The 53,235-nt window shown below is 70.5% G+C and carries 43 protein-coding genes and 5 pseudogenes; 22 read left to right on the top strand and 26 right to left on the bottom strand.

All coding sequences use genetic code 11. From position 1 onward, the window contains the following. Positions 1–149: 149 nt before the first annotated feature. Positions 150–830 (top strand): hypothetical protein, encoded by a 681-nt coding sequence (locus ACFW6B_RS31715; RefSeq protein ID WP_386601436.1) that lies wholly within the window; start codon positions 150–152, stop codon positions 828–830. Here ACFW6B_RS31715 and ACFW6B_RS31710 read toward each other — a convergent pair. Next, complete coding sequence (locus ACFW6B_RS31710) at positions 757–2,700, bottom strand: AMP-binding protein (protein WP_386601434.1); 1,944 nt, start codon at positions 2,698–2,700, stop codon at positions 757–759. The two genes, ACFW6B_RS31715 and ACFW6B_RS31710, sit on opposite strands and share 74 nt — an antisense overlap. A gap of 173 nt (positions 2,701–2,873) precedes the next feature. Between ACFW6B_RS31710 and ACFW6B_RS31705 the strand changes: the two genes are divergently transcribed. The 4 genes and pseudogenes from ACFW6B_RS31705 to ACFW6B_RS31690 all read left to right on the top strand — a co-directional run bounded on the left by ACFW6B_RS31705 (position 2,874) and on the right by ACFW6B_RS31690 (position 5,258). Next, a complete protein-coding gene (locus tag ACFW6B_RS31705) occupies positions 2,874–3,266 on the top strand; it encodes a hypothetical protein (RefSeq protein WP_386601432.1) in 393 nt (130 codons plus the stop codon). Between the two features lie 476 nt (positions 3,267–3,742). After that, a complete protein-coding gene (locus tag ACFW6B_RS31700) occupies positions 3,743–4,111 on the top strand; it encodes a hypothetical protein (RefSeq protein ID WP_386601430.1) in 369 nt (122 codons plus the stop codon). A 129-nt stretch (positions 4,112–4,240) separates the two neighbouring features. Continuing rightward, positions 4,241–4,603 (top strand): hypothetical protein, encoded by a 363-nt coding sequence (locus ACFW6B_RS31695; RefSeq protein WP_386601428.1) that lies wholly within the window; start codon positions 4,241–4,243, stop codon positions 4,601–4,603. Further along, positions 4,600–5,258: pseudogene (locus ACFW6B_RS31690) on the top strand (nucleotidyl transferase AbiEii/AbiGii toxin family protein). Before ACFW6B_RS31695 ends, ACFW6B_RS31690 begins: the two are co-directional and overlap by 4 nt. Positions 5,259–5,528: 270 nt before the next feature. On the opposite strand, the gene ACFW6B_RS31685 reads toward ACFW6B_RS31690, so the two are convergent. Further along, positions 5,529–6,191 (bottom strand): response regulator, encoded by a 663-nt coding sequence (locus tag ACFW6B_RS31685; protein WP_386601427.1) that lies wholly within the window; start codon positions 6,189–6,191, stop codon positions 5,529–5,531. Between the two features lie 13 nt (positions 6,192–6,204). After that, positions 6,205–7,923: a sensor histidine kinase gene (locus ACFW6B_RS31680; RefSeq protein WP_386601424.1), complete on the bottom strand. Its 1,719-nt coding sequence runs from the start codon at positions 7,921–7,923 to the stop codon at positions 6,205–6,207. Between the two features lie 135 nt (positions 7,924–8,058). Between ACFW6B_RS31680 and ACFW6B_RS31675 the strand changes: the two genes are divergently transcribed. The 5 genes and pseudogenes from ACFW6B_RS31675 to ACFW6B_RS31655 all read left to right on the top strand — a co-directional run bounded on the left by ACFW6B_RS31675 (position 8,059) and on the right by ACFW6B_RS31655 (position 11,695). Further along, on the top strand, positions 8,059–9,027 hold the full coding sequence (locus ACFW6B_RS31675; protein ID WP_386601422.1) for an ABC transporter ATP-binding protein: 969 nt from the start codon (positions 8,059–8,061) through the stop codon (positions 9,025–9,027). Between the two features lie 6 nt (positions 9,028–9,033). Then, entirely contained in the window at positions 9,034–9,828 is a 795-nt protein-coding gene (locus tag ACFW6B_RS31670; protein ID WP_386601420.1) for an ABC transporter, read from the top strand. Further along, positions 9,825–10,070 (top strand): annotated as a pseudogene (locus ACFW6B_RS31665) (hypothetical protein); the annotation flags it as partial. The gene ACFW6B_RS31670 and the pseudogene ACFW6B_RS31665, both read left to right, overlap by 4 nt. Positions 10,071–10,256: 186 nt before the next feature. Next, positions 10,257–11,051 (top strand): annotated as a pseudogene (locus ACFW6B_RS31660) (IS3 family transposase); the annotation flags it as partial. A 158-nt stretch (positions 11,052–11,209) separates the two neighbouring features. Further along, on the top strand, positions 11,210–11,695 hold the full coding sequence (locus ACFW6B_RS31655) for a phospholipase (RefSeq protein WP_386601417.1): 486 nt from the start codon (positions 11,210–11,212) through the stop codon (positions 11,693–11,695). Positions 11,696–11,725: 30 nt separating this feature from the next. Here the strand turns inward: ACFW6B_RS31655 and ACFW6B_RS31650 are convergent, their stop codons facing one another. After that, positions 11,726–13,084, bottom strand: a complete 1,359-nt coding sequence (locus ACFW6B_RS31650) for a class II 3-deoxy-7-phosphoheptulonate synthase (protein WP_386601415.1) — start codon at positions 13,082–13,084, stop codon at positions 11,726–11,728. A gap of 174 nt (positions 13,085–13,258) precedes the next feature. Between ACFW6B_RS31650 and ACFW6B_RS31645 the strand changes: the two genes are divergently transcribed. Continuing rightward, entirely contained in the window at positions 13,259–14,941 is a 1,683-nt protein-coding gene (locus ACFW6B_RS31645; protein ID WP_386601413.1) for an anthranilate synthase component I family protein, read from the top strand. After that, the gene (locus ACFW6B_RS31640) at positions 14,938–15,510 is read left to right on the top strand and encodes an anthranilate synthase component II (RefSeq protein ID WP_386601411.1); all 573 of its coding nucleotides are present in this window, start codon (positions 14,938–14,940) and stop codon (positions 15,508–15,510) included. The genes ACFW6B_RS31645 and ACFW6B_RS31640 overlap by 4 nt, the downstream gene beginning before the upstream one ends. Positions 15,511–15,551: 41 nt before the next feature. Here ACFW6B_RS31640 and ACFW6B_RS31635 read toward each other — a convergent pair whose 3' ends face one another. Further along, on the bottom strand, positions 15,552–16,976 hold the full coding sequence (locus ACFW6B_RS31635; RefSeq protein WP_386601409.1) for a PLP-dependent aminotransferase family protein: 1,425 nt from the start codon (positions 16,974–16,976) through the stop codon (positions 15,552–15,554). Between the two features lie 147 nt (positions 16,977–17,123). On the opposite strand from ACFW6B_RS31635, the gene trpD reads away from it, so the two are divergent. Beyond that, positions 17,124–18,176, top strand: coding sequence for an anthranilate phosphoribosyltransferase (gene trpD, locus ACFW6B_RS31630; RefSeq protein WP_386601407.1), 1,053 nt, complete (start codon positions 17,124–17,126; stop codon positions 18,174–18,176). A 65-nt stretch (positions 18,177–18,241) separates the two neighbouring features. Here trpD and ACFW6B_RS31625 read toward each other — a convergent pair. From ACFW6B_RS31625 to rfbB, 10 genes and pseudogenes are all read right to left on the bottom strand, one after another. Next, positions 18,242–18,559: pseudogene (locus tag ACFW6B_RS31625) on the bottom strand (indole-3-glycerol-phosphate synthase TrpC); the annotation flags it as partial. Positions 18,560–18,777: 218 nt separating this feature from the next. Then, a pseudogene (locus tag ACFW6B_RS31620) lies at positions 18,778–19,233 on the bottom strand (indole-3-glycerol-phosphate synthase); the annotation flags it as partial. Beyond that, the gene (locus ACFW6B_RS31615) at positions 19,230–20,639 is read right to left on the bottom strand and encodes an alkaline phosphatase family protein (protein ID WP_386601404.1); all 1,410 of its coding nucleotides are present in this window, start codon (positions 20,637–20,639) and stop codon (positions 19,230–19,232) included. The pseudogene ACFW6B_RS31620 and the gene ACFW6B_RS31615, both read right to left, overlap by 4 nt. After that, positions 20,636–21,808 carry a metabolite traffic protein EboE gene (gene eboE / locus ACFW6B_RS31610; protein WP_386601402.1) on the bottom strand — a complete coding sequence of 391 codons (1,173 nt, stop codon included), beginning with the start codon at positions 21,806–21,808 and terminating at the stop codon, positions 20,636–20,638. Before eboE ends, ACFW6B_RS31615 begins: the two co-directional genes overlap by 4 nt. Before the next feature lie 8 nt (positions 21,809–21,816). After that, positions 21,817–22,671 (bottom strand): TatD family hydrolase, encoded by an 855-nt coding sequence (locus tag ACFW6B_RS31605; RefSeq protein ID WP_386601400.1) that lies wholly within the window; start codon positions 22,669–22,671, stop codon positions 21,817–21,819. Next, the gene (locus tag ACFW6B_RS31600; RefSeq protein WP_386601398.1) at positions 22,671–23,399 is read right to left on the bottom strand and encodes an EboA domain-containing protein; all 729 of its coding nucleotides are present in this window, start codon (positions 23,397–23,399) and stop codon (positions 22,671–22,673) included. Before ACFW6B_RS31600 ends, ACFW6B_RS31605 begins: the two co-directional genes overlap by 1 nt. Before the next feature lie 98 nt (positions 23,400–23,497). After that, positions 23,498–24,373: an SCO3242 family prenyltransferase gene (locus tag ACFW6B_RS31595; protein WP_386601396.1), complete on the bottom strand. Its 876-nt coding sequence runs from the start codon at positions 24,371–24,373 to the stop codon at positions 23,498–23,500. Further along, the gene (locus ACFW6B_RS31590) at positions 24,373–25,560 is read right to left on the bottom strand and encodes an inositol-3-phosphate synthase (protein ID WP_386601394.1); all 1,188 of its coding nucleotides are present in this window, start codon (positions 25,558–25,560) and stop codon (positions 24,373–24,375) included. The genes ACFW6B_RS31595 and ACFW6B_RS31590 overlap by 1 nt, the downstream gene beginning before the upstream one ends. Positions 25,561–25,648: 88 nt before the next feature. Further along, on the bottom strand, positions 25,649–26,557 hold the full coding sequence (gene rfbD, locus ACFW6B_RS31585; RefSeq protein WP_386601393.1) for a dTDP-4-dehydrorhamnose reductase: 909 nt from the start codon (positions 26,555–26,557) through the stop codon (positions 25,649–25,651). Further along, the gene (rfbB, locus tag ACFW6B_RS31580) at positions 26,554–27,543 is read right to left on the bottom strand and encodes a dTDP-glucose 4,6-dehydratase (RefSeq protein WP_386601390.1); all 990 of its coding nucleotides are present in this window, start codon (positions 27,541–27,543) and stop codon (positions 26,554–26,556) included. Before rfbB ends, rfbD begins: the two co-directional genes overlap by 4 nt. 94 nt (positions 27,544–27,637) lie before the next feature. On the opposite strand from rfbB, the gene rfbA reads away from it, so the two are divergent. Both rfbA and rfbC read left to right on the top strand, forming a co-directional pair. After that, the gene (rfbA, locus tag ACFW6B_RS31575; protein WP_386601388.1) at positions 27,638–28,519 is read left to right on the top strand and encodes a glucose-1-phosphate thymidylyltransferase RfbA; all 882 of its coding nucleotides are present in this window, start codon (positions 27,638–27,640) and stop codon (positions 28,517–28,519) included. Then, entirely contained in the window at positions 28,516–29,109 is a 594-nt protein-coding gene (gene rfbC, locus ACFW6B_RS31570) for a dTDP-4-dehydrorhamnose 3,5-epimerase (protein ID WP_386601386.1), read from the top strand. The genes rfbA and rfbC overlap by 4 nt, the downstream gene beginning before the upstream one ends. Here rfbC and ACFW6B_RS31565 read toward each other — a convergent pair. From ACFW6B_RS31565 to ACFW6B_RS31555, 3 genes are all read right to left on the bottom strand, one after another. Continuing rightward, positions 29,096–31,762 (bottom strand): BTAD domain-containing putative transcriptional regulator, encoded by a 2,667-nt coding sequence (locus ACFW6B_RS31565; RefSeq protein ID WP_386601384.1) that lies wholly within the window; start codon positions 31,760–31,762, stop codon positions 29,096–29,098. The two genes, rfbC and ACFW6B_RS31565, sit on opposite strands and share 14 nt — an antisense overlap. Positions 31,763–31,807: 45 nt before the next feature. Beyond that, entirely contained in the window at positions 31,808–32,746 is a 939-nt protein-coding gene (locus ACFW6B_RS31560) for a hypothetical protein (RefSeq protein ID WP_386601383.1), read from the bottom strand. A 140-nt stretch (positions 32,747–32,886) separates the two neighbouring features. Further along, positions 32,887–33,912, bottom strand: a complete 1,026-nt coding sequence (locus ACFW6B_RS31555; RefSeq protein ID WP_386601381.1) for a hypothetical protein — start codon at positions 33,910–33,912, stop codon at positions 32,887–32,889. Between the two features lie 119 nt (positions 33,913–34,031). On the opposite strand from ACFW6B_RS31555, the gene ACFW6B_RS31550 reads away from it, so the two are divergent. Continuing rightward, entirely contained in the window at positions 34,032–34,256 is a 225-nt protein-coding gene (locus tag ACFW6B_RS31550; protein ID WP_386601379.1) for a hypothetical protein, read from the top strand. Positions 34,257–34,479: 223 nt separating this feature from the next. Here the strand turns inward: ACFW6B_RS31550 and ACFW6B_RS31545 are convergent, their stop codons facing one another. Beyond that, positions 34,480–35,481, bottom strand: a complete 1,002-nt coding sequence (locus tag ACFW6B_RS31545) for an AIR synthase-related protein (protein WP_386601377.1) — start codon at positions 35,479–35,481, stop codon at positions 34,480–34,482. A gap of 238 nt (positions 35,482–35,719) precedes the next feature. On the opposite strand from ACFW6B_RS31545, the gene ACFW6B_RS31540 reads away from it, so the two are divergent. The 3 genes from ACFW6B_RS31540 (at position 35,720) to ACFW6B_RS31530 (ending at position 39,540) form a co-directional block, all read left to right on the top strand. Beyond that, positions 35,720–37,648 (top strand): BTAD domain-containing putative transcriptional regulator, encoded by a 1,929-nt coding sequence (locus ACFW6B_RS31540; protein ID WP_386601376.1) that lies wholly within the window; start codon positions 35,720–35,722, stop codon positions 37,646–37,648. Positions 37,649–37,685: 37 nt separating this feature from the next. Next, positions 37,686–38,642, top strand: a complete 957-nt coding sequence (locus ACFW6B_RS31535) for an ArsR/SmtB family transcription factor (protein WP_386601374.1) — start codon at positions 37,686–37,688, stop codon at positions 38,640–38,642. Positions 38,643–38,712: 70 nt separating this feature from the next. Continuing rightward, the gene (locus ACFW6B_RS31530; RefSeq protein ID WP_386601372.1) at positions 38,713–39,540 is read left to right on the top strand and encodes a sugar phosphate isomerase/epimerase family protein; all 828 of its coding nucleotides are present in this window, start codon (positions 38,713–38,715) and stop codon (positions 39,538–39,540) included. Positions 39,541–39,716: 176 nt separating this feature from the next. Here ACFW6B_RS31530 and ACFW6B_RS31525 read toward each other — a convergent pair whose 3' ends face one another. The 7 genes from ACFW6B_RS31525 to ACFW6B_RS31495 form a co-directional block, all read right to left on the bottom strand. Further along, the gene (locus ACFW6B_RS31525; protein ID WP_386601370.1) at positions 39,717–42,152 is read right to left on the bottom strand and encodes an ABC transporter permease; all 2,436 of its coding nucleotides are present in this window, start codon (positions 42,150–42,152) and stop codon (positions 39,717–39,719) included. Then, on the bottom strand, positions 42,146–42,892 hold the full coding sequence (locus ACFW6B_RS31520; RefSeq protein WP_386601368.1) for an ABC transporter ATP-binding protein: 747 nt from the start codon (positions 42,890–42,892) through the stop codon (positions 42,146–42,148). The genes ACFW6B_RS31525 and ACFW6B_RS31520 overlap by 7 nt, the downstream gene beginning before the upstream one ends. Before the next feature lie 82 nt (positions 42,893–42,974). Next, on the bottom strand, positions 42,975–43,820 hold the full coding sequence (locus ACFW6B_RS31515; RefSeq protein WP_386601365.1) for an ABC transporter permease: 846 nt from the start codon (positions 43,818–43,820) through the stop codon (positions 42,975–42,977). Further along, positions 43,817–44,800 carry an ABC transporter ATP-binding protein gene (locus tag ACFW6B_RS31510; protein ID WP_386601364.1) on the bottom strand — a complete coding sequence of 328 codons (984 nt, stop codon included), beginning with the start codon at positions 44,798–44,800 and terminating at the stop codon, positions 43,817–43,819. The genes ACFW6B_RS31515 and ACFW6B_RS31510 overlap by 4 nt, the downstream gene beginning before the upstream one ends. Then, entirely contained in the window at positions 44,797–45,357 is a 561-nt protein-coding gene (locus tag ACFW6B_RS31505) for a flavin reductase family protein (RefSeq protein ID WP_386601362.1), read from the bottom strand. The genes ACFW6B_RS31510 and ACFW6B_RS31505 overlap by 4 nt, the downstream gene beginning before the upstream one ends. Then, positions 45,354–46,640, bottom strand: a complete 1,287-nt coding sequence (locus ACFW6B_RS31500; RefSeq protein ID WP_386601360.1) for a cation:proton antiporter — start codon at positions 46,638–46,640, stop codon at positions 45,354–45,356. Before ACFW6B_RS31500 ends, ACFW6B_RS31505 begins: the two co-directional genes overlap by 4 nt. After that, positions 46,637–48,229 carry a tryptophan halogenase family protein gene (locus ACFW6B_RS31495; protein ID WP_386601358.1) on the bottom strand — a complete coding sequence of 531 codons (1,593 nt, stop codon included), beginning with the start codon at positions 48,227–48,229 and terminating at the stop codon, positions 46,637–46,639. Before ACFW6B_RS31495 ends, ACFW6B_RS31500 begins: the two co-directional genes overlap by 4 nt. Before the next feature lie 361 nt (positions 48,230–48,590). Here ACFW6B_RS31495 and ACFW6B_RS31490 point away from each other — a divergent pair, with 361 nt between their 5' ends. From ACFW6B_RS31490 to ACFW6B_RS31480, 3 genes are all read left to right on the top strand, one after another. Then, positions 48,591–50,321: a fatty acyl-AMP ligase gene (locus tag ACFW6B_RS31490; protein ID WP_386601356.1), complete on the top strand. Its 1,731-nt coding sequence runs from the start codon at positions 48,591–48,593 to the stop codon at positions 50,319–50,321. 91 nt (positions 50,322–50,412) lie between these two features. Beyond that, the gene (locus tag ACFW6B_RS31485; protein ID WP_386601355.1) at positions 50,413–50,712 is read left to right on the top strand and encodes an acyl carrier protein; all 300 of its coding nucleotides are present in this window, start codon (positions 50,413–50,415) and stop codon (positions 50,710–50,712) included. A gap of 1 nt (position 50,713) precedes the next feature. Next, a partial coding sequence (locus ACFW6B_RS31480; RefSeq protein ID WP_386601468.1) for an amino acid adenylation domain-containing protein occupies positions 50,714–53,235 on the top strand: 2,522 nt, incomplete at its 3' end.

Genomic DNA, 53,235 nt, shown 5'->3' with positions numbered 1-53,235 from the left:
CGCCGGGGGGGGGGGGGGGTGTTTTGTGGGTGGTTTGGGCGTTGGGGGGGGGGGGTGGTCGCCCCCCCCCCCCCCCCCCGCCGGGGGGGGGGGGGGGGGGGGCGCCCCCCGGGCCCCCCCCCCCACGGCTCTTCGGCGAAGGCCTGCTGGTGGAGGAGTACGTGCCCGGCGCCGACCTGTACCGGAACCCGACCTTCGACGGAGTGGTCGCGCAGGACGGGACCGTCCACGCCGTCGGCACGGGGCTGATGGAGGTCACCGGAACGGCCTACCAGGGGGTCACCGTCGGCCCGGGTGTCCTGCCCGAGGCGCTGACGGCGACCGCGACCGCGTTCGGCACGGCCGTGGGGGAGGCCCTGTCGGCGGAGGGCTACCGGGGCTGGTACGACGTGGACTTCGTCACCGACCTGGCCGGACGGCCGGCGCCCACCGAGATCAACCTGCGGCTCACCGGCCCCGCCGTCGCCTTCGTCCTGCAGAGCCGCCTCGACGGCGTGCGGGGAGGCCACCACCTGGTACGCACCCTGGACCGCCTCCCCCTGGGCGCACGGCTGCCCGCTCCCGCCCTGCTCGAACACTGCGACGGCCTGGCCCGCCGGTGCAGAGCCCTGGGCGCCGTCCTGCTCACCACCATCCCCACGGCGGGACTGGACCCCGTGCCGTACGTCGGGGTCGCCCTCGCCGCACGGTCGCGTCAGGCACTCGACGAGGCCGAGGCGCTGGTGCGGTTCGGCAACGGCGCGCTGGGCGGCCTGTTCACCGGACCGGCCTCCGGCGCCACTTGGGCGTCACGGCGACGAAGGCGGCGACCACGGCTGCGGCGATCATGAGCGACACGTTGAAGGTGTAGACGAGGACGGCCTGCGACCCCCACTCCTCCTTGCCGGTGAGCCGGTAGAAGTTGTCCTGCGGCCACCAGGCCGCCAGCAGCCAGACCACGGACAGGTGCGCCGCCGTGGTGAACCAGCCCGTGTGCCCGATCCGCGCCATGCCCGGCCGCCCCACCAGCAGGAAGGCCATGCCCGCGCCGAAGGAGACGTTCTCGCAGAAATACAGGAAGCGGAAGCGGTCCGCGTACCGCTCAGGCACGTCCGACAGGTCCGTCGAGTACGGCCACAGGATGTCGGTGAATCCCCAGGCCGGCAGCGCGAAGAGCGCGACGAGGAACAGGATCCCGACCACCACGCACCCTGCCTGCGGCCCTGACGGCGCAGGGCCCGTGGTCCCTCCCTTGCCGCCGAGCACCTTCCCCGTCCCGACGGGCAGGGGAAGGTTCCTGCGGTCGACCTTGTCGGCCCGGGTGCGGGGCAGCGACCCGACGGACACCACCGCATGAGGCCACTCGTCACGCCGCGCGGCGAGGCACACGTGCCGGTGGACGTCCACGGGGTCCAGCCCGCGGCCCTCGACGGGGACCGCGTAGGCCACGACCTTGACGTCCCGGGGGTTCTTGGTCTCGACCTCGGCCACCAGACCCTCGCGCACGTCCGGGTGGCCGTGCAGCGCGCGCTCGGCGGCGGCGTACGCACCCTGCCGCCGGCCCAGGAACTCCAGCAGACCGTCGTCCCGGATCCGTCCCTCGTCGCCGGTACGGACGCCGTTCAGGACGATGGGGCCCCGCTCCTCGGGAGCGTGTCCCCCGACGGTGAGGTAGGTCCCGGGGAGAGGGACGCCGATCAGCGAGACCGGTTCGCTCCCGGACTCCGACGGCTGCCGCGTCCCCGGCAGCTCGAAGCAGGCGCCGGCACCGAACGCCTCGGTGACGGTGTAGGCGTTGACCACGCGCACGTCGCCGCCGAGCCCGTCCTTCAGAGCGCGCTGTTCGTCGAGGTACCAGGTGTCGCCCGTGACGGTCACGAGGCGCAACCGCGTCGTCCGGGGCGGCTCCTGGGCCGTCAGCAGCCGCGCGGTGGGCACACCGCAGGCGAGCACGGTCACTTCCTCGTTCGCGATGAGCCGCCACAGAGCCGTGCCCCGGGCGACGGGGTCGTGGTGTTCGTCATCGGGGAGGATCAGGGTGCCGCCGGAACCGAGAGCCCGTACCCAGCCCTCTGTGAACCCCGCGGATTCGGGTGGGGCCGTGTGCACGTGGCGGTCGTGGGCGCCGGAGCCGTAGACCTGTTCCCAGGCGTTCCGGGCCGTGGCGAGGGCATGGTGGCTGACGGGGACGAGTCCGGGCGGCCCCGTCGTCCCGGCGGTGAGGAGCACGCACGCGGTGGCGCCACGGGCGGACGGCGTGTCCCGCGCTCCATCCGCGTGCGGCATCGTCCCGTCCTCGTCCCCCGGTCCCGCTTCGGCGTCGACGCACACCACCCGCCGGTGCGGACGGTCTTCGACCGCCACCCGGTACAGCTCGCGGGTGAGCACGACGGACGGATCGGCGTCCGCCAGGACGCGGTGCAGCTCCTCCCGGGGCGCGGCCGGGTCGAGCGGCAGGTAGGCGCCACCGGCCCTGAGGACACCCAGCATGGCGACCAGGGCGGCGACGGGCCGGTCCAGCGCGACGGCGGCCAGCCCGCCGTCCCCCAGGCCCGCGCGGCGCAGGCGGTCGGCCTCGGTGTCCACGAGACGGCCCAGTTCCCCGTAGGTGATCCGTTCGACACCGCATACGATCGCCTCGGCCGACGGCGTCGTGTCCATCCAACCGGCCACCAGCTCGTCCACGCGCTGCTCGCCGACCGGCACATGTTCCACTGACATCGAACCCCCCTTGTGACCAAGCACGTTGGCAGAATTATGCTGACAAGTCGCCCGTCCGGTGGGTCGATCGCCCACCCTCGCCGACCTGGGCGTGAAGACCTGCGAAAAGCTGTGCGCGCGGCCCGGCGCCGCGAAGTCGGACGTGGCGGAGCCCGGTGAGGCGAACGAGTCCGGTGCCACACCCCGGCGCGGGCGTCTCACCGGACGGGCGCCACAGGACCGGCGAGGACGCGTGCCAGGGTGACAGCACGGACGAACTCGCCCTGGAGGTCCGAAGAGGCCCGAGGATCCGAACGATTCCTTGGCCCTCGCCCTGTTGGGCCGGTGCCACCGTTGCCGCGGCCTCTCCCGCCCCTGCCTGGCCGACGGATCTGCCGACGCCGGCCGAGCCGGAGAAGTGCCACCTGTTCTGGCGCAAGGTCACCGACCCGGCCTGGCGGCTGCCCGAGAGGGCGGTGGCGGCGGCCGACGACATCCGGGTCGTCCTGCCCGAGGGCCCCGCCTTCGACGACCTGCGCGCCCACCTGGCCTGGCAAGGCATTCCGTTCCGCGGCGGCTGGTACTAGATGGAGGACGAACAGGGCGACACAGCAGGCGAGTTCAGAAGCCTCACGGATCTGGTGGTCCACCCCCGCCCGCGTGTTCGCGGGCCCGGGTTCCCCCATACCACCCACGCCCGTCGCGAGATCCGGGGCGCACGCCGCCCGGAACGTGTTCGAGGCCCAGTGGGACGCCCTGACCGACTCATTGGCCCGACACCCTCAACGGATTCACAGCCGGAACCGGCCTGGGCCTCGACGCGCCGACGTCACCGTGGCCGTCCGGAGTCGGTGGTCGCCTTCCGGCAGAGGTGCTTGACCGTTTCCTGATGGGGGCGATCGGGTGTGCGGCACCGAGAGGCCGGCGGCAGGGGCAGCATGCGATCGTCGCGTGACACTGCTCGCTACGACAGGTGAAAGTGTCGTGGTCGGGAAAGTCCGGCCGGCAGGGCAGTCGAACCGTCTTCCGCACCCGTCTGTACGGGGGAACGAGGGAGGGCGCATTGAACGCCGAGGAGGAACGCCAGTTCCGCGAGTTCGTGGCGGCGCGATCGAGATCGCTGCTGCATACGGCCTATTTACTGACCGGAGACTGGGAGCAGGGCCGTGACCTGCTCCGGTCGCCACTGCGCCCTCGCCCGCCCTGGTTCCTTCTCGTCCCCTGCACCGGTGCCATGGGCCTCGGCTTCGGCACCGTCGTCATTTCCGACACCGACACCGACACCGACACCGAGACCGAAGCCGCAGCCGAATCCACTGCGGCGGCCCTCCGTGTGCCCTGCTGCGTCATGGTCACCCGCGCCCGCGAGCGGGGCTGGTCCCGGGTCTACAGGACAGCGGCTGCCGCGCCGCTCGGGGGCCTGCGCGGGTGAGCGATGCCGTGCTGAGCGCGCCCCCTGGGTGAGATGTCCGGGGGAAGGGCGGGCGGTGCCCGACCCGTACGTACGACGGGGACCCCCGTATCCGCCATGCCGCCGCCTCCCGGCAGCGATACTGGATGCATGGACGCGACGACCACCGCCCCCCGTGCCGAGGTGCTGCGGGACCGCTACCGCAGCCGACTGCCCGAGCGTTTGCAGGAGCTGGCCGGCCCCGTCGAGGGCGACGTGGACCTGCCGCTCCACATCGTCTGGTCCGGGCGGACGAGCTACAGCCTGGACCGTCCGAAGTCCCGCATGACGCTCTACCGGACCGTCCTCGCCGAAGGACTGGGCGAGGACCTGGTGGCCCTCCTGCACCACCGGCTGCTCACCGAGCAGTGGCCCGTGCTGCGACGCTTGATCAGTCCCTACGTCCGCGAGGTCTGGGAGGACGCCTTCCCCGAGCTGCTCCGCACCGCTCCGGCCGACACGACCGCCGCGTGAAGCTCACTCCGCTCCACGAGCGTCTCCTCGCCGACATCCTCGACCTCGGCTCCCCTGCCCTCTGGTCCTCACCGGCGGATACGCCGTGCAGGCCCACGGCCTGGTCGAACGCTTCAGCCGCGACCTCGACGTCGCCACCGAGAATCCCGCTCCGATGCAGGAGATCGTCGCCTCACTCACAGCGGGCCCCAGCGCGCGCGGATGGCGGACCACGCACGTCCGGACCGATCCGCTCAGCGGCCGGTTCCTCGTCACCGATCCGGACACCGGCGAGGAGTGCGAGGTCGACGTCCTCAAGGAGGCGTTCTGGGCTCCGCCTGCCCAGACCCCCTACGGCCCCGTTCTTTCCCTCGACGACGTGATCGGCACCAAGGTCCGTGCCCTCGCCGACCGCGGCACCGTCCGCGACCTCATCGACGTCCAGGCCGCCTCCCGCCACCGTTCCACCGCCGACCTCGAATCCCTGGGCCGCCGTCGTGCCCGCGACGAGTTCAGCCTCGAAGACCTCCGGGACCGGCTCATCGGCGCGGACTGGTACGAGGACGAGGACTACACCGCGTACGGACTCACCTCCCGGCAGATCGAAGAACTCAAAGCGTGGGCGCTGGAGTGGGCGGAGGATCTGGGCGCGCGGATCCATGACGAGAACGCCTGAGAGGCGGTCATCACGTCCGTCCCCTCTACCGCCGTTGCAACGAGAGGATGCGGTGCAGCCGGCAGGTTCCAACCCGGAGCCGTCCACGGTGGGTGGCTGTCCCGCACAGCAACCGAGAGGTACCCCGCAGTGGACTCACGGCGAAACCGGGCCGCGATAGCGGTCGAACACTGCATCCCGCTCCCACTCCCATGAGGACCACCCGCAGGGCCGGGGCTGAACGGCGGGCCGCCGCGCCCCGCTCGACGGCGCGGCGGCCCGCCGGACCGGCTACTCCGGTTCGTCCTTGTCCACCAGCCCCGCCTCGTAGGCGATGATCGCCGCCTGCACCCGGTTGCGGACCCCGAGCTGGTTGAGGATCGCGCTGACGTACGTCTTGATCGTCCCTTCCACCAGATGCAGCCGCTCGGCGATCTGCGCGTTCGACAGGCCGGCACCGAGCATCCCCAGCACCTCCTGCTCCCGCTTGGTCAGCAGTGTGGTGCGGTCCCCGGAGGCCTTTGCGCGCGGCGCGGGGCGGCGCAGCTCCGTCATCAGCCGCCGCGCCACCAGCGGGGACAGACAGGCACCGCCGGACGCCACGGCCCGCACCCCGGAGATCAGGTCCCGCGGGTCCGAGGCCTTCAGCAGGAAGCCCGCCACGCCCTGGTCGAGGGCGCGCTCGATGTACTTGTCCTCGCCGAAGGTGGTCAGGATGACCACGGCGCTGTCCGGGTTGGTGGCCCTGAGCTCCCCGGCGGCCGCCAGGCCGTCCATCTCCGGCATGCGGATGTCGAGCAGGACCACGTCCGGCCGGTGCCTGCGGGACAGCTCCACCGCCTCACGGCCGTCCGCGGCCTCGGCCACGACCTCGATGTCCGGTTCGGTGGTCAGGATGGAGCGGACCCCGGCCCTGATGATGGTCTCGTCGTCGGCGAGCAGAACGCGAATCATCCCAACTCCGTTGTCACAGGGTGTCCTTGGCCACCAGAACATCATCCTTGAAGCACAGGCGGTACAGCGTGTCCGTGAGGCTCAGGACGCTGTCGGCCGCCCGGTAGTACTCGCACGCGGCCCCCGGGGGAGCGGGGGGATCGGTGACGACCGGCGGCGGCTTGCGGATGCGCCGCTCGGGGAGGACCGGGGCCAGCTCCCGGCGTGACTCGCCCAGCCTCATGGAGTGGTAGTTCCGGGGGGAGAGCGAGGTCATCGCCGAGGTGAAGACGTAGAGCCCGGCCAGCACCAGCACCAGCGCCGCACCGAGCAGCACCGGCAGCAGCGCGGCCCGCCGCGCGTTGCGCCGCACCCGCGCCCTGGCCCGCGCGAGCGCCGTCCGCGAGGCACTGCGCCGCGACCGCGCACCCTCCGCGGCGGGGCAGAGGAGTCCTTCCTCCACCTGACCGAGGGCGTCCAGGCCGCCCCGCGTGCCGTCGGCATCCGGTCCTGCCGCGTCGGGACCGCCCCCTCCGGCGTCCTCGTCGTGCGCCTCCTCCACCGGCAGCGCGCGAGCGGACGGCTCGTGCGGGAGTTCCGCGCGGACCTCGAAGCCGCCCCTGCGGGGGCCCGCCCGCAGGGTGCCGCCGGCCAGCCTGACGCGCTCGTCGAGGCCGATCAGCCCCATCCGGCTGCCGGACGGGGCGGGCTCGTCCCCGCCGGACGGCAGTTCGTTGAACACGGACACCACCGTGTCGTCCACCCGGTGGCCCAACCGTACGGTGATCGGCGCGCCCGCCGCGTGCTTGGTCGCGTTGGTCAGCGCCTCCTGCACCACGCGGTACGCGGCGAGTTCGGTGAGCAGCGGCGGCCGCCGCTGCTCACCGCCGTCCTCCCGGAACCGCACCGGCATTCCGGAGCGCTCGAAGCGCCGCACCAGGTCGGAGATCGACTCGTGGGCGGGTCGCAGCGATGGCGTGGAGTCCTCCCGCAGCAGCCCGATGACCTCGTGCAGCCGCTCGGTGGCCATGGTGCACCGCTCCCGCAGCTGCGTCACCGTCCGGCGCTGCTCGTCCGTCAGGTCCCGGGCCAGCTCCAGCCCTCCGGCCAGCAGGGCCATCACGCTCAGCTCGTGGCCCAGCGAGTCATGGATGTCCTGGGCGATCCTGGCCCGTTCCTTGAGCCGGGCCTGTTCGGCGACGAAACGGCCCTTCCACTCCAGTTGTTCGGCGCGGTCCCAGCCGGCCCGGGTCAGATCGGAGCGCTGGCGCCACCAGTCTCCCGCCCACCAGGGCAGGACGCAGGTGAAGAACTCGGTGAGGAGCAGGCTCAGCCAGTCCTTGGGCTCGGCGAACAGATTCACCAGCAGCAGCCCGACGGCCGCCACCCCGAGGAACACCGCGTGCGCCGGCCAGAGCCGGGTGACCCGGCGGCCCGCCACGAAGCTCAGCACCACCGTCGCCCCGGCCGTCCACAGGTTCGAGCCGAGGGCGACGTAGAACAGCACGATCGACCCGGCCAGCGCCAGCGACAGCAGGGGCACGGCCCGGCGCACCGCGACCGCGGCCGTGATCAGCAGGCTGACGGCCAGCCAGCCGACCGGTGCGGCGGCGAGCCCCTCGACGTCGATCGCGGAAGGGGCCAGCAGCACGGCGAGCAGCAGCAGGTCGCGGCGCCGTGTGAACGGCCGCTCGGCGCCGAGACTGTGGATCACGTGGTCCGCTTGCCGCCGGACGGCCTGCAAGAGCTGCATTCCTGCACGCTACAAGAGGGGGTACGGGCCACGAACCTGCCGAAAGTCGAGTCACATCGTTGCCGAACGCCAGATGTTCCCGGGGGCGGTCACTCCTAGTTTCTGTGGTGTGACTGTGGAAGGAGCAGCCAGGTAATGATCACTGTGGACCGATTGACCAAGAGGTATGGGGACAAGACGGCCGTGTCCGACCTCTCGTTCGGAATCAACCCGGGAAAGGTGACGGGTTTCCTCGGACCGAACGGGGCGGGCAAGTCGACGACCATGCGCATGATCGTCGGTCTCGACGAGCCCACGGAGGGCCGCGCACTCGTCGGCGGCAAGCCGTATGCGCAGCTGAAGCACCCGTTGCGGAAGGTGGGCGCCCTGCTCGACGCACGGGCCGGGCATCCGGGCCGTTCCGCACACCAGCATCTGCTCGGCATGGCGCGCAGCAACGGCATCCCGGCCTCCCGGGTGACGCAGGTGCTGGAGACCGTCGGCCTCGGCGAGGTGGCCAAGAAGCGGATCGGCTCGTTCTCGCTCGGCATGGGCCAGCGGCTCGGCATCGCCGCGGCGCTGCTCGGCGACCCCGAGGTGCTGCTGTTCGACGAGCCCGTCAACGGCCTGGACCCCGACGGCGTGCGCTGGGTGCGGGAGCTGATGCGGGAACTGGCCGCGGAGGGCCGCACGGTCTTCGTCTCCAGCCATTTGATGAGTGAGATGCAGGAGACCGCCGACCACGTGGTGGTCATCGGCCGCGGCAAGGTCATCGCCGATGCCCCGATCGAGGAGGTCATCGCGGGCAGTTCACTGAATGCCGTCCGGGTGCGCACCCCCCAGCCGGACGTGCTGTGGCGCGAACTGCTCAGCCTCGGCATGAGCGTGGAGCGCGGTGCCGGCGACGCCCCCGAGGAACTCATGGTCGTCGGCGGCACCCTGGAGGAGATCGGCGACCTGGCCTTCCAGCACCGCGTCCCGGTCCACGAACTGAGCCTGCGCAAGGCCAGTCTGGAGCAGGCGTACATGGAACTCACCGCCGCCAGCGTGGAGTACGGCTCGCCCTCCCTCTCCCACGCCGCCGAAGCACTCGTAAACCAAGCACCGGATCACCAGGAAGCGTAAGCAGACATGACAGCGACAACGGCCCCCAGGCTCGTCGGACCCGTCTCCGGCGGTGGATTCAAAGGCGCCCTCGCCTTCGAGTGGACGAAACTGTGGAGCGTGCGCGCGACGTGGTGGAACCTGCTCGTCGGGCTGGTGCTCACCGTGGGGTTCGCGGTGATCGTCGGCATGTCCGCCGCCGCGAGCGCCAAGAAGGGCGTGGACGTCACCATGCCCGCCCCGCACCAGGCGTCCCAGGCGTTCCTGATCTCCCAGCTGACCGTGGTGGTGCTCGCCACGCTCGCGCTGACCAGCGAGTACTCCAGCGGCTCGATCCGCACCACGCTCCAGAGCGTGCCCAGGCGGCGCCGGATGCTGCTGTCCAAGACGCTGGTCGTCACCTCGGTCGTGGCCGTGGCGGGCTTCGTCCTCAGCCTGCTGGCCAGCTGGGCCGCCGCCTCCTTCATGGGGGAGTACGGCGAGTACACCGGCGGTGAGCTGGCCGGCACCGCCTTCGGCGCGGCCGCCTACCTCGCCCTCCTCGCCACCATGTGCATCGGCGTGGGCACGGTGCTGCGCAGCGCCGCCGGCACGATCACCACGCTCATCATGATGCTGCTGGCGCTGCCTCAGCTCATGGGCGTCATCGGCGCCAAGTGGCTGGATACCGCCAGCGACTACATGCCCAGCGAGGCGGGCACCGTGCTGATGACCCAGGAGACCGGCCCCTACGGCAGCGGCACCGCGCTCCTGGTGCTGATCCTGTGGGCGCTCGCCGCGGTCGTGGGCGGCTACGCCGTGCTGCGCCGCCGCGACGCCTGACCGCTCCGCGGGCCGACGGCCACCCCCGTCCGCCGGCCCGCGGTCCCCCCGACGTCGGCGTCGCCGCGGCACCCGCCCAGGCCATGCCCGCCGACAAGCCGCAGGTCCTCGCCTCCTTCACCCAGACCGACGTGGCGAGCCCAAACACCTGGAACGCCGCCAGCCAGAACAAGGCCGCGTGAACGGCCTACGAGTTCGACTGGTCCAACGACGGCTGCACCCAAGTGCCCGACAACCCGTTCGACTCCGGAGGAGTTCAGGAACGACGCGGTCGCGCTGTATCGCGCTGCGGCCGGCAGGCGCGCGTACTCGGCGGTCGCGGCGGACGTCGGGTGACCGGCGAGACGCTGCGGAGCTGGGTGCGGCAGGCTGACGAGCAGGCGGGCCGGGACGGCGGCCGCGGCGAGACGGCGGTGGAGGACCGGGAGGAGGAGCTTGTCCGGCTCCGGGCCGAGCTGGGCCGGCTGCGCAAGGCGGAGAAGGAGTGGGAGCTCGAGCGGGAGATCCTGCGGCGGGCGGCCCAGTATTTCGCGAAGGAGATGAGGGCGTGACCGGCCGCCGGGACTTCATCTCCATCCACCGCGCCGACTTCGGTGTGCAGCGGATATGCCGGGTCCTTCAGGTCTCGCGCTCGGGCTACCACCAGTGGCTCGCCAGCGCCGAGGCCCGCCAGGTCCGCCATGCCTGCGATGACGCGCTGGTCGCCGAGATCCGTGAGATCCACGGCACCTACGGCGTGCGCCGCGTCCATGCCGAGCTGCGGGACTTCGGGCACTGCGTGAACCGCAAGCGTGTGGAGCGGCTGATGCGCGCGAGCGGGCTCGAGGGCCGGCACCCGCGACGGCGTAAGCGGGCCACGGTCCCCGACCGCCTCGCGCCGCCTGCCCCTGACCTGGTCGATGGCCACCCACATGCGGACCGAACTGGTCGTCGATGCCCTGAAGATGGCGGTGGCCGCGAGGGGCGGCCGCGTGGACGGGGCGATCTTCCACGCGGCCAGGGGATCCCAGTACACCTCTGCCGTGTTCTCCCAGGTCAGCGACCACTTCGGGATCCGTAGGAGCGTGGGCCGCGTCGGGTCGAGTTACGACAATGCCCTCGCCGAGAGTTTCTGGCAGGGACTGAAGCGAGAGGCCCTACGCGCAACGTTCACGACGGTCCGTCAGGCCAGACTGGAGATCTTCCAGTGGCTCACCTGCTACAACACTCGACGGCGCCACAGCGGGCAGATGATCTCGCAAGCGTCGGACGGACGGGAACGGGTGCGAGCTACGGATCGGTTTTCAGCGCCATAACGGCGAGTTAACGCGGCTCGGGATGCTCTGAGTGGTTCGGTTCCGTGCGGGAGCCGAACCGTTCCCGCATCTTTCCGGAGGTTTCCATGCGTCGTCGTTACACCGCCCCGTTGGTTGCCCTCGCCCTCGCCCTGCCTGCAGTGCTGGCCTCGGCCGCCGACGCCTCGGCCGCGCCAGCGGACAAGGGTGAGGTGCTCAGTTCCTGGACCCAGACATCGGCGAGCAGCTACAACGCCTGGAACGCCGCCCGGAACAACCAGGCCGCCTGGAGCGCCTACGGGTTCGACTGGTCCACGGACTACTGCACCACGTCCCCGGACAACCCCTTCGGCTTCCCGTTCAAGGACTCCTGCGCCCGCCACGACTTCGGATACCGCAACTACAAGGCGGCCGGCACCTTCGAGGCCAACAAGTCCCGTCTCGACAGTGCCTTCTACGCCGATCTGAAGCGGGTCTGCGCCACCTACTCCGGTGCGTCCAAGACCTCCTGCGACGCCACCGCCTGGACGTACTACCAGGCGGTCTCCGCCTTCGGCGGTTCGCCGGCCGTGGACGGGACGGCCGTGGCCTGACAGTCCGCCACCCCCTGTCGGCCCGGGCGTCTACGACGTGATATCGCGCCCGGGCTCGGCGGCGCGTTCGCGGAGCATCTCGGCGACGAGAAACGCCAGATCGAGTGACTGGCTCCGGTTGAGTCTAGGGTCGCACGCCGTCTCATAACGCCGGTGCAGCTGACTCGCTCGGATTTCGTCACTGCCGCCCACGCATTCCGTGACGTCGTCACCGGTGAGTTCGATATGTGCTCCACCTGGGTAGGTGCCCAATTCTCGGTGGACCTCGAAGAAGCCGCGCAGCTCGTCCAGGATTTCCGCCACCTGGCGCGTTTTTCGGCCGTCCGGAGCGGTGAATGTGTTGCCATGCATGGGATCGCATACCCAGCCCACTCGAACTCCTTCAGCGAGGCTCTTTTCGATGAGCGGGGGCAGTAGTTCCCGTACGTTCTTCGCGCCCATCCGTACGATGAAGGTGAGCCGTCCGGGCTCCCGTTCCGGGTCGAGCCGCTCGGCGTAGCCGAGCACCTCGTCGGGTGTCGTGGTCGGCCCCAGCTTCACCGCTAAGGGGTTGGCGACCCGGGAGAAGAACTCGACGTGCGGGCCGTCCAGGTTCCGGGTGCGTTCACCGATCCACAGCAGATGGCCGCTCGTGGCATAGGTCCTGCCGGAGACCGGATCCCGGCGTGCCAGCGCCCTTTCGTAGTCGAGCAGGAGTCCCTCGTGACTGGCGAACACCTCCGTGGTGCGGACCCCGGCCGGATCGACGCCGCACGCGGCCATGAACGCGAGAGCCCGGTCGATCTCGTCGGCCAGTGCGGCATAGCGCGCGCCTTCGGGTGAGTGCGCGACGAAACCCTGGTTCCAGGTATGCGCCTGATGCAGGTCGGCGTCGTCGGCGGCGAAGGCCCGTACCAGATTGAGGACGACCGCCGACTTCTCATACATGGTGCGCATGCGGTGCGGGTCGGGTGTCCGGTCCCGAACCGTGAAGCCCGGCCCGTTCACCGCGTCGCCCTGGTAGGAGGGCAGCTCGGTGCCGTCCCGCAACTCCACGGGGCTGGAGCGGGGTTTGGCGAACTGGCCCGCGAGCCTGCCGACCTTGACCACCGGGACGGACGCGCCGTAGGTGAGCACCACCGCCATCTGCAGCAGGGTTCGCAGCTTGCCGCGTATCCCGTCGGCGGTCACCCCGGCGAACGTCTCCGCGCAGTCGCCGCCCTGCAGCAGGAACGCCCGTCCCAGGGCCACCTCGCCGAGCCGGGCACGGAGCTGGTCGCATTCCGCCCCGAACACCAGGGGCGGGGCCGTCGACAACTCGTCGACCACAGAACACAGAACGGATGCGTCCGGCCACGCCGGCTGTTGTTTCGCGCACGGTCCCGGATGGTGATTCGGCTGCGTTTCCATCGCGTTCGATCAGCCCTTTCGAAAGATGGTCGCGGATTTTTCCGTGACGGTTCCGTGAGTCCGGTATCCACAGTGAATCCATGCTCGATGGTTCCGGGCAAGCATCATGGCAGTGGTCTGTATTGCGGCCGGAGAAATGGTCTGGTCCGTGCGACGGAGCGGTGATTGTCTGTAGTGGAATTCACCCGGCGTGAATATCCCGGGCATCCGTCGGTGGTCATCCGCCAGACGGGGCCCCGGACATCGACGACGCGAAGGAGTGCCATGCACGCATCCACGCGCACACTGGACCTCGCTCCCGCACCCGTTTCCCTCGGCGTGCGGGTCACCGATACCCGGCTGCCCCCTCACGCGGCCATCGAGCTCTACACACTGCTGCGTCATGAATTCGGTGCCCGTGAGGTGTTCCTGCTGGAGGGCCTGGGCGGACCTGCGGAGCACCGAGGGCCGACCGTCGTCGGGCTCGGCCGGCTTGCAGAGATCCGAGTGCATGCCCGGCATGTGGAGATCGATGGCGCACCGTCTCTGGCTGCGGCCTTCGCCGGGTGCGCCGCCCGCGCCGGGCTCACCGCCGAACCGCCGACCGACGACACCGTAGCGAGATTCACGCCGACCGAACCGGATCAGGTGTGGCGGCTGTTGGCTGCCGCCCAGGACCTGTTCCAGGTGGAAACCGAGCTCGCGGCGTCCTCTTACACCTTCGGATTCCTGACCAGCGTCGCTTACGAGGCGGCTTGGCACATGGAAGAACTGCCCCGCCGTGACGAGGACGTGGGCCCGCCGGACCTCACCCTCACGCTATTCCGTGACACGGTGTGGTACAAACCCGGCACCGGCGACATCCGGTTGCTGCGGGCCGATCCCGTGGACGGCGGGGTCTTCCCGCCGCGTCACTTGCTCGACCTCGCGGCCCTGGCCAGGCAGGCGGCCGCTGCTCCTGCCACCGCCACCCCCGAAGCGCCCCGCGCGCGGGCCGTACGGGACTCCGTGGCACGCGAGACGTTCCTGGAGCGGGCCAGAATCTGCCTGGAACATATCGGTGTGGGTGACATCTACCAGATTCAGCTCGGCCACCGCATCGACGTACTCAGTGAGTTGACGCCACCAGACGTCTACCGTCGGTTGCGCGCCCGCAACCCCTCGCCGTACATGTACCTGCTACCGCGCGCCAAGGGCGAACTCATCGGTGCGAGCCCCGAGTTGTTCTTCCGCAGCGTGGACGGCGAGATCACCATGCGTCCGATCGCGGGGACCACCCGGCGCGGCCCCGATCAGGAGGAGAACGACAGGCGCGTCAAGGAGATGCTGGCCAGCTCCAAGGAGCTGGCAGAGCACATCATGCTCGTCGATCTGTGCCGCAACGACATCGGCCGGGTCAGCCTGCCCGGCACCCTGCCCGTGGACAGCCTGATGACGGTCGAGGGTTTCTCCCACGTCTTCCACCTCGTCTCGACGGTGCGAGGTCGGCTCGAACCAGGCACCTCGGCCTGGGACGCGCTGCGCGCGACCTTCCCCGCCGGCACCATGAGCGGCGCCCCCAAACTGCGCGCCATGGAGATTATCAACGCTCTGGAGGGTCAGGCCCGGGGAAGTTACGCGGGGGCGGTGGGGCTCATCGACGTATGCGGATGGGCCGAACTTGCCCTGTGCATCAGAACGATCGCGTACGACGCCGGGATCTTCTCGACCCAGAGCTCGGCCGGAATCGTCGCAGAGTCCCGGGCCGAGGCCGAATGGGACGAGACGCTGGCGAAGATGGGCGCCGCGTACTGGGCCCTGACCGGGGAGGAATTGGTGGGGGACGGTCCCGGATCCGGGGCGTACACGGAAGCGGCGGGCGAGGGGCGGATGGCGTGAACGTTCTGATCGTGGATGCGTACGACAGCTTCACGCACATCATCGACCGCTACATCCGCTCCCTCGGCGTGCGGACGCAGGTCGTGCGGTCCGGCACCAGGAGTCCGGACGAACTCGCCGCCAGGCGTCCCGACGCGGTCGTCCTGGGGCCGGGGCCCGGGCATCCCGCCGATTCGGGGCATGTTGAACTGGTCCACCGTTTCGCAGGAGAGGTGCCCCTGCTGGGGGTCTGCCTGGGACACCAGGCCATCGCGCTCGCCCACGGCGGCCGTGTCCAGGTCGCGGATCATCTGATGCACGGCCGGACCAGCACCGTAAGACACGACGGCATGGGGCTGTTCGCACGGGCCCCGCGGGCCGTGGAGGTCACGCGCTACCACTCGCTCGTGGTGGCCGAGCCGCTGCCGACGCAGCTGACGGTAACGGCCCGTTCACAGGACGACGGATACGTGATGGGGCTGCGCCATCGCGAACTCCCCATCGAGGGGGTGCAGTTCCACCCGGAGAGCATCACCACCACCGGCGGATTGGACATGCTCGCCGACTTTCTCTCCGTGGCGCACCGCTGACCAGCACCACGGCAGACGAGGGCCGGCCGTCGCACCGGCCCTCAGGCGGACCACGTCGTGCCTCGTTGTCCGCGGGGCAATATCGTCCAGACCCGGCCGAGTTCGCGCACCGCATCGACCAGCGCGGTCGTGGGAAGCCCGGCGTAGCCGATCACCAGCGCGGGGTCGGGCCTGCGGTCGAGCGTGACGAACTCCCTTCCCCCGCGCACCAGCACGGAGTGGCGAAGCGCTCCTGCCACCAGCAGCGCTTCATCGGTGCCCGGGGGAAACCGTAGACAGGCGTGCAGCCCGGCTGCCACACCGATTATGGTCGTACCCGGAAGATGTCGGTGGACTGCCTGGCCTAGGGCCTGTCGGCGGCCCCGGTAGCGGGCCCTTAGACGGCGCAGGTGGCGGTCCAGGGCGCCGCCCCGCAGCAACTCGGCATAGGCCAGCTGGGTCAACCCTTCCGCACCGAGGTCGCGTTCGCCGCGTACCTGTTCCAGCACGGCGAGCAGGGCCGGCGGTGCGGCCAGCCAGCCGAGCCGCAGAACGGGAGCCAGGGCTTTGCTGGCCGTGCCCGCGTACACGACACGGTCGGGCGCCATCCGCTGCAGGGCCAGTGGGTGCGGGTGGCGTTCCAGCCAGAAGTCACCGTCGTAGTCGTCCTCGATCAGGTAGCTGTCCGTCCTCCTCGCCCAGTCGACGAGCTCGGCCCGACGCCGCGGGGACAAGGTGACCCCTGTGGGGAACTGGTGGAACGGCGTCACCAGGACCGCCCGTACCCCGCTGCGGGCCAGCGCCGAGACGTCGATGCCCTCGGCGTCGACGGGGACGGGTACGGTCGGCAGGCCGGCCTCTTGGACGAACCGGTGCTGGCGGACCAGGCCCGGGTCCTCTACCGCCACTGTCCCCACACCCAGTCGGGGAAGTGCCGAGCACAGCAACGCCAGCCCATGTGCGAAACCCTGTACCACCATGATCTGTTCGGGTACGGTGCGCACCCCACGCACCCGGCCCAGATAGCGCGCCAGCTCCTCGCGCAGCGGCCGGACGCCCGACAGCGGCGGATAGCCGAGTTCCGCACGCCCCACACTCTGCAGTGCCCGCTGGTACGCCCCGGCCCACTCCCGGTGCGGGAAGTGTGCCGGTACCGCCCCGCCGGTCCGCAGATCCCAGCGCACCGCAGGCACCCGACCCTCGTCGAGCAGGGTCGGAGCCCGCGGGGCTGGGGCGAGATGCGCGGCCACCCGGGTGCCCGATCCCTGTACCGCCTCCAGATATCCCTCCGCGATCAGCTGCCCGTACGCCTCCACCACCACGCTGCGTGAGACGCGCAGATCGTCGGCGAGCGCCCGGCTGGACGGCAGACGGGTGCCCGGACGCAGAGCGCCCTCGGCGATCTCCCGTTTGACCGCCGTCTGGATCTGACTGGTCAGAGGTTGAGAGGAATCCCGTGAGACCTCGACCGAGGCCAGCCACGTCATCAACAACTCACTTGTGAAACAAGGAGATTGGACCGTCGGCGACGCTCCCGACTGGTCTGGTGCGGCAGGTGCGGCGGCTTCCAGACTGATCCGTGGGACGGCCCGCGCCCATCCGGCGGGGGCGCGACGATACTGGAGGGGATTTCGGTGCGGGAAACGGAGCGGGACTGGCCCGGACTGCTCGAAGCGGTGCTGAGCCGCACGGATCTGACGTCCGACGACACGGTGTGGGCGATGGAAAGTGTCATGCGCGGTGAGGTGAGCCCGGCTCGACTTGCCGGGCTGCTGGTGGCACTGCGCGCCAAGGGCGAGACCGTGGACGAGGTGTCGGGCCTGGTCAGCGGGCTGCTCGCGCACGCCGTGCGGCTGACCGTACCCGGGCCGACCCTGGACATCGTCGGCACCGGCGGGGATGGAGCCGGCACCGTCAACATCTCGACGATGGGCGCGATCGTGGCGGCCGGCGCGGGTGCCCGGGTGACCAAGCACGGCAACCGCTCGGCCTCCTCCGCGTGCGGCTCCGCCGATGTGCTGGAGCGGCTGGGAGTCGTCCTGGAACTGCCGCCGCGCGACATCGAGGGCATGGCAGAAGAAGCCGGGATCACCTTCTGCTTCGCCCCGCACTTCCACCCCGCGATGCGGCACGCCGCCCCGACCCGGCGGGAACTGGGCGTCGCCACGGTCTTCAACCTGCTGGGCCCGCTGTCCAACCCGGCCTCACCCACGGCCCAGGCGGTTGGCACAGCCCATGCCCGAACCGCCCCGCTGATTGCCGGAGTGCTGGCCCGCCGAGGGGTCAGCGCGTTGGTCTTCCGCGGTGATGACGGGCTGGACGAACTGACGGTCACGACTACCTCCAAGGTCTGGTCGGTCCAGGACGGGACGGTCTGCCGGGAGACGTTCGACCCGCTGGACGTCGGCATCGCCCGCGTCCGCGCCGAGGAACTGCGCGGCGGGAACGCCGAGCACAACGCTGGGGTCGTACGCGCACTACTCGCCGGGGAACGGGGACCGGTACGCGACGCGGTGCTGCTGTCCGCCGCCGCGGGGCTCGCCGCGCTGCGCCCCGCGTCGCTGCCCGTTGCCGAACGTATCGCCAGGGAGCTCGGACCCTGCGCCGAGGCGATCGACTCAGGCGCGGCCGCCGCCCTGCTGCAGCGGTGGGTGGAGCTCACCGGCAAGCGGGCCGCCGAGGGTTGAGGACGGCCACGCAGTCGTGGCAGCGCGGTGTCGATACCATCGCCCCGCCCCCCACGGCCGGAAGTTCAGCGGTGTCCGGCCTCGCGCAGGGCGCGAACCGCAGCGCTCGGCCCGTCACCTGTCACGAGGGCCGTGCCGACGAGTACGGCGTCCGCACCCGCCGCGGCACAGGCGGCCACGTCCCGCGCATCGCGGATGCCCGACTCGGCGACCCGCACCACGCCGTCCGGGACCCGCCCGGCGAGCCTGGCGAACGCCGTCCGGTCCACCTTCAGGTTGCGCAGATCCCGGTTGTTGATGCCGATCACCTCCGCTCCCGCGTCGACGGCCCGGGCGATCTCCTCCGCATCGTGCGCCTCGACCAACGGGGTCAGCCCGGCGCCACGTGCCTGAGCCACTAGGGCCTGTCGTCAAATTCCCGTCTGCCTCGCGACGCCTGGCACGCCCTCTCGCCGCACCGGGCGAAAGCCCCAGTACGTCCAGTACGAGGACTTCCGCCCGGCACTCCCCCGAGCTCTTCGAGCAGGGGGTACCCCCAGAGCACGCACCAGACGCCGCGAGACCGCCCTTCGGGCGACGACGGGAATTTGACGACAGGCCCTAGGGCCGGCAGGCGTTCGCGGTCCAGTGCGGTCACGATCAGCAGCACCAGGTCCGCGCCATGGGCCCGTGCCTCCCACACCTGATAGCGGCTCACCACGAAGTCCTTGCGCAGTACGGGAATCCGCACCCGTCGCCGCACCGCGCCGAGGTCCTCGAGATTGCCGCCGAAGTGCCGTTCCTCGGTCAGCACGCTGACGGCCGCCGCGCCGCCGTCCTCGTACGCGCCGGCCAGCGCCGCGGGGTCCGGGATGTCCGCGAGGTGTCCGGCGGACGGACTGATCCGCTTCACCTCGGCGATCACGCGCACTCCGGCGTCCGAGCGCAGCGCCGCCACTCCGTCCAGGGCCACCGGCGCGGCGGCTGCCCGCCGCCGCAGCTCCGTCAGGGGTACCCGGCTGCGGCGCACCGCCAGATCGGCGAGCACCCCGTTCACGATCGAGTCGAGTACGTTCACGCGGTGCCACTCCTCGCACACGATGCGGGGACGAGTCCCGACAGCCGCAGGATCAGGTCCTTCACATCCGTGACGTGCCAGCGCTCGCGCTCCGCGGCCGGATCGGAGCAGAGGAACACCGGTGCGTCACGTGCGTCGTCGGGCAGTCGGCCGTGGGTGCCGCGCACCACCGACGCGTCCAGCGGCACCACGGTCATCGGAGCCCGCATCCCGGCCCGTTTGCGCAACAGGGTGAGCGCGGCCCGCCCCTTCACCCAGCGGTCGTCCGGATCGAAGAAGAGTTCCGCCGGGTCGTAGCCGGGCTTGCGGTGGATCTCCACACCGCGCGCGAAGTCCGGTGCGCATGCGGCGTCGAGCCAGTAGTAGTACGTGAACCAGGCGTCCGGCTCCGCGACCGCGACCAACTCGCCCGACCGCTCGTGCCCCGCCCCGAGCTTCAGCTGTCCGGGCCGGTCGAGCACCTCGTCCACGCCCGGCAGTTCGCGCACCACGTCCCGGACCCGCGGGACGTCCGCCGGGTCGGCGACATACACCTGCGCCACCTGATGGTCAGCCACGGCGAACGCGCGGGACGTGTGGGGGTCCAGGTACTCCATGCCGCGCTGGGCATACACGGAGAGCAGACCCGCGCGCCGCAGCGCCCGGTTGATGTCGACGGGTCGGCGCGCGGCGGTGATGCCGTACTCGCTCAGCGCCACCACCGTGGTGCCCCGCCCACGCAGTTCGCTCAGCAACGGGGCAAGGGCGGCGTCGGCCATGCGCGCGGCCCGGATCGCCTCGGGGCCGTCGGGCCCGTACCGCTGCAGGTCGTAGTCGAGATGCGGGATGTACACGAACGAGAGGTCGGGCGAGACGGTCCGCACCACGAGACGTGCTGCGGCGACGATCCACTCGGTGGCGGAGATGTCTGCGGCCGGGCCCCAGTACCGGAACAGGGGAAACGGTCCGAACGCGTCGGTGAGGGCGTCCCGCAGCCCGACCGGACGGGTGTAGCAATCGGGTTCCTTCCTGCCGTCGTAGCGGTACACCGGACGCGGCGTCAGGATGGTGTCGACGTCGGCGCCCATCGCGTACCACCAGCACAGGTAGGCGCTGCGGTGCGAAGGGTCCAGTGCGCGTGCGGCCTGCCACACCTTTTCGCCGGCCACGAGGCCGTTGTGCTGCCCCCAGAAGCGCACCTCGCCGTGGTCGCGGGCATACCAGCCGTTGGCGACGGCACCGTGCTCGCCGGGATGCAGTCCGGTGATGACACTGGCCTGGACCGTGGAGGTCACAGCGGGGAAGACGGTCGTCAGCAGGGAGGTAAAGCCCTCCTCGCCGATCGCGCGCAGATGCGGCATATGGGGCAGCAGCCGTGGAGTGACCCCGACCGTGCACAGGACCGCCACCGCTCGGCGTGAGTTCATCGGCCGTCCTCCTTCAGCCCGAGCCCACGCAACTTGCCGCGCGTCCAGTCGAGTTCCGCCGCGATGCCCCGTGTCAGGGCCGACGGGCCCGCGGGGCGCTGCCCGGGCGGCAGCACGTTCCAGGTGTACGTCTCGACCTCGACGTGGTCCGTGCCGGCTGCAGGCCCGCCGAACAACCCGGCCAGGGTGGCTTCGAGCACCGGACGGGTGGAGTCCAGCGGTGGCTGCGGATCGGCGTGCAGCGGTACGTGGAAGTGGACGCGCCAGGCAGCGTCTCCTGGCAGTCCGTCTGGGCCGAGCGCCTCGTCCAGGTCGTCCGCGGGCATCGGCAGGGGGGGAGCCGACTCCCTTGTCTGGTGCAGGAACCGGGGTTCGACGAAATCCGAGAGCACGGTCCTTGCCTCCGGGGACCGGGGCCGCGGCACGTGCAGGGCACAGGAGGCCTGGAGCTTCACGACGGACACTCCGGCGGCCGCCAGCTGCTCCAGTGCGGCCGCGGGTTCCTCGAAGGCCACGGCGAGATGGCAGGTGTCCAGGCAGATCCCCAGTGCCTCCGGGTCGCGGTTCGCCAGCAGCCGTACGGCGTGCTCGGTGCGCTCGACGACACAGCCCGGTTCGGGCTCGAAGCCGACCCGGACCGGCCGCCCTTCTTCGGCGGCGAGCGTGGCGAGGCCCACGGCGAGTCGGTCGAGGGCGTCCTCGGCGGCCGCCTGCCGCTGCGGTGACCACCAGGCGCGCCAGCCCAGAGGCAGTGTGGAGATGCTGCCTCGAACGGCGTCGTCCGGCAGCAGCCGGGATAGCACGCGCGCCAGATCGAGGGTGTAGCGCAGCCTCGCGGCGTCGGCCCAGTCCGGGAGATAGACGTTTCGCTTGACCCGGGGCGCGTGAAAACCCTGGTAGGGAAAGGCGTTGAGGGACAGGACCTCCAGACCGCGGTCGGTGAGCGCGCGGCGCAGCCCAGCCACGGCCGCGGGGTCGACGGCGAGCTCGTCCGCGGCCTGCCGCGGGATCCACAGGCCCACGCCGAGCCGGTCCACGGCCAGACGTTCCCGTACCGGCACGGCATGGCGGTCCAGCTGGGCGAGGATCCCCTCAAGCGACTCGGCGGGGTGCACATTGGTGCAGTACGCGAGATGGACGGTGCTGCCGTCCGGATGCGTGAAGCGCATATGCTCTCTCAACTCCCCCCGCGGAGAATAGAGTTGCCCTTATGGGCGGCGTAGGCCGTTGCGGACGCCGAGTCCGGTCGGAGCCGACCGCTCTGCCCGTAGAAGGCGACCGGGTTGCGCCACAGCACCTGGTCCACGGCGTCCTCATCGAATCCGGCCGCGAGCATTGCCTCCCCGGTCGCTCGGGTGAGCAGGGGGTCGCTGTGGCCCCAGTCGGCCGCGGAGTTCACCAACACCCGCTCGGTGCCGTACTGCTTCAGGATGCGTACCATCCGGTCCGGATCCATCTTGGTGTCGGGATAGATCGAGAACCCCATCCAGCAGCCGGTGTCCACGACATCGGCCACTGTCACCTCGTTGAGGTGGTCCAGCGCCACCAGGGCCGGGTCGATGCCGGATGCTGCGATCAGATCCAGGGAGCGCGCGGTACCCGCGGCCTTGTCACGGTGAGGCGTGTGCACCAAGGCGGGCAGTCCGTGCTCCCGCGCGAGGTCGAGCTGTGCCGCGAACGCCTTCTCCTCCTCGGGCGTCCCGGAGTCGAAGCCGATCTCACCGACGGCCACCACCGAGTCCTTCGCCAGATAGCGGGGCAGTAGATCCAGTACGCCGATGCAGCGCGGGTCGTTGGCCTCCTTGGGGTTGAGCGCCAACGCGCAGTGGTGGGCGATACCGAACTGAACGGCCCGGTAGGGCTCCCACCCCAGCAGCGTGTCGAAGTAGTCGGTGAAGCTGCCCACGCTCGTGCGCGGCTGTCCCAGCCAGAAGGCGGGCTCTACGACGCAGCGCACCCCAGCGGCGCGCATGGCCCGATAGTCGTCGGTGGTTCGGGACGTCATATGGATGTGCGGGTCGAGAATCTGCATCACACACCACTCCTGGTCGGTGGGACGGTGGGGGGTGCGGCGAGCAGCGCCACCGCGTCGGGCGGCGCCGGGCGGCCCGCGGCCTCACGTTCCCGCACGAGGTCGCCCAGCATTCGCAGCAGCGGCGCGTCGCAGCGGTCGCGGAGCGCCGCGACGGAGGACAACGGCACCTCCGTGAAAAGGCACTTGAGTACCGCGTGGCGCCACAGCGGCTGGCTCAGGTGGCGCGCTGCGTACGGTCCCACGGCGGCTTTCAGTAGTCGGCCGTCGTTGGTCCGCAGCGCGTCCTCGGTCAGTTCGATCGCCGCCGGGCCGAGCCCGAGCAGCGGTAACGACCGCAGTACGGAAAGGCGTTCAGCCGCGTCGCCGTACCGGTAGCAGGTCAGGGTCTCGGCGAGCCGCCGATCGTCCCGCACCGGCACGGCCAGCAGCAGGAGTGCGCGCGCCGCGTCCGCCATGGTCCAGTCGGAAAGCCCGGGCAGTGGCCCGTGCCCGCAAGAGCGCCCGGCGGCCGGGAACAACGAGGCGATCTCTCCGGCCGATGCACGGACTCGTTCCCCGGCCGTGCTCAGCCACGCGGCAGCGGCCGGGTCGAGCGCACGCTCCAGGGCGAACCGCAGGTCGGCGGGGGACGGCGTGCCACAGGCCGCGTCCCCACTGCGGTTGCGGCGAGCGGGTACCGAGGTCAGGGGGATCTCGAGAGCGGCGAGCGAGGGAGTCCCGGTCACGGAGCCCTGCGGCGAACTGCACGGTCTCTCATCGGCGTCGGGCACGTGAGGCGTGTGGGCTCCCGGTGAAGGGTGACGGTCCGTCCCGTCCAGGGCGCTCATGTGGGAGACACCCGTCGGGAGAGGCGTCGGATCGGCGGGAGTGCCGCGGCGAGCAGCAGCGCGGGCAGCGGTGCGCCGGCCCGCGCGGTGAGCGCCGCCTGGAGCGGCACCATGGCGTGAATGCCGGCGCCGACGGACGCGCGGATCCGGTCCGCGGTGGGCTGCACGGCAGCCGCCGCTTGGGGGACGCCGAAGCGATAGGCGTACCAGCCCGCCAGGGCGGTCTGGGCCACCCTGGCGGGCCGGACTCGACGACCGGCCTGAAGGGGGAGGGCGGTCGTCGCGGCGACCGCGGCGGTAACCGTGAGCGTCGCGACCGGCACGGCGGCCGACGCTCCGTACACCTCGCCCCGGCTCAGCCGGGTCACCGCGGCCGTGTGGGCTGCCATTGTTACGGCAGGGAACAGGGCATGGGCCATGCCCCGCCGCCCGCCCGCCGTGGCGCCCAGCATGACGTCGAGCCCGCGCGCGAGGGCCATCGCCGCCGGGCCGCAGGGACTCGACTTGAGCTTCATGTCGTACGCCCACACGGTGGCCGCCAGCGGCACGGCCACGGCGAGCGCCCTGCGTCCGCCACTGAGTGCAGTCAGTCCGATCCCCGCCGCGGTGCCGCCGACGGCGACGGCCAGCGCGGTGCCCGCACGGACCCGTCCCGACGGCACTGGACGATGCGAGCGCTCGTAGGCGTCGATGGTCCGGTCGGCGTAGTCGTTGAGCGCCATGCCGGCCCAGTACAGACAGATCGAGGCGGCGGCGAGGCCGACGACCTCGGAACGCAGAGGTGCTCCTGCGGCCGTCGCTCCGGCCAGCACGTCGCCGGGCACTGTCAGCGCGGCGGGAGCGCGCACGAGTTCGTACAGAGCGCGGGGCATCAGAGCCTCACCGACCCGGCCCAGCCGAGCAGCGCCCCGTACTGCGCGTCGAGCGCGTGCTCCGGCCGTGCGCCCGGCACCCCGGCCGCGGTGGCGAGGCTCTCCTCGACGGGATCCTTGAAGAAGAATCCGAACTGGGTCTGTGGCCCGCTCGCCCCCGACCTGCGGGCGATCGCCATGAGTCGGACCAGGTCGAGCACCAGGGGCGCGGCGAGCGCCGAGTCGCAGCCCTGCCAGGTGAACTGCAGTGTCATCCGCACTCCGAGGAACCCCTCGAAGCCGATGTGGTCCCAGGCCGTCTTCCACTCCCCGAGGTCGGGTACATCGTCAATGTGTGTCTCGCCCTGCACACGGTGCCCGAGGATCCGCTCCAGCACCTGGTTCTTGGACCGGGTCTTGCTCCGGGCCGCCCTCGGGTCCCGGAGCGTCGCTCCGTCGCCGCCGCCCAGCAGGTTCGTGCCCGACCAGGACCGCACCCGAAGCGCACGCTGCGCGAACATCGGCGCGAGCACGCTCTTGACCAGGGTCTCGCCGGTCTTACCGTCACGCCCCGTGTACGGCACGCCGAGGTCGACGGCGAGCGACTCGAGCGCGGGCAGCCGGATGCCCGTCGAGGGCGTGAAGTCCACGTACGCGCAGCCCGCGAGTAGGGACGCGTACGCGTACAGGGAACTCGGCGGCAGCACGTCCGCCCGTTCCTCCAGTGTCAGGCGCAGCTCCGCGGGTGTGGTCGGCAACCCGGCCGGGTCGACGTCCGGTTCAGTGGAGGAGAGGTTGACGACCACCACGGTGTCCAGGCCATTGAGCTCGCGGAAGGACACCAGGTCGGCGGCGAGTGCGTCGGCGTGCCGCGCCTGGGGTCCGCCGGCCGCGGGCCGGGTGCCCAAGCGGACCTCCCGGTCGGCCCTTTCCAGCGCCTCGCCGAGCGCGGCGGTCACGAACGGGGGCAGCACCCCCGCGTCCACGAGTTGTTCGGCCCGCTTGCGCAGGGGGACTGCCACGATGTCGTGCCCACCGAAGACCAGGTCGCCGAATCCGGGCAGCGCAAGCCCGCGCAGCGGCTCCTTCTCCGTGACACAGCCGGTCGGCTCCGCAAGCCCGGCGGCGAGCGCTGCCGCGCCGGCCACCACGGTGGTGGCCACCGATCCCCGTGCGCCCACCAGCCACACTCCGGTCCGCTGTGCCATGGTTCCGCCTCCGGTTGTGTCCGTGCTTGGTTCGGTCTCGGTGGGCCAGCATGGTCGGCGGCTCTATGGACCCGGCAACTCGCCACTATCACGGGTCCAACCGGCCCCGGGACACCGGCACCTGAGCGGCGAAGACACCCTCGGCGAAGGCCTGCTCCAGCATGGTCCGCCAGGGGGCGAGGGGCGACATGCCGGCCCGTGCCCAGCCCTCCTGTCCCAGGACGCTCCAGGACGGCCGCGGTGCGGTGCGGGGATACCGGTCGGAGCCCACGGGCCTGACCCGGGCTGGGTCGAGTCCGGCCCGTACGAAGGCGCAGCGGGCCAGCTCGCACCAGGTGGCCCGGCCTGCGGCGGTCCCGTGGTAGATGCCGGGAGGGGCGGAGCCGGCTGTCGCGGACCGGCCCAGCTCCACCAGTCGCGTGGCCAGTGCGCCGGTCCAGGTGGGCTGTCCCGTCTGGTCGTCGACGACCTCCAACTCGTCGCGCTCGGCCGCCAGCCGCAGCATGGTGGTCACGAAGTTCGGGCCGTGCGCCCCGTAGAGCCAGGCCGTGCGGATGGTGTACCCGTGCGCAGGCAGTAGTTCGCGGACCGCACGTTCGCCCGCGAGCTTGGTACGGCCGTAGGCGTTGACCGGTGCCGGTTCGGCGTCCTCCGCCCAGGGGGCCGTGCCCCCACCGGGAAAAACGTAGTCCGTGGAGACATGCAGCAGCCGGGCCCCGTGCTGGGCACAGGCGGCAGCCAGCTGACGCACACCGGTGGCGTTGACGGCCTTCGCTGCCGCTTCGTCGGCTTCCGCACCATCCACGTTCGTCCAGGCCGCCGTGTTGACCACCACATCATGTCCCGCCACCGCGTCCCGCACCGCCGCGGCGTCCGTGATGTCGAGACCGTTGCGGTCGAGCGCGGTCGTACGGGGCTCCTCGTCCGCCGCGCGCAGGGCCGCGACGACGTCACGGCCGAGCATTCCCGCCGCGCCGGTGACCAGCCAGCGCGTCACCGGGGGAGCTCCGCGCGTTCCCGGAGCGGCTCCCACCAGTCGCGGTTGTCGTGGTACCAGCGGACGGTGTCGGCGAGTCCCTCCGCGAAGGAGACCCTCGGACGGTAACCGAGTTCGTCGCGGATCTTCGTGATGTCCAGGGAGTACCGCAGGTCGTGCCCCTTGCGGTTGGCGACGTAATCCACCCGGTCCCAGCCGGCCCCGCAGGCGTCCAGGAGCAACCCCGTCAGCTCCTTGTTGGTCATCTCGACACCGCCGCCGATGTGGTACACCTCGCCGGCCCGGCCGCGATGCAGAACCAGGTCGATACCGGCGCAATGGTCCGAGACGTGCAACCAGTCCCGGACGTTGCCGCCGTCGCCGTAGAGCGGAACCGGGTCTCCCTCCATGAGCCGGGTGATGAACAGCGGGATCATCTTCTCCGGGAAGTGGTAGCGGCCGTAGTTGTTCGAGCAGCGGGTGACGACCACGTCCATGCCGTGGCTGCGGTGCTGGGCCAGGGCGAGCAGGTCTGAGCTGGCCTTGCTGGCCGCGTAGGGGGAGTTGGGAGCCAGCGGCTGGTTCTCGGTCCACGAACCCCGCTCGATCGAGCCGTACACTTCGTCGGTGGAGACGTGGACGAAGCGGCCGACCCGGTGCCTGCGCGCCCCGTCCAGCAAGGCCTGCGTGCCCAGCACGTTCGATGTCACGAAGTCGCGGGCCCCTATCAGTGAGCGGTCCACATGCGACTCGGCGGCGAAGTGCACTACCGCGTCATGGCCCGACATCACCGAATCGACGAGGTAGGCGTCGGTGATGTCGCCGGGCACGAAGGTCAGGCCCGGATGGTCGGCGACCGGGGCGAGATTCGTGAGGTTGCCGGAGTAGGTGAGTTTGTCCAGTACGGTGACCTGGACATCGGCCGGAGAAAGCAGTGTGCCGGAGAGCGTGGCGCGGACGAATTGCGAACCTATGAAGCCGGCGCCACCGGTGACGAGGATTCTCATGGCTGCCGGAGCTTAGCCGAGTGATGGCCTTCGCAGCGGGGCCCGGCATATCCGCCTAAGCGATCCCTAAGGGCTCGCATGCACCATGGCGGGTATGCGCGGAATCCTTCTTGCAGGTGGCACCGGATCCCGGTTGTGGCCGGTCACGAAAGCGGTCTCGAAGCAGCTCATCCCTGTCTTCGACAAACCGATGGTCTACTACCCTCTCTCCACGCTCCTGATGGCCGGAGTGAGCGAGGTACTGATCATCACCACCCCGTCGGACCAGGAACCGTTCCAGCAACTGCTCGGTGACGGCTCCCAGTTGGGAATCAGTCTCGAGTACGCGGTCCAGGAGCGTCCCGATGGCCTGGCCCAGGCATTTCTGATAGGGGAGAAGTTCATCGGCGACGCCCCGGTGGCGCTCGTGCTCGGCGACAACGTCTTCTACGGAACCGGACTGGGACGGAACCTGGCAGCCGGTGCTCCGGAACGCGGCGGGCGTATTTTCGCCTGCCCGGTATCGGATCCGCGCGCGTACGGGGTGGTCGAATTCGATGAGCGGGGGAAGGCGGTGTCCGTGGAGGAGAAACCCGCCCACCCCAAATCGAGATACGCCGTGCCCGGTCTGTACTTCTACGACAACCAGGTGGTCGACATCGCCCGCTCGCTCACCCCGAGCCCACGCGGTGAGCTGGAGATCACCGACGTCAACACCGTCTATTTGAACCGCGGTGAACTCCAGGTCACCGTGCTCGACCGGGGCACGGCCTGGCTGGACACGGGCACCTTCGCTTCGCTGGTGCACGCCTCGGAGTTCGTCCGGGTCATCGAGGAGCGCCAAGGGCTGAAGATCGGCTGCGTGGAGGAGGCGGCCTGGCGCTCTGGCCATATCGACGACGCTCAACTGGCCAGGCTCGCGGAGCCGTTGGCCAAGAGCGGCTACGGCGACTACCTGCTCGGACTGCTCGACACCGCACGGCCGAGGACGCCATGAAGATCAGTGGACTCTCCCTCCCCGGCGCCCTTCGGGTTGTCCCGCGCCGACATGCCGATCCACGCGGGGTCTTCCTGGAGTGGTACCGTCCCGACCTGCTTGCCGAGGCGCTCGGCCACCGGCCCCCGGATATGGTGCAGGGCAACCTGTCTGTGTCCGCGCGCGGTGTGGTGCGGGGCATCCACTTTGCACAGGTGCCGTACGGGCAGGCGAAGTACGTGACCTGCGTGAGCGGCGCAGTCCTCGACGTCGTCGTCGATCTGCGGGTCGGCTCACCCGGTTTCGGCCGGTGGGAGGCCGTCCGGCTCGACGACACGGAGCGTGCCGCGGTTTATCTCCCCGAGGGGTTCGGACACGGCTTCTGCGCGCTGAGCGAGACCGCCACGGTCAGCTATCTGGTCTCCCGGGCGTACGAGCCGGAGCGGGAGCATTCCGTGCACGCCCACGACCCGGAACTCGGCATCGCCTGGCCGGTCCGGGAGGCGCTGCTGTCACCCCGCGACCAGCAGGCACCGACCCTTTCCGACCTCCTGGAGCGGGGCCTGCTGCCCCGGTACCGGGACTGCCTCGAGCTCGTCAGGGGAGGATGACGCTGCGGGACTGCGCGGCATCCCCGATCGGCTCCGTACGGCCGGGACGCAACCGCCAGACCCCAGGTCGCGTCTCAACCCCGCCGTACGCCCCCGGGGCGTCGCCGGATCGAGGTGCCACCGAGCGCCCGGCGCGTCGTGCCCAGGCCTCCAGCCGTCGGTCGGCCAGCTCCCCGGCCGTCTCCAGACAGCGGCCGAAGAGCTCCTCGGCCTCGGCTCCCCGGCTGGCGACGAGGGCGAGGAGCGCCCGGCAGCGCAGCACCTCGAAGCGAGCCCGGGGGTCTGGCGCCGCGTCGGCCGCCTGCTGTGCCTCGGCGGCCAGGCGCGCCGCCTCCTGCAGGGAACCGTGTTCCAGATGCAAGTCTACGAGTCCGGCGAGTGAACGTGCCGCCTCGGCGTCGCTCCCCGCCTGCCGCGCGGTCCTTCTCGCCTTCTCGAAATGATCGTAGGCATCGTCGAACCGCCGCTGCTGCCAGGCGAGGTCGCCCAGCGAGCGAAGCGCGCGGGCCCGACCGGCTCCGTCGCCCGTAGCCTCGGCCGCGCGCAGCGCCGCCTCCTGCGTCGTGGCCCAGTCGTCCCACGCCGCCGTTGCCTCCAGGAAGTCGCCGACGGCACCGGCCAGCCGTAGCACGGGACACCACTGTCCGGCGTCGGCCGCCGCGCGCACCGTCCATACGAGCGCCGTCTGTTGCTCGGCGAACCAGTGCGGCGGGCGCGGCCCCATGGCATGGGACGACAGGACCGGACCGGTGGGCCGGGCAAGCGCGCGGTCGTCGGCGACGACCAGGACACCGGACCACTCGGCGGCGTCGGCATACGCCGTGCACAGCCGCCCGATGGCGGCGTGCCGCGCCTTGGTGGTGTCCTGCTCGGCCAGTTCGACGGCGAGGAGCCGGTGCAGGAGTGGGATCTCGTAGCCGCAGTGGTCCGCGCCCTCGACGGCCAGCAGCCCGTGCCGGACGAGCCGGTCGAGCAGCGCCTCGGCGGCGACCGGCGCGATGCCGAGTACGGCGGCGGCCGCGTCCCCGGTGAACGGACCCGGCGGCAGGACGCTCAGCAGTCGGAAGGCGTCGCGCTCCGGTGCGGAGCACTCCTCATACGCGTCCAGCAGACGGGCCCGTACGTCGAGGCCGTCGTTGCATAGTTCGTCGAGCCGGGTCTTCTCGGCACGCAGCCGGTTCGCCAGGGCCTTCGCCGTCCAGTGCGGATGAGCGGTCAGTCGTGCCCCGGCGACGCTCAGGGCGTATGGCAGCCGGTCACAGAGGGCGACGATCTCCTGGACCGTCTCCGGTGCCGCCTGCGCAGCAGCGGGGCCACCTGCCACGGTGAAGATCTTCTCGGCCTCGGTCTGTTCGGGCGGCCGAAGTCGGAGCGTCGTAGTCGGCCGGAGCCGTCCAGGCAGGTAACGCACGGTGATCAGCGTGGCGGTGCCGGGCGGCCCGGGGAGGACGTCGCCCAGGTCCTGCGCGCGGTCCGCGTTGTCCAGGACGACGAGGAGGCGCCGGCCTTCGACGAGCCGGTTCAGCAGAGCCCGGCGGGCCGCAGGCTGGTCGGGCAGGGGGGCGGGCGCCCCGAGCGCGCGCAGCAACCGCTCGGTGATCTCGACGCGCTCGGTGGATTGGGCCGTACGCAGGTCGATCAGGATGCGTCCGTCCGGGAAGTCGTCCGCCAGCATCTGGGCGGCCTGTAGGGCGAGGGCGGACTTGCCCGTGCCTGGTGCGCCGGTGACGACCACCATGGCCGAATCCTCGCGCAGGAGCCCGACGAGGTGGTCGAGTTCGGCCTCGCGCGCGGTGAACCGGACGTCTGGGGGCGGGAGTTTCCCGGACGGGGGCGGTGGCTGCGGGCCGGAACCAAGGGAGCGCACCACGTGCTCAGCCGTGTGTAGAAGTCTCGGATCGCCGGAGAGCAGCCGCTGGTGCAGCTGCTGGAGCGCGGGACCGGGTTCGATGGCGAGTTCGTCGACGAGAGTACGGCGCAGGGCCGAGAACGTCTGAAGTGCCTCTGCCTGTCGGCCGGAGCGGTAGAGGGCCACCATGAGATGGGCGTGCAGTTCCTCGCGCAGTGGATGCTCCGTCGTCGCGGCCCGCAGCTCGCCGAGGAGTTCGTGATGGCGGCCGAGATGCAGATCGGCTCGGATGCGCTGCTCCAAGGAGGCCATGCGCAGCTCCGACAGCCGTGCCGCCTCGGCCGACAGCAGCGGTCCCGCAGGGGTGTCGGCGAGGAACCGCCCCCGCCACAGGGCGAGCGCCCGGTCCTGCAGCTCGGAGGCCTTCGCGTGCTCCCGCTGTTCGGCCGCGGCCACCCCCTGCTGGTACAGCACCTCGAAGCGGGTGAGGTCGAGCCGGCCGGGATCGAGCCGGATCAGGTAGCCGGGGCGGCGGGTCACGATGGCCTGCTGGGCCTCGTCGGAGTCCGCGAGCCCCAGGAGTTTGCGTAGTTGGGAGATGTAGACCTGAATGGTGGTCGTCGCCGTGCGCGGCGGCGTCTCCCCCCAGAGTTCGTTGATCAGCGTCTCGGTCGGTACGGGCTCACCCGCCCGCACCAGAAGGGTGGCGAGGACGATCCGGTGCTTTGCCGCGCGGGGCGTGACGTAACAGTCCGCGGTCGTGGGACGAAGTACTTCCAGCGGGCCGAGTAAGTGAAATCTCATGGTGTCGACTTCCGTCGCTCTCCTCTGTCGCGTTCGGTCCGGGAGTCAGAAGCCCTGGTAGACCTCGGACGTCGCCTCCAGGACCGTCCGGCCCTTCTGATGGACGGTCAGGACCAGGGGTACGCACGGGTATCCGTGCTGGTCGACCGAGAGTGTCCCCGGCACGACGGTGCAGTGCAGTGGGGCTCCCGCGACGGCCGAGCCGCGGCGGCGGACGGCCAGAGCGGTTGTCGTACTGTGCCGGGGATTGAGGCCGCAGGCCAGCCGCGCACACAGCAATGACGCCTGTCTGACCACCTCCACCAGGGCCAGATCGGGAACGGCCTGGCCTGGCGCCGCACCCAGGCCTGGCAGATCGCGGGGGATGAGGACAGGAGAGGTGAGACGGCCGTACGAGGAGAGCATGGGCGTGCCGAGGAGGACGGACCCCGGGGAGACGCGTCCCACGTCGACGGGGCGGACCGCGACGGCGGGACCCGCGGGGTCGGGTGCGTGGACGGGCATGGGCACCAGGAAGCCGAGTGCTGCCCGGACGCCGGCGCAGGGAATGGCGTTCAGGAAGACCGTGCTCTCGAACTCGAGCCGGTGCGCGGTACCGTCCAGGACGCCGGACGGCCGTACGCACAGATCCAGGGTGACGGACGTCCGGTCGTCGTTCGCGCGCCAGGCCGCCGGATCGTGGATGTCCAACTCGAACACGGAGAACTGGGCGGGGAGATACGGGGGGACACCGAAGTGTTGGTACCCGATGAAGCTGCCCGCCTCACGCACCAGCTCGGTGAGGAACTGCCAGTCGCGGAAGTATCCGTCGTGCTCCCCGGCCGGCCCTGGCCCGGAGGGCAGCTCACCGGAGAGGGAGAACCGCTCGTTGCCCCGTGAGGGAGTGTCGACCGCGAAGTAGTTCCACGAGGGCGAGCGGTGGACGAGGTGGAACGCCGGAGCTGGTGGGCTCAGCAGGCAGTACGGTATATCGCCTTTGCTCACAGCTCCTTGCCCCCGCTCCGGCTCATGGTTCCCGGTCCTCCCCACGATCGCTGTCGGACGTCTGTTCGGGCCAGAAGTGGGTGCTGGCAGGAACCTGCATGACCGAGAGTTGCATCGGGCGACTGGTGCTCTGGCGAGGCTCACGTAGTGTCGGTGAGGGGGTCGAGCAGACCCTGTACCGCCGCTTGCGCTCCTGCCTGGAAGCGGCTCGTGGCCTTGAGTTCCGTGGCGATCTCGGAGATGTGGCGTCGGCAGGTGCGGACGGACATGCCGAGCCGGCGTGCCACCAGCTCGTCCTTGTGCCCCTCGGCCAGCAGCCGGATGATCGCCCGCTTCACCTCGTCGATGGCCGGCTTGGCGTCGCTTTCGTCCTGCCCGAACGGCAACGCGGCCCGCCACAGCAGGTCGTGGACCGAACAGAGGTAGTCGACCAGGGTCGGCTCTCGGACGATCACCGCCGCGCGGGCGGGGTCGGAGGGTCTGCGCTGGCGCAGGAAGGCGACCTCCCGGTCGATGATGATGAGGCGGTCGATTACCTCCTCGGTGGTACGGAACTGGCCGCCTTCGGCGGAGACCGCCCGGGCCAGAGCCTCGGTCCCTGGATCCGTGCGCGCGGTGTGCTGGTAGATCGAGCGCAGCCGGACGCCCCGGGTCACCATGGCCAGGCAGCTCTCCTTGGCGGATTCCAGCACGTGCGCGGGGCGGGCGCCGCCGGGCTGCACCGTCAGGACCTCGCTCTTGCTGCGCTTGAGCAGCGAGTCGATCATCGACTGGACGGTGTCCGGTTCGCTGATCGTGTCGAACGCCTCCAGACGGTTGCGCATCTTGCGGCCCTCGAAGTAGATGGGCTGCAGTGCGTCGAGCTGGCTGCGGAGTCTGGCGACGTGCTGCTCCATCTGCCCCATGTGCTCTTCCATGGGCCCCAGAAGCTCTGAGGAGGCGGCATCCGGGCTGACAGGCGCCAGCCGGCGCGGGTCCCCGGGGGTTGGGTGCAGTAGGCGCAGTACGCGCAGCACCCGCTCGGTCCGTTTGACGTCCTCCGGGGACAGGCCCAGCTCGTCGGCTATCGCCTCCGCTCTGAACTGCCCCTCGAGTACGGCTAATCGATAGGCCTCGGCGCTCACATCGTCCAGCCGGTCGAACTCGGAATCCGCAGGGCTCTCCACGACTCAGCCTCCCCTGATTAAGTGCAGTTGCTGCAGTGCAACTATATGCCAGGGCTGTTCGGGCGTCCTTGGAGTAATGATTGGGGTGGGGCGGCGCTAATGCCGTGTCGTGAATCAGAATGCGCCTCGTCGAATCGGAGAGACTCGTGCACTTTTCCAAGGCCAGGGACTTCTTCCATGCCCGACGCGTGCTGCGGGGAGTGCTGGTAGGCATCGCCGCGTCGGTTGTCGCCGTCACCGGGACCAGCGGGATTATGGGTGGTGAGGCCTACCGCGAGGCTCCGGCGCAGGCCACTGCCCAGGTCTCCGAGGGTGAGGGTTTCGGCGACCCCATCTGGGACTGAACGAAAGCGAGATAAATCAGACGGGCAGGCCCACTGCATCCCCCGGTAGTGGGCCTGTCGCTTTGCTGCGCAGCGGAGTCCTACGCTCCGGTATCGCTGGTAGAAGTCTCAACTGAGAAGTATGGTAAGACGGAGGGAACTCCAGGTGTCCACGTATTTCTGGCCAATCAGCGCCGATAATCGACCTGTTCTGGTGAAATGACACCTGTGCGGTCGGACGTCGTCACCGGAGCCGGGAGGGCTCCGGGCGCAGGCTGGTCCGGGTGTCCAGGAGGTGAGTCCGCCCACTACGCTCGACGAGCAGGGCGACGGGCGCCACCGCGTCGGTCACCTCGCCGATCACCGCGGCGCCCCTGCCGTACGGATGGGCCCGCAGGGCGTCCCGTACGACGTCTGCCGCATCCGGCGCCACGAACAGACACAGACAACCCTCGTCCGCGGTGTGCAGCGGGTCGATGCCGAGTAACTCGGCGGCGGATCCGACCTCGTGCTGAATCGGCAGTGCATCCTCGGTGATCCGTATGGTCTGTCCCGCAGCCATAGCCTGCGCTCGCAACACCCTCCCCAGGCCGCCACGCGCGATGCGATGCACCTGGCGCACCGCGCCCGGCTCCACCGACCGCACCACGTCGCGCAACATCGTGTTCAGCGGGTGGCAGCCGCTCGGCACCAGGTTCTCCAGCCCGAGCCCCTCACGGACCGACAACAGGTGCACCGCCCAGCCACCCAGCGACGAGCTGAGGACGAGGACATCCCCCGGTACCGCGGCCCGCGTGTGCACGGGTTGCCGCGGCGCCGTTCCCCCCGCCGTGCTGTGCGCGAAGAGCCGGTTGGCGTCGCCAGCCCGTACCACCCGTGTCTCCAGGCCGCGGACATCCACCTCCGCCTCCTGGGCGGCTTCCCCGGCCGAGGTCAGCACCCGGCGCAGCAGCGCGACAGGCAACCCTGCCTCGACCGTGAGGCTCAGCGTGACCCACCGTGGGGCGACGCCACCGGCGGCGAGGTCGTTGACGGTGGCGCACACGGCCAGCCGGCCGATGTCCCCGTCCCCGAAGAAGGGTGGATCGACCGCGTACGAACCGCTTGCGACAGCCGGCTCCCCGGCCCTAGCCGGTTCGAGCACCGGTGCCCCGCCCAGGAGTTTGGCCGCCAACTCGCCGAGGCTCCCGTAGGCGTCGTCGTCCAGCGTCATCTGCCCGTTCTCAAGCGGGTCTTCGTTTCTCACTCGTGCCCCCTCCCGGCCGGATCGTCCTCGTCGGCTGCAAGGTGTCGGGCCAAGGAGCAAGTCTGCCCGCAGTGAGCGGCCGGAGCGAGGGGGGCCACCCCGGCGGGCCGGACCGTACCGGTCTGCACAAAGGCTCCTTTAGGACGCGGTGTTAGTCATGGAGATGGTTGAGACGCGAGTGAGTTCGCCGCTCGAGGATCCGAGCGGCACGGCACTCGCTGAACGGGGAGGCCATGTCTTGAAGCCGTCCATGGCGCACAACACGGGGGAATGCGCTTTCCGCCTGCTGGGGCCGATCGAAGTGTCCGTCGGCTCCCGGGTCCTCGAACTGAGGGGAGTACGGCAGCGGGCCCTGCTGGCCCGGCTGGTGCTGGCCCAGGGTCGGGTCGTGCCTGTGGACACCCTGGCCCGTGATGTGTGGAACGGCAATCCGCCGAGCAGCGCCCGCACCCAGGTGTCCATCTGTGTCGCCGCGCTGCGCAAGCTCTTCCGGGACGCGGGTGCGGGCGACGACGTCATCACCACGACGGCGCCCGGATACCGGCTCGCGCCGACATGTCACTGGACCGACCTCGCAGAGTTCGCCGAGAAGACGGACGAGGGGTACGAACTCGCCCGTCAGGGACGCGCCGGGCAGGCGGCCGAGCGGCTGCACGAGGCCCTCACGCTGTGGCGCGGCCCGGCCTTCGCCGATCTGACCTCCGACTTCGCGGAGTTGGAGGCCGTCCATCTGGCACAACAGCGGATTCTCGCCACGGAGCAGTTGATGGTGCTCCGCCTGGAACTCGGTGAGCACCGTTCCCTGGTCAGCGAGCTCACCGCACTGGTACGGGAGAACCCGCTGCGGGAACAGCTTCGTGCCTGCCTCATGCTCGCCCAGCACCGGTCGGGCCAGCGCGCCGATGCCCTGCGCACGTTCCGTGAGGGGCGAGCCCTGACCATCGACGAGCTCGGACTGGAGCCGGGCGCCGATCTGCGCTCGGTGCACGACCAGATCCTGCATGACGAACCGGAGCCCTCCGCCCCCGCCGGACCGTCCCTCCCGCTGATACCGCGGCAGGTCCGGGTACCCTCTCAACTTCCTGCGGACAGCATTGTGTTCACCGGCCGCCGGGCCGAACTGCGGCACATGGACGAGGCGCTCGCCCCACGCAACCCGGACCGTGGCGCACTTGTTTGCTGCATCGTCGGCCCGCCAGGAACAGGCAAGAGCGCGCTCGCGGTGCACTGGGGCCACCGGGCCGCAGCCGACTTCCCTGGCGGACGGCTCTACGCCGACCTGCGGGAGACCGCGGGCCGACCGCCCCGGCATGCCGCCGGCCAGGTGTTGCGAGGGTTCCTGCGAGCGCTCGGCGTGCCCCCGAGGCAGATTCCCACCGGGCTGGAGGAATGCGCGACCCTCTACCGCAGCCTGCTCGCGGACCGCCAGGCGTTCATCGTCCTGGACCATGCCAGCTCTTACGAGCAGATCGGACCCCTGCTTCCCGGCGACGGCCCGTGCCGCGTCGTGGTCACCGGGTCCGAACTTCTCATGGACGGCGGCACCGCCAAGGTCCTCAGACTGGGCGGCCTGGCCCAGGATGAGGCGGAGCGGTTGTTGGCGCAGAGCGCGGGAGCGGGCCGTATCGCAGCTGATCCGGTCGGCACGGCCACGCTCGTACGATTTTGCGCGCGACTGCCCGTCGCCCTGCGGGCTGCCGGTGCCCGGCTGGCTGGGAAGCCGCACTGGACGGTGGCGGACCTGGTCGAGCGGATGACCGACCGGCACCGACTGCTGGACGTACTCGACCACGGCGAGAACTCGGTCCGTGCCTGCTTCGACCGGGCTCTGCACCTGCTGTCGTCCGAAGTGGCGGACCACTACGACAGGTTGGGTGCGGTGACGGCCCCCGCCTTCGATGTGTGGACCGGTGCGGACGTACTCGATCTCGGCGTGCGCGACGCGGAGGACGCCCTGGAACGGTTGGTGGATCTGCATCTGCTGGAAGTGGCGGGCCGCGACGACTGCGGAACGCTGCTCTACCGCTTGCCCGCGCTGCTCAGGCTGCATGCCGCTGAGCGGCACGCGGCATTGCCCCGTGCCGTGGCCTGGCGTCGTGAACTCGCTCTGACGGCGCCCGGAGCCGCGACCACCATCGCCCCGCGACACGGGATCGACCGCGGTTGAGCGGACTCTTGACGGAACTTGACGGGGAGGACGGAAGGTGCTCACAATCCATTTCACCGCGCAGGACCTGACCCGGATCAGACTGCGGCCCACCCTGGGCCCAGTCGCCGAGACGGTTTTCGCGCTCGGCATGCTGGGCCGGACCGGCAGTGCATCACAGGTGCGCTGGCGCAACCAGATGAGCTGGCATCTGCGCCGGTCGACCCCGCTGACCCAGATGCTCACCTCGGCGCAGCGCAGGATCCAGGCACCGGGCGACCTGCTCTGCTTGATCGACCGGGCACCCACCGCGGACGGCTCGGCGCTGCGCTCGGCGGGGATCAGCCGTCGTGACGCCGCGGCCGAGATCACCCGGGTGTGGCACTCCGCCCTGGAACCGTACGCGAGCCGTATGCATGCCCGGCTGGCCGCGGAGTGCGATGCCCGGGGGAGGATCACCATGACCGGCGGCGTCGACCGGCTCTTCTCGACGTTGCACTCCCGGATCAGATGGAACTCGCCGGTGATGGAGATCCCCGCCCCGCCCCAGGAGGTCTTCCTGGACGGCCAGGGCCTCCTCCTGGTGCCGTCGCTGTTCCTCTCCCAGCACCAACCGGCCGTACTGATCGGTGCCGAGCCCGAGACCGGACAGCCGGCCCTCGTGTTCGCGGCGCCCGCCAATGCCGCGGCCGCCGCCGGGTTGTGGGACACCCCGGCCACCTCGTCGCAGGCGCTGAGCGCCCTGGTCGGCCGGACCCGGGCCGCCGCGCTACGGGCCCTCACCTCGTCGTGCACCACCAGCCAGCTCGCCGAACTGCTCGGCATCTCCTCGGCCGGTGCCAGCCAGCACACCGCCATTCTGCGCGAGTCGGGGCTCATCACCACCATGCGCAACCGCAACACCGTGCTGCACACGGTCACTCCGTTGGGCATGGCGCTGCTCGGCGTCCCGCATACGGAGCGAGCCACAGGGCCCGAGACGCAGGAGACGCGCCCGGAGATCGCGGCCGGGTGACCGGCCTCGGACGCCGCCCCGCGCTGCGCCGCTCCCAGGAAGACAGGCCCACGTGATCCAAGGAGACCCCTTGCGCCTCGGGTACGGAACCAATGGTTTCGCCAACCACCGCCTGGACGATGCCCTGCGCACCATCGCCGACCTCGGATACACGGCGGTGGCGCTCACGCTCGATCATGCTCACCTCGACCCGTTCGCTCCCAGTGCAGCGGCCGAAACGGCACGCGTGGCCCGGCTGTTGTCCGAGCTTGGCCTGCGCTGCGTGGTGGAGACAGGAGCCCGGTACCTGCTCGATGCGCGGCGCAAGCACCACCCCACCTTGGTGTGTGACGAGCCGGCCCGCCGGATCGACTTCCTGCGCCGCGCGGTGCGTGTGGCGGCCGATCTCGACGCGGACTGCGTCTCTTTCTGGTCGGGCATCAGGCCCTCCGCCGTCGCCGCGGACACGGCGTGGCAGCGCATGAAATCGGGTGTCGTGGAGGTGCTTCAGGACTGTGAGCGGTACGGAGTGCCGCTCGGCCTGGAACCGGAACCCGGCATGTTTGTCGAGCACCTCGAGCAGGCGTTGGCCCTGAGGGCCGAGCTGGGCGACCCGGCCCTGCTGGGCATCACCCTGGACGTCGGTCACTGCGTCGCCGTCGAGCCGGTCGACGCGGCGGCCTGCATCCGCCGTGCCGCGGATCTGCTCGTCAACGTGCAGCTGGACGACATGCGGCAGGGAGTCCATGAACACCTCGAATTCGGCACGGGCGAACTGGATCTGAGGGGCACGCTGGCCGCGCTGCGGGAGACCGGCTATCGCGGGATCGCCGCGGTGGAACTGCCCCGGCACAGCCACGCTGCGCCGCAGGTTGCCGCGCGGGCTCTGGACGCGCTGCGCGGGGCCCTCGCCCCGTAGGGGGGTTTCCCCGAAGTCCCTCCAGCTCGCGGCTCTTGGCACGGCGCCTAGCGGGCGGACGACACCACTTTCGTGCCCCGGACCCGGACCCGGTCGGGGCGAGCCGCTGAACGGGCGGTGCCCCGAGACGCGACGGGGGTGAGCGCATCCCGGGGCACCAGTCTGGGGGCCGGCCGTCAGGCAGCGGCCCGGGCGCCGGCCCTGCGGAGGGCCATCCGGGCCGGCAGGATGCTGGAGACCAGCGCCAGGGCGAGACACAGCCCGACCGTCAACAGCATCGTCGGCCAGGGGAGGTTGAGGTTGACCTGGGTGCCGAGCTGCGCGGACAGCCCCGACCTGATGCCGAGCAGGGTGATCAGCGCGATGCCCAGTCCGAGCCCGGCACCGATACCCACGGAGAGCGCCGACTCGGCGGCGACGACTCGCAGCACTTGTCGCCGGGTCGCCCCGGAGAGCCGCAGCACCGCGAAGTCCCCGGCGCGGTCGGCGGTCGCCATCATCAGCGTGTTAGCGATGGCGAGGCAGGTGTAGCCGAGCGACATCCCGATCAGGATGATCAGGAAGATCTGCACCAGCCGGTCGTCCTCGGCGTCCGTGCGTGCCGCGTAGTCGGACGTGCTCAAGGCTTCCGCCCCGAGTTCGGCGGACACCGCAGGCCGCTGCGAGCCGCTCGCGTACACGACCTGAGTGAGCGCGGAGGGCGAGTGCGCCCGCGCCGTGTCCCGAGTGAGCAGCACACTCGCCGTGGACGAGTCGTCCGTGATTTCCGCGACCACCTTGACCTTCTCGGTCCTGCCGTCCTCGAAGGTGACGGGCACGGTGCGTCCGGTGGTCCAGCCGAGCCAGGCCGTGGTCGAGGACCGCACGATCATGGTGTTCTCGCCCTGGAGGGCGTCCAGCGAACCGGACTTGACGGTCATCTTCTCCCGCGCCTTCTCGAAGGCGCCCTCGCTCACACCCATCGCGCCGATGTGGTCGGTGCCTCCCACGTAGAGCTCGGTGGGCAGCAGCGACGCCCCGTCGGGCACCGTGGCGACCGCGGCGTCCGAGAGGCCCGGGGTGCCCTTGGGAGTGACCACGGACGTCGCGTCCTGGCGGACGGTCTCCTCCAGCGCGTAACCGCTGGCCTTGATCTGGAACATGCCGGCGATCAGGACGGCGAAGCCCACGGTGACCAGCACCGGTGCCGCCGTCGACGCGGTGCGCCGCACCGCCGTCAGCGAACTCTCCCTGGCGACCATGCTGGTGGCACCACGCAGGCGGCCCAGCGGCCACCAGACGGCCTTGACCACCAACGGGATGACCGCGGGTGCGAACAGCGTCAGGCCCACGATCAGGGCCATCGCCGCGTACAGCGCGTTGTTGATCATCTCGTCCGAGGAGCTGCCGGCCGCGACGAGTACCAGGATCAGTCCGAAGGCGGTGAAGCCGATCGCGCCGATCCACCGGCCACGCGTCATCGGCCGCTTTTCCAGCGCGGCCTCACGTAGCGCCTCCAGCGGGGCGATCCGGGCCGCGCGCCGGGACGCCGACCAGACTCCGAGCAGGGCGACCAGCAGACCGAGCGCAAAGGAGCCGATCAGGGGCAGCGCCTGCATGCGCACGGTGAAGCCGGCCGGCTCCAGCCCGCCGTCCACCAGCAGACCGCCGAGCACGGGGGCGAACAGGGAGCCCAGGACCAGCCCGGTCGTCGCCGCCACCACACCCACGCCGAGCGCCTCGCCGTACATCATCCGGCGGATCTGGCGTGGAGTGGCGCCGATGGTACGCAGCAGGCCGAATTCCCGGCGCCGCTGCACGATGCTGAACGCGAAGGTCGAGGCGACCACGAAGACGGAAACGAACGCGGTCAGTCCGGCCATGGCGATCAGGATCTGCATACCGATCCAGCGGGTCTTCGCCGCGGTCTTTGCCTCCAGGTCCTTCAGGCCGCCGCCGGCGAGCACCTTGTCGTCCTTGCCCACGACCTTCTCGGCCGCGCTTGCCACCGCGGCGGCGTCCGCGCCCTTCTCGGTGACCAGACCGATGACCCGCACCCCGCCGGACAGGGGTTCGGCGGTGGAGTCCGTGAGATAGAAGGCGTCGGAGTCGACCGTGCCGGACACCTTGTACTGGGCCGGTCCCCTGGCGGTGAGCAGCGTCACCGGGGCACCGGGGGCCAGACCCAGGGACTTGTCCAGGACGACCTCGTCGGCTGCCTGTGGAGCGCGGCCCGAGGTCAGCTTGTCCGGCGCCAGCGCCGCACTGGCCCAGGGGTGGCCGCGCAGTTCCCCGCCAGGGTCGTCGACCGGTTTGCCGTCGACCATTGCCTGGGTGTAGAAGGACCGGTCGGGCACCGCGGCAGCGACGCCCGGCACCGAACCCAGTTCGGAGACCAGCTCCTTGGTGCGCTCGGGTGACCAGGGCAGGTTCTCGGTGAAATTGCCGTCCGACTGGTCGGCTCCGGGGCTCTGTACCAGCACCTTGGTGCCCGCGTAGCGCTTGGGTGCCTCGGGATCGGCGGAGGCGAGCACCAGCGCGGTCATGCACAGGATGGTCACGCCGAGGCACAGGGCGGTGAAGGTCCCGGTGAAGGACACCCAGCGCTGGCGGATGGTGGCGAGACTCAGCATGTGACGGCCTCCAGAGCGGCCATGCGGGCGGCGATCGTGTCGACGGTGCTGCGGCCCCGCAGTTCGTCCGCGATCCTTCCGTCGGCGAGCAGCAGCACTCGATCCGCGTAGGCGGCGGCCGCCGGGTCGTGGGTGACCATGACCACCGTCTGCTGGTGGCGGTCGACCACGCCGCGCAGCAGCGCGAGCACATCACGGGACGTCTTGGTGTCCAGGGCGCCGGTCGGTTCGTCGGCGAAGAGCACGGCGGGGCGGGTGATCAGGGCGCGGGCGATGGCCACCCGCTGCTGCTCACCGCCGGAGAGCTCGCTGGGGCGGTGCGGGCCCCGGTGGCCGAGGCCCACTTCGGTGAGGGCCGCGATCAGGTCCTCGTGATTCGGGCGGCGCCCGGCGAGGCGCAGCGGCAGGGCGATGTTCTGTTCGGCGGTGAGCGCCGAGACAAGGTTGAACGCCTGGAAGACGAACCCGACGCGGTCACGCCGCAGCAGGGTGAGCGCGGTCTCGTCGAGATCGCTCAGATCGGTGTCATCGATGATCACCTTGCCGTCGGTGACGCGGTCGAGGCCCGCCGCGCAGTGCAGCAGCGTGGACTTGCCGGACCCGGAGGGACCCATCACCGCGGTGAAGGTGCCGCGGGCGAACGTGGTGGTGACATTGTCCAGCGCGGTGACGGTCTGCGTCCCCGAGCCATACTGCTTGGTCACGGACCACAGTTGGACGGTGTCAGTCGAATTCGTCATGGTCAAAGCCAACCGTGTGCAGGTGGTCCCCCGCAGGGGCGCTGACTGGAGACCTGGGGTAGACCCAGCTGTAATTCCGGGCTCACTTCTGCGCCCGGTGCCGGAAGGCGGCGATGCCCACGGCCGTGAACAGCAGTGCGTAGCCGGTCAGGGCCAGCAGGCACAGCCACGGCTCCACATGGGGAATGGACGGCACCAGAGCGGCCCGCATCCCCTCGGAGACGTACGTCAGCGGATTGAGGGCGCTGATCACCTGGAACCAGCCGATCTCGTCCAGGGACACCAGGGGATACTGCGTGGCACCCGTGAACATCAGCGGCGCCATGATGATCGCGAACATGATGCTGATCCGGTGCGGAGGGACGAGGGTGCCCACCATGATGCCGATGGCGGCGCCGGCCCAGGAGCCCAGCGCGAGCACGGCGAGGAGCAGCGGGACCCCGGACGCACGCCAGGGCGCGTCGCCCAGGACCAGTGCCCCCATCGGGAAGACGCACGCCGAGGCGATCATTCCGCGCACCATGGACATGAGCAGCTTCTCGACCGCCACCATGTACACCGGCAGCGGAGCCAGCAGCCGGTCCTCCATCTCCTTGGTGACGCCGAACTCCATCACCAGGGGATACGCGACGCTCTGCAACGCAGTCAGGAAGGCGGCCAGCGCGGCGATGCCGGGCAGCAGCAGATCACCGAACTCCGGCCGTACGTAGTTCAGCGTGCCCAGCACCTTGGCGAAGATGAAGAGCATGAACAGGGGCGTGAGCGCGATCTGGACCAGCAGGAGACCGAACTCCTTGCCGGTCACGAAGGCGTCACGCCACAGGATGGCGAGGAACACCCGGGCAACGGACGGCCGGCGGGGCCTGGACGTCTCCAGGGCCCGCCGGCCGGCGCTCTCGGTTGCTGTCGTGGGTTGTGCGGTGGTCATCGCAGTCCTCTTCCGGTGAGCTCGATGAATACGTCTTCCAGGCTGGGTTCGCCGAGGCGGACATCGGCCAGTACGGCGGAGCGGGAATCGAGGACGGCGACGACGGGTATCAGCAGGGACGCCGGTTCCTTGGCGAGGTACAACCGCAGCTGCACGCTGTCGGGCCGGTCCCGGACGCCTGGCACGATTCGCTCCCCGCGCTCGACGTCGTCCACGGCGGTGAGTGCTGCGAGCAGGTCGTCGGCGCTGTCCGCGGGACCCGGAACCGCCGTGATCTCCATGACGGAGTGGCCGGAGACGCCGCGGGTGAGCACCTCGGGTGTGTCGAGTGCGAGCAGCCGCCCGTGGTCGACGATGCCCACCCGGTCGGACAGATCGGCCGCCTCTTTCATGTCGTGCGTGGTCAGGACCACCGTCACACCCCGCTCACGCAGGGCGCGGACCCGCTCCCAGACGAACAGGCGGGCCTGCGGGTCGAGGCCGGTTGTCGGTTCGTCGAGGAACAGCACCCGTGGTTCGTGCATCAGCGCCCGAGCGATCATCAAGCGCTGCGCCATGCCGCCGGAATACCAGTCGACCTTGACGTCGGCCTCCTGCGCCAGCCCGAACTCGTCGAGCAGTTCGGCGGCGCGGGCTCGTCGCCTGGCCCGCGAGAAGCCGTGATAGGCGGCGTGGAAGAGCAGATTCTGGCGTGGTGTCAGATCGCGGTCCAGATTGCTGCCCTGGGGCACCACGGCCAGCTGAGCCCGAGCCATGACGGGTTCGCGACGCACGTCCACACCGGCCACCCGCACGGTGCCGCTGGTCGCGCGGACCCGGGTGGTGAGCACACCCACGGTTGTCGTCTTGCCCGCCCCGTTCGGCCCGAGGAGTCCGAAGACCTCGCCGGGGGCGACCGTGAACGACAGCCCGTCCACCGCGCTCACCTCCCGCCGGGGGTAGCGCTTGACCAGCTGGCGGACTTCGACGGCTGCGGTCACAGGGCGTCCCCTTCGAACGGGTCGGCGGCGGACCACGACCGGTACTGGCGCAGTCCGTAGAGCAGGGGGCGGGGAGGGGCGGGCTGGTGCCGCTCGATCCGGAACACCTCGCCGAAGACCACCACGTGGTCGCCGACGGAGAGGGTCCGGTCCACCCGGCAGTCCGCGACGGCATGAGCGTCGTCGAGCAGATGAGGGCCGCCCAGACCGCTGCCACCACGCCAGGCGACCCGGTCGAAACGGTCCGGGTCGCCCGAGGAGAACAGTTCGGCGGCAGGCCGGCCCCGGTGGTGCAGCAGGTTCACCGCGAAGGTGGAGCACTGCTGCAGCGCGGTCAGGGTCGGGCTGCCCCGGCGCAGACTGACCAGCAGGGTGGGTGGGTCGGTGGTGATGCTGGTCACCGAGGAACAGGTCATGCCCCAGGGGCGGCCGGTCGGGCCCATGGTGGTTACCACGGCGACGCCGGTCGGAAAGGTGGACATCAGGGACCGGAAGTCCGGGGCGGCGGGCGGCGCCGTCCCGGGCGCCTGGGGAGAGTCGAGCAGGGGTTCGGTCATGGCCGGGCCATCTCCTTCTTCCGCGGGGCCGCCGAGGCGTCGACGCGGGCGGCCCGGGCCTCGACGAGGCTGTACACGGGTCCGGTCATCGCCGTGGTCACGAGTGTCATCACCACCAGGGCGAGGAAGAGGTCGGGGGTGAGGATTCCCGCGCTGAACCCGGCCTGCAGAACGACGAGTTCGGTCAGGCCGCGGGTGTTGAGCAGCACCCCCAGACGCAGCCCGTCCCAGTGTGATTCCCCGCCGAGGCGGGCTCCCGCGTAGGTGCCCGAGACCTTGCCGACGATCGCAAGGGAGACCGCCATGGCCATCGCGGCCCACGGCATCCCGTCGAACTCCCGGGTGAAGACGGTCAGTCCCGTTGTCACGAAGAAGACCGGTACCAGCGTGCGGCCGGCGCCGGAGACGGTGCGTACGGCACGGGACCAGGGCCCTTCGGGGCCGTCGGACGGAAGGGCGGCGCCGACCAGCAGCGCCCCGAGAATGTCGGGCAGTTCCCAGTGCCGCAGGGCGGCCGCGGCCCCGGCCGCGAGCACGGCGATACCGACGAGCGTCCCACGTGGACGTCCGGCCGCCAGCCGGGAAGCCGACGTGCTGCGCAGCGCCACGCTCAACGCGACGTACCCGGTGGCCGAGACGGACACCACCAGGATCAGCAGGGGTACGTTCTCGGAGCCGCCCGAGGCGAGGCCGACCGCGACGGCGAGCAGGACCCACGCGACCATGTCGATCACCACCGCCGAGGCCATCGCCAGTCGTCCCACGACGGTGTCCACCACGTCGCGCGTCACCAGGATGCGGGCGAGGACGGGGACGGCCGTGACCGACAGTCCCACGGCGAGCAGCAGGAACAGCGCCGGAGCGGGAGCGTGGCCGCGCAGGGCCGGGTCGTCACCGGCCAGCACCCACACGGCGAGCAGACCGCCGCAGACCAGCGGCACCAGCAGGGCTCCCGCGGTGGTCGTGACGATCGAACGGCCCTTGACCGAGACGGACGGGCTCCTGAGCTCATGACCGATGCCCACCAGGAACAGCGCCAGTCCGGCGTGCCCGATGTAGTCCAGCCAGGTGTGGACGTCGGGGGGCACCACCACATCCAGCGCGTCCGTACCGCCGAGACGCAGCACGAGCGGTCCGGCGATCATGCCCAGGGCGATCTCGGCGACCACGGCCGGCTGGCCGGTGCGCCGTGCGAGCAGGTGCGCGAGCCGAGCACCTGCCAGCACCACGGCCACGGCCAGCGTGACATGACCGGTGAGCGGCAGCCAGTGGGACACGCTCATCGAACCCGGGCAGCGCGACGCTCCGGCGGTAGCCCGTGCAGGTGCGCGAAGTACTCGTACTGCGAGGGAAGCCGGCTGACGAGCTGCGCGGCCTGGTCCCGCACGAGCTGCAGCTCCCGCGCGGCGGCGGTTTCGTCCAAGAAGGCCAGCGTCGGGGGCGCCTGTACCGGGAGCCCGCCGAGGCCGAGCAGCATCGCGGTGTACGAGTACGGCTCGAAGCCGTGGTAGTACGGGAAGACCGACTCGGTGTCCGGGAGCTTGGTCTGCCACTGTTCGATGCGCTCGGCGAGCGCGTCCGGCAGCGGTCGGGTCTTGGTGTCCTTCCAGTACTGGTTGTCCTGCCGGGCCGCCGCGTAGTAGTGCAGCACCAGGAACTCCCGTACGCCGTCCATGACATGGCCGACCTGGCGGTTGTAGGAGCGACGCAGGTTCGTCCAGTCGGTCTCGCCCTCGCCCGGGAAGTGCTTGACCAACTGCTCGATGGCGTTCTGGATGAAGAAGATGCCGGTGGACTCCAGCGGCTCGACGAAGCCACTGGACAGGCCCACCGCCACGCAGTTGTTCACCCAGGAGCGTTCGTTGCGCCCGATGCGCATCTTGATGTGGTTGGCCTCCAGGTCCGCGGCCTCGGGCCCGACGAACTCGCGCAATGTGCGCTCGGCCTCGTCCGGAGTGGTGTAGTCGCTCGCGTAGACGTAACCGGTGCCGATGCGCCCGAACAGCGGGATGGTCCAGATCCAGCCGGCGTCCTGAGCGGTGGCCGTGGTGCACGGACGGATGCCCCGCTCGGCCATGTCCACGGGTACCCGCAGGGCCACCGCGCTGTCGTTGGGCAGTGTGTCCTGGTATGACTGGAACGGCTCGCCCAGAGCCTGGTTGAGCAGCATGCCGCGGAAGCCGGTGCAGTCGATGAACAGGTCGCCGTGCAGGTTCCCGTGCTCCTTGGTCACCACGTGGCTGATCCAGCCGCGCTCGTCGAGCGAGACGTCGAGGACGTCGTCGAGCACATGCCGCACTCCACGGTCTGTGCCGTACTTGGTGAGGTACTTGGCGAGCAGGGTGGCGTCGAAGTGGAACGCGTACGGAAACTGCGTGTTCTGTTCGCTGAGCGTCGTACGGAACTTGCGGCTGTCGCCGCCGTCCTCGGAGAAGTCCTGCTCGAACAGGGTGCCGTCGAGGTAGCGGGGCGAGCTCTTGGCGTCGCACAGCGAGGCGATGAGGAAACAGTCCTTGTCGAAGCGGTCGCCCGGCTTGGTGTGCAGCCACCAGTCGGTGATGGGGAACCCGTCCACCACGCGCAGCCGCTCGAAGGGGTGGTAGAAGTGATCCTCCTTGGCGCGCCAGTTCTCGAAGCGGATCGCCAGTTTGTAGGTGGCCTGACACTCGGGCATCCACTCGCGTTCGTCGAGTCCGAGGTAGTCGAAGAAGTGCCGGACCGTACTGAACGTTGCCTCGCCGACACCGATCGGAGCTACCCGATTTGATTCCACGAGAGTGACGTCGATGCGATCGCCGAATGCGGCCCGCAGATATGAGGCGGTCATCCAGCCGGCCGTTCCGCCGCCTACCACAACTATGCTCTTAGCCATATTCCATCCTCTGTCTCGGCCTGCCGATGCGAATCGAGAATGTGGAGCCTTTTGAATTCCTTGGCGGTATGTTCCGGCAGTGGCTCCTGGGCCGCGAGCCGCCTCTGAGCTGCATAAATGTTGAGATCCGGGAGAACGTGAAGCAGGCTACCAGTGGCTCGGCCGTGAGGTCACCATGGTTAAGTGGGCGCCTAAAGACGCAGCTCGATTGAGGATTCACAGAGCAATAAGGAGTCCGCGGGAAACGGTCGCTTGACGTGCTGAGAAATACGGGATAGCTTCGCCGGGTCTTTGGCGGAAGTTATGGCCGACGGTCGTGGTCCTGTTACGTGAATTATCGCAGCGGAGGAAACGGCGTATCGTGATCAGCCTCAGTCACATACCGAATGCAGTGGAAGCGATACGCCGCCATGTGCGGGAGCGGCCCGAGCGGGACGCCGTCATCCAGGTGCGCGACGCGGAGAGCGGCGAGGCCCGGCACCACTCCTACGCCGAGTTCGACGCCGACGCCCGCCGTATCGCCGCCGAGCTGCAGCACCGGTATCCGCCCGGATCCCGCATCCTGCTGCTCTTCCCGCCGGTGGAGTTCATCACGGCCTTCGTCGGCTGCCTGTACGCCGGCATGGTGGCCGTTCCGGCGCCGCTGCCCGGCTCCTTCGGCCATGAGCGCCGACGCCTTCGAAGCATCGCGACGGACGCCGAAGTGTCGGCCGTCCTCACCGACTCGGCGAACCGGCCGGCCGTCGCCGAGTGGCTGAGTGGCGAGCAGATGCCTCCGCTGGACCTGCTGGCCACCGACGCGGACAAGTGGGCCGATCCCGGCAACTGGCGGGAGCCGGACCTGGGGCACGACACCATTGCCCTGCTCCAGTACACCTCGGGCTCGACCGGTGACCCCAAGGGCGTCATGGTCAGCCACGGCAATCTGCTCGCCAACGCCTCGGCCCTGTACCGGGCCCTGGACATCGACGAGGGCACCCGCTTCGGCGGCTGGGCACCGCACTACCACGACATGGGCCTGATGGCGCAGACCCTGCCGGCGCTCTTCCTCGGCAGCGCCTGCGCACTGCTGAGCCCGGTCACTTTCATCAAGAGCCCCTACCAGTGGCTGCGCATGATCGACCGCTATGACATCGGCTGGTCGGCGGCACCCAACTTCGCATACGAACTGTGCTGCCGTCGGGTGAGCGACGAGCAGATCGCCCAGCTCGACCTGTCCCGCTGGACCCATGCGGTGAACGGTTCGGAACCGGTGCACGCCGCGACCGTCGCCCGGTTCGCGAAGCGCTTCTCGTCCGCCGGTCTGAACCCCGAGGCACCGTCGCCCTGTTACGGCCTCGCTGAGGCCACCGTCTTCGTCTCGGGGGCGGCTCACCGGGTGCCCGTCGTCGCCCGTGTCGACGCGGAGCTCCTGGCCCGCCACGAGTTCCACGAGGTGCCCTTCCCCGCTCCCGGCCGGGAGCTGCTCGGCAACGGCCAAGCCGCCGACTTCGACGTCCGGGTCGTGGACCCGGAAACCCGCGAGGTGCTGCCCACCGGACGGGTGGGAGAAGTCTGGCTGCGCGGTGACAGCGTGGCCTGCGGCTACTGGCGCAACGAGTCCGCCACCCGCACGGCGTTCGCGGCACGCACCGCTGACGGTGACGCCGGCTATCTGCGCACCGGCGACCTCGGCGTCGTCAGGAACGGCGAACTCTTCGTGACCGGCCGCCTCAAGGAGACGTTGATCCTGCGCGGCCGCAACCTCTACCCGCAGGACATCGAGCAGGAGCTACGGGCCCGGCACGCGGAACTCGGCGCTGTGGGAGCGGTGTTCACGGCCCCGCTGCCGGGCGGGCCGGACGGTGCGGAGGACACCGAGGAAGGCCTCGTCGTCACCCATGAGGTGGTCGGCCGACCCGACACTGCCGCCTTGCGGGCACTGGCCGCCCGGATCCGCAGGACCGTCGTCGAGGAGTTCGGAGTACGGGTCACAGGTGTGGTCCTGCTCCGCCGCGGCCAGGTGCGGCGAACCACCAGCGGCAAGATCCAGCGCGCCGAGATGCGCCGGCTCTGCCTTGCCGGGGAACTGCGCCCCGAGTACTCCGACTGATCCGGGCGGCCGCCGCCGCCTCCGGCACGTCCCAACACCCCTGTGATCCCCCGCCCGCTGGACCGGGCTGTGGAGAGGAGCTGGCCCCGACATGACCGTGCCCGAAAGCGCTCAGGACACCCGCCTTCCGCGGTCCGCGGACGCTCTGCGGCAGTGGGCCGCGCAGCACGTGGCCGTACAGGCCCGGCTGCCGTACACGGAGGTCCTGCCGGACGTGCCGCTGGCCGAGTACGGGTTGGACTCGCTGTACGCGGTGACCCTCGCCGCGGACCTGGAGGATCGGCTCGGCATTGCGCTGGAGCCGACCGTGGCACTGGAGCACCAGACGATCGGCGAACTCATCGACTTCGTGCTGGGCGAATTGGACAAGGAGCGGGCCGAAGGTGTCTGAGATGCACGAGGCGGGCCGACCCGCGACCGCCGCCCAGCTCGGCGTCTGGGTGGCCCAGCAACTGCAGCCGGGGCAGCCGCTCTACAACTGCGGGGTGTGCTTCGACATCGACGGCGCCGTCGACGCCGCCGCCCTGCGTGACGCCGTGCGGGGGGCGTCCACCGAGGCAGAGACCGTCCGCATGCGCTTCACTGAGGACGCCGAGGGGCTCTGGCAGAACCCGGGGGACGACGAACTGCCCTTCCACACCGTCGACCTGCGGCACGAGAACGACCCGGCGGGTGCTGCCGAGAGCTGGATGCGCGCCGACCTCGAAACGCCCGCCGACCCCTCCCGCGACCCGCTGACCGTGCACGCCCTGCTCCGCACGGCCGACGACCGGCATATCTTCTACCTCCGCTACCACCACATTGTGATGGACGGCTGGGCGCAGACCTTGTACTGCCGTCGCATCGCGGAGCTCTACACGGCTCTCACCGAGGGCCGGGCACCCGCGCCGAGACAGTTCGGCGCGCTGGACGACGTGCTGCGGGCCGAGGCCGCCTACCGGGCGTCAGCCGCCTACGAACGCGACCGCGCCCACCATCTGAAGGAGTTTGCGGACCACCCCGAGCCCACCAGCCTGACCGGCCGCTCGGCCCCGGCGGCGCACAGCGCTCTGCGCAGCACTGTCTGGCTCGACGAGCGGCGGGTGACCGCCGTACGGGACGCCGCACGTCGGGCGCGCACCCGCTGGCCGGCTGTCGTCATCGCCGCCATGGCCGCTTATCTGCACCGGCTGACCTCGCAGGACGACATCCTTCTGGGACTGCCCGTCGCCGCCCGTACCGGACGCGTCGCCCTGACGACCCCGGCGATGCTCTCCAACGAGGTGACGCTGCGCGTCCCCGTCCGGCCAGAGACCTCCTTCACCGAACTGCTCGGCGATGTCGCGCCCCGCATGCTGGCGGCCGCCGCCCATCAGCACTACCGGGGCGAGGAACTCCACAGCGAGTTGGGCCGCTCCGGCTCCGCCGGGCTCGGCGGCCCCGTCGTCAACGCCGTCTCCTTCGACCAGTCCCTGAGCTTCGGCAGCCACCGGGTGGTGGCACGCCAGCTGTCCACCGGCCGCGTCAAGGACCTTTCGGTGCACGTGTACGCGACCTCCGACATCGTCAGCGGCATCCGCGTCGATTTCGACGCCAACCCCGAGCTGTACACCGAGACCGAACTCCACGGGCACCGCGACCGCTTCCTGGGCTTCCTGGACCGGCTGCTCGCGGATGCCGATCAGCCCCTGGGGCGCGCGGAACTCCTCCACCCCGAGGAACGCCGACGCGTCCTCACCGACTGGAACGGTCCGACGGTCCCCGTCCCGTCCGTTCCGCTGCCTCGCCTCTTCTCCGAGCAGGCGGCGCTCACGCCGAACGAGCCCGCGGTCGAATGCGACGGCACGGTCCTGTCGTACGCGGAACTCGACACCCGCTCCGACCGGCTGGCCCGCGCGCTCGTCGCCCGCGGAGCCCTCCCCGAGACCCTGGTCGCCCTCGCCCTGCCCCGCGGCATCGATCTCGTGGTGGCGCTGCTCGCCGTACTGAAGTCCGGGGCCGCCTATGTGCCGCTGGACCCGGACCACCCCGAGGCACGTATCGCGGCCGTACTGGAAGAGGCCCGGCCGGTGCTGCTGCTCACGGACAGCGGCGTCGCTCCCCGGCTGCCACGGGCCGGTATGCCGACCGAACGGATCCTGCTCGACCGGCCGATCGTCGACAGTGTTCAGCCGGCCTCGCACGACGGGGAACCCGTGGGCACGGTTCTGCCGTACCACCCGGCGTACGTCATCTACACCTCCGGTTCCACGGGGCGCCCCAAGGGCGTCGTGGTCGAACACCGCGCGCTCACGGACTACGTCCTGAGGGCCCGTGAGGAATACCCCGCGGCCGCCGGCACCTCGCTGCTGCATTCTCCCGTGACCTTCGACCTCACGGTGACCGCCCTCTACACGCCGCTGATCAGCGGTGGCTGCGTACGCATCGCGGACCTCACCGAGGACGCTCTGCTCGGCACGGCCCGGCCCTCCTTCATGAAGGTGACCCCGAGTCATCTGGAGATGCTGCTCGCCCTGCCGGACGCGGCCAATCCTGACAACTGCCTCATCCTGGGCGGCGAGGCGCTCTTCGGCCCGGCGCTCGACCGCTGGCGGGCCCGCCACCCGGACGTCGTGGTCTACAACGCTTACGGCCCGACCGAAGCGACCGTCAACTGCCTCGATCACCGCATCGCCCCGGGGGCCTCGGTGCTCGACGGCGCCGTGCCGATCGGCCGTCCCTTCCGGAACACGCGGGTGTTTGTGCTGGATGGTGCGTTGCGGCCGGTGCCGGTGGGTGTGGCGGGTGAGCTGTATGTCGCGGGTGACGGGCTGGCGCGTGGGTATCTGGGGCGTCCGGGGCTGACGGCGGAGCGGTTTGTGGCGTGTCCGTTCGGGCCGGCTGGTGGGCGGATGTACCGCACCGGCGATCTGGTCCGGTGGACGGTCGATGGGGT

The organism is Streptomyces sp. NPDC058751 (assembly GCF_042746485.1).
In the GTDB taxonomy this organism is placed as follows: domain Bacteria; phylum Actinomycetota; class Actinomycetes; order Streptomycetales; family Streptomycetaceae; genus Streptomyces.
The sequence above is the reverse complement of the archived record's forward strand: the minus strand, read 5'-3'. Positions and strand labels throughout refer to the sequence as shown.

Excerpts from the sequence above, each read along its gene's own strand:
- ACFW6B_RS31710 (WP_386601434.1), bottom strand. The coding sequence starts at position 2,700 with ATGTCAGTGGAACATGTGCCGGTCGGCGAGCAGCGCGTGGACGAGCTG.
- ACFW6B_RS31695 (WP_386601428.1), top strand. The coding sequence starts at position 4,241 with ATGGACGCGACGACCACCGCCCCCCGTGCCGAGGTGCTGCGGGACCGC.
- ACFW6B_RS31685 (WP_386601427.1), bottom strand. The coding sequence starts at position 6,191 with ATGATTCGCGTTCTGCTCGCCGACGACGAGACCATCATCAGGGCCGGG.
- ACFW6B_RS31680 (WP_386601424.1), bottom strand. The coding sequence starts at position 7,923 with ATGCAGCTCTTGCAGGCCGTCCGGCGGCAAGCGGACCACGTGATCCAC.
- ACFW6B_RS31675 (WP_386601422.1), top strand. The coding sequence starts at position 8,059 with ATGATCACTGTGGACCGATTGACCAAGAGGTATGGGGACAAGACGGCC.
- ACFW6B_RS31670 (WP_386601420.1), top strand. The coding sequence starts at position 9,034 with ATGACAGCGACAACGGCCCCCAGGCTCGTCGGACCCGTCTCCGGCGGT.
- ACFW6B_RS31655 (WP_386601417.1), top strand. The coding sequence starts at position 11,210 with ATGCGTCGTCGTTACACCGCCCCGTTGGTTGCCCTCGCCCTCGCCCTG.
- ACFW6B_RS31650 (WP_386601415.1), bottom strand. The coding sequence starts at position 13,084 with ATGGAAACGCAGCCGAATCACCATCCGGGACCGTGCGCGAAACAACAG.
- ACFW6B_RS31635 (WP_386601409.1), bottom strand. The coding sequence starts at position 16,976 with ATGACGTGGCTGGCCTCGGTCGAGGTCTCACGGGATTCCTCTCAACCT.
- ACFW6B_RS31615 (WP_386601404.1), bottom strand. The coding sequence starts at position 20,639 with ATGAACTCACGCCGAGCGGTGGCGGTCCTGTGCACGGTCGGGGTCACT.
- eboE (WP_386601402.1), bottom strand. The coding sequence starts at position 21,808 with ATGCGCTTCACGCATCCGGACGGCAGCACCGTCCATCTCGCGTACTGC.
- ACFW6B_RS31605 (WP_386601400.1), bottom strand. The coding sequence starts at position 22,671 with ATGCAGATTCTCGACCCGCACATCCATATGACGTCCCGAACCACCGAC.
- ACFW6B_RS31595 (WP_386601396.1), bottom strand. The coding sequence starts at position 24,373 with ATGCCCCGCGCTCTGTACGAACTCGTGCGCGCTCCCGCCGCGCTGACA.
- ACFW6B_RS31590 (WP_386601394.1), bottom strand. The coding sequence starts at position 25,560 with ATGGCACAGCGGACCGGAGTGTGGCTGGTGGGCGCACGGGGATCGGTG.
- rfbB (WP_386601390.1), bottom strand. The coding sequence starts at position 27,543 with ATGAGAATCCTCGTCACCGGTGGCGCCGGCTTCATAGGTTCGCAATTC.
- rfbA (WP_386601388.1), top strand. The coding sequence starts at position 27,638 with ATGCGCGGAATCCTTCTTGCAGGTGGCACCGGATCCCGGTTGTGGCCG.
- rfbC (WP_386601386.1), top strand. The coding sequence starts at position 28,516 with ATGAAGATCAGTGGACTCTCCCTCCCCGGCGCCCTTCGGGTTGTCCCG.
- ACFW6B_RS31565 (WP_386601384.1), bottom strand. The coding sequence starts at position 31,762 with ATGAGATTTCACTTACTCGGCCCGCTGGAAGTACTTCGTCCCACGACC.
- ACFW6B_RS31550 (WP_386601379.1), top strand. The coding sequence starts at position 34,032 with ATGCGCCTCGTCGAATCGGAGAGACTCGTGCACTTTTCCAAGGCCAGG.
- ACFW6B_RS31525 (WP_386601370.1), bottom strand. The coding sequence starts at position 42,152 with ATGCTGAGTCTCGCCACCATCCGCCAGCGCTGGGTGTCCTTCACCGGG.
- ACFW6B_RS31520 (WP_386601368.1), bottom strand. The coding sequence starts at position 42,892 with ATGACGAATTCGACTGACACCGTCCAACTGTGGTCCGTGACCAAGCAG.
- ACFW6B_RS31515 (WP_386601365.1), bottom strand. The coding sequence starts at position 43,820 with ATGACCACCGCACAACCCACGACAGCAACCGAGAGCGCCGGCCGGCGG.
- ACFW6B_RS31505 (WP_386601362.1), bottom strand. The coding sequence starts at position 45,357 with ATGACCGAACCCCTGCTCGACTCTCCCCAGGCGCCCGGGACGGCGCCG.
- ACFW6B_RS31500 (WP_386601360.1), bottom strand. The coding sequence starts at position 46,640 with ATGAGCGTGTCCCACTGGCTGCCGCTCACCGGTCATGTCACGCTGGCC.
- ACFW6B_RS31495 (WP_386601358.1), bottom strand. The coding sequence starts at position 48,229 with ATGGCTAAGAGCATAGTTGTGGTAGGCGGCGGAACGGCCGGCTGGATG.
- ACFW6B_RS31485 (WP_386601355.1), top strand. The coding sequence starts at position 50,413 with ATGACCGTGCCCGAAAGCGCTCAGGACACCCGCCTTCCGCGGTCCGCG.